A 57,671-nucleotide genomic window follows, 5' to 3' on the forward strand; every position below is an offset into this window, starting at 1 on the left:
CGCAGTTCCCGCGGGACGGCCGCGTCAAAGGCCGGCGGCGGAAAACCGGGCAAGCAGCGCAGTTCTTTCATGAGCAACCTCGAAGAGCGCTGGGACGAGCGCCGCAGGGGTGAACCCTAAACAGCCGGGACCTCCGGGTACCAGGCTCCTCCATTTCTCTCCCCCTCGAGGAGGGGGACTGCACGAAAAGACCCGCTGCGGCGGGTCTTTTCGTGTTTAACGGCAATTCCGCCGTCCGGGCGGCCCTGGGACTCCAGTTCGCCCCGCCCTGAGCAAAAAGTCCTCCACTTTCCACCACGGCCTGGATTCCGCGCCATTTCAAGGGCCATTTCCCACAAATTACCTGCTCACATGGCAGTTTCGCGTTGACTGTGGTGGAAAGTGGAGTAATGTGGAGGACATAAGAGGGTGGTTGCAACATTAGGGGATGTGCAGTTCCTGACTACGGACAGGCGGTGGGCCAGTGTTTCTGGGCACACACTCGCCGCGTCTGGATGAAAAGGGACGGATCATTCTCCCCGCCAAGTTCCGCGAGGAGCTTGCCAGCGGCCTGGTGCTCACGAGGGGCCAGGAACGTTGCATCTACGTCTTCAGCGAGAAGGAATTTGCACGGGTCCACGAGCAAATGCGGGAGGCGCCAATCTCCTCCAAGCAGGCACGTGACTATATCCGCGTATTTCTCTCTGGAGCCTCTGACGAGGTACCTGACAAGCAGGGGCGCGTGACCATTCCACCGGCGCTCCGGGAGTATGCAGGACTCGGAAGGGAACTTGCCGTCATCGGCGCCGGTACCCGCGCCGAGATCTGGGACGCCCAGGCTTGGAATGAATACCTTGCGGAGAAGGAAACAGCCTTTTCCGAAACTGACGATCCCATTCCGGGCATTCTCTGAATTCCGGAGCGGGGCGGCAGGTGGCTTCTTGGATGAGATCTCCAGCCGGCCCACCGGCTGCCAACCTGGCTCACCTTCCCCGGAGCCAGGCGGGCGAAACGGTAGGCGCGGATGGGGATCTGGTCCCAGAAGCAGCAGGTGACAACGACGGCGGGAAAGGACCAGGCATGACCGATCAACCCAAGCCCACGTCCGAACGCCATGTGCCGGTCCTTCGCGACCGGTGCATCAATTTGCTGGCACCGGGATTCGAAGCAGCAAGGCTCCGCGGCGAAACCCCCATCGCGGTGGACGCCACCCTTGGCATGGGCGGTCATTCCGAGGCGATGCTCCAGCGGTTTCCCGACCTCCACCTCATCGGCATTGACCGTGACGAGGAAGCACTCTCCCTGGCGGGGGAGCGGCTGGCTCCGTTCGCCGCCCGGATCGACCTGGTCCACGCGGTGTACGACGAGATCCAGGACGTCCTGGAGGACCTCGGTGTGGCGGAAGTGCACGGGATCCTGATGGACCTGGGTGTTTCCTCCCTGCAGCTGGATGAGCGTGAACGCGGTTTCGCCTACTCATTTGACGCGCCCCTGGACATGCGCATGGACACCAGCCGGGGCCAGACCGCGGCGGACGTGGTCAATACCTACAGCGAAGAGGACCTGGTCCGGATTATCCGCAAATGGGGCGAGGAAAAGTTCGCCGGACGGATTGCCAACAGGATCGTCGCGGCACGGGCCATCAAACCGTTCACCACCACCGGCGAACTGGTGGAGCAGATCCGTTCCGTGGTTCCCGCTTCTGCAGCGAAGTCCGGTGGACATCCTGCCAAGCGGACCTTCCAGGCCCTCAGGATCGAGGTCAACGAGGAACTCGACGTCCTGGAGCGTGCCGTCCCCGCCGCCGTGGCCTCGCTGGCTCTCGGGGGCCGCATCGTGGTCATGTCCTACCACTCCCTGGAGGACAAAATCGTCAAAGGCGTTCTCCAGGCCCGCTCCAAGTCTTCCGCTCCCCTTGGCTTCCCCGTTGAGCTGGAAGAACACAAGCCCGAACTCAAGACCCTGACCAAAGGCACCGAGGTGCCCACCGCCGTCGAAATCGCCGAAAATCCGCGCGCTGCCTCCGCCAGGCTCCGCGCGGCAGAACGAATCAGAGCCAGGAGAGCTGCATGAGCACCGCCGCCGTCAAGAACTTTCCCGTTGTCTCAGGCAGTTCGGCGGCCGACACCCGGCGCGCGGCCGACCCCGCCGGTGGACGGAAGGGCCGCACCCCGCTTTCCGTGGTCCGCACTGCGCCGCGGAAACGCCGGGCGCCGTTCGTCGTCCTTTGCTTTGCCATGCTCGCAGTGGCGTTGATGGCGGTGCTGGTCCTGAATATCTCGGTGTCCACCGCCCAGTACCAGCTGGTGGAACTGCGTGCCAAGCAGAGCACGCTGACCAAGACGAACCAGGACCTCACCCAGCAGGTGCAGAACTTCGAGGCCCCGCAGAACCTGGCGGCCAAGGCCACCGAACTGGGAATGGTGGCCTCCACCGTCAAGGGCCAGATCGACCTGTCCACGCTGTCAGTGACAGGAAAGGCCACGCCTGCGGTCAAGGGCGCAGCAGCGGGAGCCGTTATCCCATCGCCGGCGGTGGCCGGACAGCTTATTGTGCCGCCTGCCTCCAAGGGTGACACGGCGGACAAGGCCAGGACGGCAGATACCGGCAAGGCTCCTGCCGCCGCTCCCTCTGCCGCCGCTCCCTCCGCCGGCGCTGCCCAGGCCCCTGCTGCCCAGGCCGCTGCCGCGCAGGCTGCCGCAGCCGCTGCGGCTGCCGCGGCAACTCCGGCGCCCGAGCTTCACGGCGGCTCTGTTCCGGCGCCCCAGCAGAAGGTCCCCGGACAGTAGGCCAGCAGGCAGGTCAGGCAGCAGCGTCGAGCAGCAAGGAATATCACGGTGGCGGAGACGACCGGCAAAGCAGGAAAAAGCAAGGAACCCAACGCCACCAAGCGCTTGCGACTGGGACTGGGCGTCATGCTCACGCTCCTGCTGGTGGTGGGCGGGAAGCTCTTCCTGGTCCAGGGGCTTGACGTCGGCGGCATGGCCGAAGCGGCACTGAACAGCCGGATGACCTCGGCGATCCTTCCGGCCGAGCGCGGCAGCATCCTGGACTCACGCGGCACCGTTCTTGCCAACAGCGTGATCCGGTACAACATCGTGGTGGACCAGCGCGTCAACACCAAAACGGACGCCTACAAACGCCTCGAGCCCCAGGCCGACGGCCACGACAAACTGGTGGACGTCAGCCGCGACCAGGCGATCTCAGAACTTGCCGCGGCATTGGGCATGGACTCAAACGCGGTCCGTGACGCAGTGACGGGGGAACAGCCCTATTACATTGTGGCCAAGGACGTAAAGCCCGACGTCGAGGACCGCATTTCCAAGCTCCAGGTGCCCGGCATCGTGGCCGAGGGCGTCAGCAAACGCGTCTACCCCAACGGCGCCGTGGCCGGGGGAGTTGTGGGCTTCCTCCAGGACGGCACCACGGGCCAGGCAGGCATCGAGCAGACCCAGGACGACCAGCTCAAGGGCAAAGACGGCAAGCGCCTGTTCGAGATCGGTGCCGACGGGCTCCGCATCCCGGTGGGTCTTGACGAGCTGACCCCGCCGCAAAACGGCAAGGACGTCAAACTCACGCTCAATTCCGATCTTCAGTACTTTGCCCAGCAGGCCATCCAGAGCCAGGCGGACAAACTCAGTGCCGAATGGGGCGTCATCATTGTGATGGACGCCAAGACCGGGAACCTCCTGGCCCTGGCCGATACCAACTCCCCGGACCCCAACAACCCGGGGCTGGTGGCGGCCAAGGACCGCGGCGTCCGTTCCGTGACGGCCGCCTATGAGCCCGGCTCGGTGGAGAAGATGATGACCGCTGCAGCCGTCATCGACGAGGGACTCGCCAGCCCCCTGGACCATTTCACTATTCCACCCACCTACACCGTGGACGGCCAGACCTTCAGCGACGCGTTTGCCCATGGCACCGAGGAACGGACACTGGCCGGCATCATCGGTTACTCCATGAACACCGGAACGGTTATGGCCGGACAGCGGCTCAGCAAGGAACAACGCTACGACTGGCTGAAGAAGTTCGGCATCGGCGAGGCACCGGACATCGGACTTCCCGCTACGGCATCGGGCATCCTCACGCCGGCGGACCAATGGGACGGACGCCAGCAGTACACCGTCCTGTTCGGGCAGGGCGTTTCGCAGTCCACCCTCCAGACAGTCCGTGCCTACCAGAGCATCGCGAACAACGGCGTCATGCTGCAGCCGCGGCTGATCGATTCCTACATTTCCCCCGACGGCGCCGAGGAGAAAGTGCCGGCCCAGCCGTCGCGGCAGATTGTCTCCGAAAGCACGGCCCAACAGGTCCAGGACATCCTTGAAAGCGCTGTCACCGAAGGCGAAATCAAGGACGCCGGGATCGACGGCTACCGCGTTGGGGCCAAGACCGGCACGTCCGAATCACCGTGCGACGACGGCAAGTCCGGCTACTGCGGGTACACGGCCTCCATCGTGGGAATGGCGCCGATGGATGATCCCCGGTTTATTGTGGAGGTGGTGCTCCAGCGGCCGAAGGGCAGCATCTACGGCATCACCAACGGACCGGTGTTCCGGTCCGTCATGAGCCAGACGCTGCGGACTTACAACGTCCAGCCTTCCACCGGCCAGCCGGCCAGAATGCCGCAGTACGCCAAGTAGCAGCTGCGCCACGCCGGAAGTACCAGCAGCATCCAGCGCATCACAGTGCCCGGCGCGAACCATGCCGGGCACGCACTAGCACCATCGGAGATCCCCTTGTCAGAGTTCACCACGCCCGGCAACGACACGGCCCGGGACGACACGCCGGGCCGCTTCCGGCCTGCAGCCGTAGCGGCCGTGCCGCTGGCCGCCGTCGGACAGGCCGTTGGCGTAGCCGTCCCCGCCCCTGCCGCCGACGTGGAAATCACTGGCATCTCGATCAACTCACGCACCGTGGAGCCCGGCGACCTGTATGTGGCCCTCCCCGGGGCAAGCAGGCACGGGGCTGACTTCGCCACGGATGCCATCGGCGCCGGAGCTGCCGCCGTCCTCACGGACGAGGCCGGGGCGCGCCTGCTTGCCCTGTCCGCGGACACGCCCGTGCCCGTGCTCGTCGTCGACAATCCGCGCAACGAGGTGGGCCCCCTCTCCGCCATGATTTACCGGAGCCAGTCCGGCGACGGCCGCCCGCTGCAGCTTTTCGGCGTCACCGGGACCAACGGGAAGACCACCACCACCTACTTCATCACCTCCCTGCTGCGTGCACTGGGCCGCCAGCCGGGCCTGATCGGCACCATCGAGATCCTGGCCGGCGCAGAGCCGATCCCCAGCCTCCTCACCACGCCGGAATCGCCCGAAGTCCACGGGCTCCTCGCCCTCATGCACGAACGCGGGCTCGACACCGCAGCCATGGAGGTGTCCTCCCACGCCATCTCGTACCAGCGGGTGGATGGCCTGCTCTTCGACGTCGCCGGATTCACCAACCTCACCCAGGACCACCTGGACCTGCACCACACCATGGACGGCTACTTCGCCACCAAAGCCGAACTCTTCACACCGGGGCGCGCCCGGGCTGCCGTGGTGACGGTCGACGACGAGTGGGGACGGCGCCTGGCCGCCACCACCCAGCTGCCCGTCACCACGCTCAGCACCAGCGGCCAGGCCGCCGCGGACTGGACGGTCAGCGCTGCCTCGCCGCGCGGGCTCGGTACCGACTTCACCCTGACGGGGCCGGCCGGCGCCGTCCTGAACATCCACACCGGTTTGCCCGGCAGTTTCAACGTTGCCAACGCGGCCCTGGCGACACTCATGGTGCTCACGTCCGGGGTGGAAGTCCCCGACCTCCAGGCCGCCCTGGACAGCAGCGACCCGTTCACCGTGGCCGTGCCGGGACGGATGCAGCTGGTCGCCGAGCAGCCCGCCGCCGTGGTGGACTTCGCGCACAACACCGACGCCCTGGCGCGGGCCCTGGAGGCAGTCCGCTCGCCGGAACCGGACTCCCGCCTGATCGTCGTCTTCGGCGCCACAGGCCAACGGGACCAGGGCAAGCGGCCGGCCATGGGAGCCATTGCCGCCCGGCTTGCTGACACCGTGATCATCACCGATGACGACCCGCACGACGAAGACGCAGCAGCCATCCGGGCCGACGTGCTCGCCGGTGCCCGGGAAGCCGTGGAAAAGGAATCCCTGCAGGCCGACATCCTCGAGGTCTTTCCGCGGGACGAGGCCATCCGGCACGCCGCAGCGTTGGCGCGGCCGCAGGACACCATCCTGGTGGCAGGCCGCGGCCACGAGGTCTGGCAGGAAGTGAAGGGTGTGAACCTCGCCCTGGACGACAGGGTGGAGCTGCGCAGCGCCTTGACAGCCAGGGGATTCAACGTTCTCCACGACGACCGGATAGAGTCCTAGACCGAGATGATTGCATTTACTGCGGCGGAAATCGCCGAAATCACCAGCGGGCGCCTGGACGCCGATCCCGGAATTACGCCCCTCTCGGTGGTGACGGATTCACGCGAAGCCACCCCCGGTTCGCTGTACGTCGCAAAGCCGGGCGAGAACGCCGATGGCCACGACTTCATCGACGCTGCCTTTGCAGCGGGCGCCGTCCTGGCACTCGTCGAGCGCACCGTCGAGGCGCCGGAAGGCACTGCCTACCCGGCCGTCGTGGTTGAGGATGCAGTCCTGGCAATGGGCGCCCTTGCCGCCGAAGCCGTCCGGCGGATCCGCTCCGCCCGCTCAGAAGGGGGGGAGCAGCTTACCGTCGTGGGGATCACCGGTTCGGCCGGCAAGACCACCACCAAGGACCTGCTGGCCGGCATCCTGGCCGGACAGGGCAACACCGTGGCGCCGCAGGGCTCCTACAACGGTGAGGTGGGCGTTCCGCTGACCGTCTTCCGGGCGGACACCGACACCCGCTACCTTGTCATCGAGATGGGAGCCACGGGCATCGGCCACATCCGCTACCTCGCGGAGATGGTCAAGCCGGACATCGGAGTGGTCCTGGCAGTCGGAACAGCACATGCCGGCGAGTTCGGGGGCGTGGAAAACATAGCGCAGGCGAAGGGCGAGATGGTTGAGGGCCTTTCCGCCGCCGGCACCGCCATCATCAATCTCGACGATGAACGCGTCGCCGCCATGCGCAGCCGTACCCCGGCCAAGGTCCTCGGCTTCTCCGCCGACGGACACCGGGACGCCCAGGTGCAGGCCCTGAATGCCGACACCAACGCCGGCGGCAGCCCAGAATTCGACCTGCAGCTGCCCGACGGCGGTGCTCCCCGCCACGTGGCCAGCCGGCTTATCGGAGCGCACCACACTGGAAACCTGCTGGCAGCCGCGGCTGCCGCATGGGCCGCCGGAGTACCGGCAGACCACATCGCAGCTTCGCTGAGCAGCCAGGCCGCCGCCAGCCGCTGGCGCATGGAACGCACGGAGCGGCCGGACGGCGTCACCGTGATCAACGACGCCTACAACGCCAACCCCGAATCGATGCGCGCAGCCCTCCGCACGCTGGCCGACCTTGGCCGCGGCCGCCGCACCTGGGCGGTCCTCGGAGCCATGCTGGAACTGGGGGATGACTCCATCCGCGAGCACACCGCCGTGGGCACCCAAGTGGTGCGCCTCAACATTTCCAGGCTGCTGGTGGTGGGCCGGGAGGCGCGGGCGCTCTACGTCTCCGCCGTGCAGGAAGGGTCCTGGGGCGACGAATGCCTCTTTGCCGAAACCGTGGAGGAGGCCCACGACATCCTGGACACCGAACTCCAGCCGGGTGACCTGGTGCTGTTCAAGTCCTCCAACAGTGTGGGGCTTCGCCATTTGGGCGATCGGATAGCATTACCCCCAACCCCGACCCCTGCCGACGAAAGGAGCACTCTGCTGTGATTGCTCTGCTGATCGGCGCAGGCCTGGCCCTGCTCTTCGCCCTGGTGGGCACCCCCCTTTTCATCCGCCTCCTGGTGCACCGCGGCTACGGCCAGTTCATCCGCGACGACGGCCCGACGTCGCACCACACCAAGCGTGGAACGCCCACCATGGGCGGAACCGTCGTCGTAGCCGCGGTACTGCTGAGCTACGGGCTAACGCACCTCATCATGCTGATGATGAACCCGGATTCGCCCGGGCCGTCCGCTTCGGCACTGATCCTGCTGTTCCTCATGGTCGGAATGGGCCTGGTGGGATTCCTGGACGACTTCATCAAGATCTCGCGGCAGCGGAGCCTGGGCCTCAACGCCAAGGCGAAGCTCATCCTCCAGGGAGCCGTCGGCATCATCTTCGCCATCCTGGCGTTGAACTTCCCCAACAGCGCGGGCCTGACGCCGGCGTCAACGAAGATTTCGCTGGTCCGCGACCTGCCATGGCTCGACCTCGCCTTCGGCGGAACCGTCCTCGGCGCCATCCTGTTCGTCATCTGGTCCAACCTGATCGTCACCGCCGCCACCAATGGCGTGAACCTCACGGACGGCCTGGATGGCCTTGCCGCGGGAGCCTCGATCATGGTGTTCGGTGCATATACCCTCATGGGCATATGGCAGAGCAACCAGGCCTGCGGCTCGCCCCGGGAAGCCGGCAGCGGCTGCTACCTGGTCCGGGATCCCCTTGATTTGGCCCTGCTGGCGGCGATCCTGAGCGCCGCCCTGGTGGGCTTCCTGTGGTGGAACACCTCGCCGGCCAAGATCTTCATGGGCGACACCGGGTCATTGGCTATTGGCGGAGCGGTGGCCGGCTTTGCCATCCTTTCCCGGACCGAGCTCCTGCTCGGCATTGTGGGCGGCCTCTTCGTGCTGATCACCCTGTCCGTCATCATCCAGGTGGGCTACTTCAAAGCCACCGGCGGTAAACGCGTGTTCAAGATGGCGCCGCTGCAGCACCACTTCGAGCTGAAGGGGTGGGCCGAAGTCACCGTCGTGGTCCGGTTCTGGATCCTGGGCGGCCTCTTCGTCGCTGTCGGGCTTGGCATCTTCTACGCTGAATGGGTTGTACTGCTGTGACCGTTTCCCCCCGCCTGGCAAACCTTGTCTCCTGGGACTCCGACTGGGCCGGCCTCCGCGTGGTCGTGACCGGCATCGGAGTATCCGGCTTCGCCGCCGCAGACACCCTGATCGAACTCGGTGCACGCGTGGTGGTGGTCGATGCTGCCACCAGCGACACGGCCCGGGCGCATGCCGACACCCTGAAGATCGTGGGCGCCGCCGACGTGCTGCTGGGACCGGACGCCGTCACCCACATACCCCGCATCGACGGCGAACTACCCGAACTGATCGTGACGTCACCCGGATGGCGCCCGGACCAGGCCCTGCTGGCTGCCGCGGCCCGGGCACACATTCCCGTCTGGGGCGACGTCGAACTAGCCTGGCGGGTGCGCACCCGGGAAGGCCGGAAGACGGCCGACTGGCTTGCCATCACGGGCACCAACGGCAAGACCACCACGGTTGGACTCACCGAATCGATGCTGCGTGCCGCCGGGCTCAAGGCGATCGCGGTGGGAAACGTCGGCACCCCTATCCTCGATGCCCTGCGGGACCCCGTGGAGTACGACGTCTTCGCCGTCGAACTCTCCAGTTTCCAGCTGCACTGGGCGGAATCCGTGTCGCCGGTAGCCAGCGTCTGCCTCAATGTGGCCGAAGACCACGTGGACTGGCACGGTTCCTACGACTCGTATCTCGCCGACAAGGCGAAGGTCTACGAGCGAACCCAAAAGGCCTGCATCTATAACGCGGAGCAGGTGGAAACCGAACGCATGGTGGAAAACGCGGATGTGGTGGAGGGTTGCCGCGCTGTGGGCTTCACGACGGTCACTCCCGCGGTCAGCATGCTCGGAGTGGTGGAAGGACTACTGGTGGACCGGGCGTTCATTGAGGAACGCAGGAACAGCGCTGCCGAGCTGGCCTCAATGACCGACCTTGGTCCGCTGGCTCCGCGCCACATGGTTGCCAATGCCCTGGCCGCCGCCGGCCTCGTGCGCGCGTACGGTGTGGACGCCAAGGCTGTCCGCCAAGGCATCCTGGACTATGTCCCGGGCGACCACCGGATCCAGCCTGTAGCCCGCCTGAACGGCGTCCTTTGGGTCAACGACTCCAAAGCCACCAACCCGCATGCGGCGTCCGCATCCCTGTCGGCCTTCAGCAACGTGGTCTGGATCGCCGGCGGCCTCTCCAAGGGCGTGAGCTACGACGACCTGGTGAGGGACCACGCAGCCCGGCTCAAGGCCGTGGTACTGATCGGAACGGACTCCTCCCAGCTCCGGGAGGCCCTCCGGCGACACGCGCCCGATGTCCCGGTGATCGAGCCGGGGGCAGGCGAGACTGAAGGAGTGCAGACTGCTCCGGCGCCCGGTGGCACTTCCGCCGGTTCCACCGGCAACGGAGAACAGGTGATGTCCCGGGCCGTTGCGTCAGCGGCACGGCTCGCCGAATCCGGCGACACCGTGCTGATGGCGCCGGCAGCTGCTTCCATGGATCAGTTCTCTTCCTACGCTCACCGTGGTGGTACTTTCATCGACGCTGTCCGCGAGCTGGTGGAAGGGAAGGCCCAGACCGGCGAGGAGTAACGATGGTCAGCACGCCCACCCGGCCGAAGGGTGGCAAGCCGCAGGGTGGCAAGCCACGCCCCGGCTCCACGGCCACCCGGCAGCCTGCTGCGGCGGGCGCGAAGCTGCGGACCCTCTACCGCCGGTTCTGGTCGGCGCTGGAGGGGACAGGCACGTCCCGGAACGGCTCCACGTACTACCTCATCCTCGGCGCCACGCTTGCGTTGACGGCTATCGGGATCATGATGGTCCTCTCCGCCTCCAGCGTTGAGTCCATCGCTGCCGGCAAGTCCCCCTACGGGGACGCCCTGAAACAGGGGATCTTCGCAGCGATCGGCATCTTCACCATGTTCGTGCTCTCGCGGATCAACGTCGTCTGGCTGAAACGCCTCGCATGGCCCGCCGTGGGTGTTGCCGTGCTGCTCCTGGGCCTGGTGCAGGTGGTGGGAGACGAGGTCAACGGCAACCGGAACTGGATCGACCTGGGCGGGATCACCTTCCAGCCTTCCGAAGCGGCCAAACTCGCCCTTGCCCTGTGGCTGGCAACGGTGCTGGCCCGGAAGGGCAAACTGCTCAGCCGGTGGCAGCACGTGCTGGTCCCCGCAGTGCCCATGGCAGCCATCGTCATCGTGCTGATCCTGGTGGGCAACGACCTCGGCACCGCCATGATCATCATGATGATCATGGCCGCCGCACTGTTCTTCGCAGGTGTTCCGCTTTACCTCTTCGGCATCGCCGGCATCATCGCTGCTGCCGGCACCGCTGTCATGGCCATCACCAGCTCCAACCGCATGTGCCGCATCACCTCGTGGTGGACCGGCCAGTCCTGCGCCGACGGCATCGACGCCAACTACCAGGCCACCAACGGCATGTACGGCCTTGCCTCCGGCGGCTGGCTGGGTGTGGGCCTGGGGCAGAGCCGGCAAAAGTACAGCTGGATCCCCGAAGCCCACAACGACTTCATCTTCGCCATCATCGGCGAGGAACTCGGCCTGGTGGGGACCGTCGTCGTCCTGGTCCTTTTTGCCATCCTGGGTGCCGCCATCTACCGCGTGGTGGTGGCACAGGAGGACATGTTCCACCGGGTCCTGGCCGGCACCATCATGGTCTGGCTGCTGGGCCAGGCAACCGTGAACATGTCCGTGGTCACGGGTTTGATGCCCGTCATCGGCGTGCCGCTGCCGTTCATTTCCTACGGTGGCTCGGCGCTGCTGATGTCACTGTGCGCCGTGGGCGTTGTCCTCTCGCTGGCGCGGGAGCAGATGGCTCCGGCCATGCGGCCCAAACGGATGCTGAAGTTCAAGGCCCGGCCAGGGCGGAAACAGAACCAACCAAAGAATTCCAGAAAGCGTGCCTGACCCCAAATGACTGCGACACACCCTTCCATTGTCCTGGCCGGCGGCGGAACGGCGGGCCATATCAGCCCGCTGCTCGCCATCGCCGCCGCCCTCCGGAGCGAAGCCCCGGATGCCGCCATCCTGGCGGTTGGTACGCCCTCAGGCATGGAAACCCGGCTGGTTCCGGCCGCCGGCGTGCAGCTGGCCACGATCGACCGCGTGCCGCTTCCGCGCAAGCCCTCCGCAGACCTGCTCCGCCTGCCGGCCAGGCTGGCCGGCGCAGTCCGCCAGGCCGGCGCCATCCTGGACCGGGCGCAGGCCGATGTCCTGGTGGGCGTAGGCGGTTACGTGTGCACGCCGATGTACCTGGCGGCGCGGAAGCGCCGGATCCCCGTGGTGATCCATGAAGCCAACGCCCGTCCGGGACTGGCCAACCGTGTGGGGGCCTTCCTGAAGGGCCGGGTTGCCGTGGCCTTCGAGGGCACCCCGCTGCCCAATGCCGTGCACGTGGGCATGCCCATGCGGAAGGAGATTTCCGGCCTGGACCGGAAGAGCGCCCGCACCGCCGCACGCGAGGCGCTGGGGCTCGATCCCCAGCAGCCAACCCTGATCGTCACCGGCGGTTCCTCCGGCGCCCAGAGCATCAACCGGACAATCGCCGCCGCCGTTGGCCACCTTGCGGACGCCGGTATCCAGACCCTCCACATCACCGGCCGCGGCAAGACAGTCCTGGACCAAACGGGCCAACCCCTCGCTGCGGATGGCTACCGGCAGGTGGAGTACATCGACGGCATGGAGCTTGCCTATGCCGCGGCCGACCTTCTCCTGGCCCGGTCGGGAGCGGCAACGGTGAGCGAAGTGGCCGCAGTCGGCGTCCCGGCAGTCCTGGTGCCGCTGCCCATCGGAAACGGGGAACAGGCGCTGAACGCGGCCGGCCTGGTCGCCGCAGGCGGAGCAGTGCTGGTGGCCGACCGTGACTTCACTCCGGAATGGGTTGCCCGGGAGCTGATCCCGCTGGTCACCGATAAAGCACGGCTGGCCGAAATGGAAGCCAAGTCCTACCGGCTCGGAATCCGAAATGCCGACCAGCGCATGGCTGGTCTTGTCCTGGAAGCGGTATCTGCATGAGCCCCCACAACACCCCCCGGCTGGAATCCCTGGGAAAGGTGCACTTCATCGGCATCGGGGGAGTCGGCATGTCCGCCGTGGCCCGCATCATGGTGGCGCGCGGAGTCCCGGTCAGCGGATCCGATGCGAAGGACCTGCCCGTCATGGCCGACCTCGCCGCGGCCGGGGCGCGCATCGCCGTCGGCTACTCCGCCGGAAACCTGGCCGACGCGCAGACCGTGGTTGCGGGCTCGGCCATCCGCGGGGACAACCCCGAGCTCGCCGCGGCGCGGAAGGCGGGACTGCCGGTGCTGCACCGGTCCCAGGCCCTGGCAGCCACCATGGGCGACGACACCGTGGTAACGGTGGCTGGAACACACGGCAAGTCCACCACCACCTCGATGGTGACGGTGCTGCTCCGCGCGGCGGGCCTGGATCCGTCCTTTGCCGTCGGCGCCAACATCCCCGCACTCGGCGTGAACGCTGCGCATGGTACGTCCGGCATCTTCGTTGCCGAGGCTGATGAATCCGACGGCTCCTTCCTGAACTACCGGCCCCGCATCGCCATCGTCACCAACGTGGAACCTGACCACCTTGATTACTACGGCACCGCTGAAGCCGTCTACGAGTCGTTCGACCGCTTCACGGCCCTGTTGCCCGCTGACGGCCTCCTGGTGGCCTGCGCCGACGACGCCGGAGCCCTGGCCCTGGCGGAGCGGACCCGGGCGCGGGGCAACACACGGGTGGTCCTGTACGGCACCGGTGATGCGGCGGACGTCAGGCTGGACGACGGCGGCCCGGGGCAGGTTGCCATATCCGCCGGCGGTGCGCGGTTCCCTTTGTCATTGCAGGTGCCCGGACGGCACAACGCGCTGAACGCCGCAGCCGCCTTTGCGGTGGCCCTCGAGCTCGGGGTGGACGCGGCAGCCGCGGCCGCCGGCCTGGCCCGCTTCTCCGGCGCATCCCGCCGGTTTGAGCTCAAAGGTGGGGCACGGGGCGTGCGGGTATTCGACGACTACGCGCACCACCCCACGGAGGTCCGCGCCGCCCTCACCGCAGCCCGCTCGGTGGCAGGCGGCCACAAGGTCCATGTCCTGTTCCAGCCGCACCTGTTTTCCCGGACCCGTGAATTCGCGGCAGAGTTCGCCGATGCCCTGAACCTGGCCGATACCGCCCTGGTCCTGGACATCTACCCGGCGAGGGAAGACCCGATCCCGGGCGTCACGAGCCAGCTCATCGCGGACCACCTCACGGAGGGCGGTCGGCTGGTCTCGGCCGACGACGCCGTAGGCACCCTGGCACGGGCCGCTGCGGACGGGGACGTTGTCCTTACCGTGGGCGCCGGCGACGTCACAGCCTACGGCCCGAAAATTGTGGAGGCACTGAGTGCCTAGTTCCCGACGCCCCACCTACGCCCCGGCCGGCCGGAACAGGCGGGCCGATCCCGGCTCCGGGAAAACCGCCGCGAACAACGCAGGTGACAATGCCCCCAAGGGGGCCGCATCTTCCCCGACCGCCGCAGCCGGTGGCAGCGGCGACGTGATTACCGCATCCCGCAGCGTCCCGGACCAGGCGCCCTCCAATCCGGCCAAGGAACAGAAGGCCGCCGGCGCGACAGTCCTTGCGTTCCCTGAGCCCAAAGGCCGGCGCCGCCGGAAAAAGATCCTCCTCGCCGTGGGAACGGTGCTGGTTCTGGTGGCCGGGCTGCTGGCCGGAGCCGTCTACTCGCCGGTCCTTGCTTTGCAGAACGTCTCGGTGACAGGCACGCGGCTTCTCACCCCGGCCCAGGTGCAGACTGCGCTGGAGCCCCTGCGCGGCAAGCCGCTGCCGCAGATCAGTGACGACGACGTCCGCAGGCTGCTGGACAACCTGATCCAGGTCAAGTCCGTGTCCGTCGAGGCACGGCCGCCGTCCACCCTCGCCGTCGCAGTGCACGAGCGGGTGCCCGTGGCGCTGGTCAAGCAGGGGGAGCAGTACCAGCTGGTGGACGTCGACGGCGTCCAGCTGGCTACCACGGACGATCCGGCGTCGGCGTCGCTGCCGGTGATCGACGGCGGCGCCGGCGCGATCGGCCAGGACCTGTTCCGCGCCACCGCCGCCGTCCTGGGGGCCCTGCCGGCCGACGTGCTGGCGAAGCTCTCGAACGCGTCCGCGCAGTCCGTGGACGCCGTTGAACTCAAGCTGGTGGACGGCCAGACCATCGTGTGGGGCAACGCCTCCGAGAAGGAACTCAAGGCCAAGGTCCTGGCCGCCCTCCTCAAGGCTCCGGCCGATCCCAAGAATCCGGTCAGGGTCTACGATGTCAGTGTGCCCCGGCACCCCGTGACGCGCTGAGCGCTTTCTTTCCCGGTATTAATCCGACACGCGGACCCGGTTATTGAATGTGGGAACCAGAGGAAATACCGTCACAGACAAGAGTTACTTGACATAACTATAACCTTCAACTCGAAGGTTAAGGTTGCAGGCTTCAAGCTCTCCATCAGTTTTCGCAATAAGACACGAACAAGGGACACGTAACGTGGCAGCTCCGCAGAATTACTTGGCCGTCATCAAAGTCGTCGGCATCGGCGGCGGTGGCGTGAACGCAGTCAACCGCATGATCGAGGTCGGCCTCAGGGGTGTTGAATTCATCGCCATCAACACCGACGCCCAGGCCCTGCTCATGAGCGACGCCGACGTGAAGCTCGACGTCGGACGGGAACTGACCCGGGGCCTGGGCGCCGGCGCCAATCCCGAGGTGGGCAAGCAGGCCGCCGAGGACCACGCGGACGAGATCGAGGAAGTCCTGCGCGGCGCCGACATGGTCTTCGTCACCGCCGGTGAAGGCGGCGGCACCGGTACCGGCGGCGCGCCCGTCGTCGCCCGCATTGCCCGCTCGCTCGGCGCCCTGACCATCGGCGTGGTCACCCGCCCGTTCACCTTCGAGGGCCGCCGCCGTGCCGGTTCCGCCGAGGCCGGCATCGACGCCCTGCGCGACGAGGTGGATACCCTGATCGTGATCCCCAACGACCGTTTGCTGTCCATCAGCGACCGCAACGTGTCCGTGCTCGACGCCTTCCGCTCCGCGGACCAGGTCCTGCTGTCCGGTGTCCAGGGCATCACCGACCTCATCACCACGCCCGGCCTGATCAACCTGGACTTCGCCGACGTCAAGTCCGTCATGCAGGGTGCCGGCTCGGCCCTCATGGGCATCGGTTCCGCCCGTGGCGAAGACCGCGCCGTCAAGGCGGCCGAACTGGCCATCGCCTCGCCGCTGCTGGAAGCGTCCATCGACGGCGCCCACGGCGTCCTGCTGTCCATCCAGGGCGGCTCGGACCTTGGCCTGTTCGAAATCAACGAGGCTGCGCGGCTGGTCCAGGAAGTGGCCCACCCCGAGGCCAATATCATCTTCGGTGCCGTCATCGACGATGCCCTGGGCGATGAAGCACGCGTCACGGTCATCGCTGCCGGATTCGACGACGTCAAGGCCACCTCGCCCTCCATGGACCAGTCCCAGCCGCAGACCGCCCCGCAGCGGCCCGCTGCCCCTGCCGCGGCGCCCGCCTCTGCCCACCCCCAAAACGGAAACCACCAGGGCAACGGAAACCACCAGCAGAACGTCCAGCCGATCCATGCCGGTGTTGGTGCCGCGGGACTCAGCAATTGGGGGCAGCAGCGCCCCTCTGCCGTCCCCGCTGACTCGGGCTTCGACGTCGACCTGCCCTCCGTCGTGGAGCCGGACCTGACCGGCACCCACCCGGATGACCTGGATGTCCCCGACTTCCTGAAGTAGGCACCGGTTTGTTCCACTGGCGCGCCGACATCCTCCCCGGGGTGTCGGCCGCATTCACCGACGTGCATGCGGGAAACCTTGCCCTGCATGTAGGAGACGATCCCGCTGCCGTCCTGGAGCGCAGGGCACGCCTGGAGCGGTCCATCGGAGTCGCGCCCCGGGCGCTCCGCTTCATGAACCAGGTCCACGGGACCAGCGTGGCGCTGATGGAAGCGGAGTCTCCCGGCCCTGAAGCCGACGCCATGGTGTCCCGCGGACTTCCGCTGGCCGTCATGGTTGCGGACTGCATTCCCGTGCTGCTCGCCGGGGAGTCCGCGGCCGGGCCCGTGATTGCCGCGGTGCACGCCGGCCGCCCGGGCATCGCAAACGGTGTCCTTCCTGCCGCCGTAGACAGCATGCAGTCCCTTGGTGCGTCACGGATCCGGGCCTGGCTGGGGCCCTCAATCTGCGGGTCCTGCTACGAGGTTCCTGCAGCACTGCGGGATGAGGTGGCTGCCGTGGTCCCCGCCGCCCGGAGCACCACGTCCTGGGGGACACCTGCCCTGGACCTTCCTGCCGGTGCGCGCAGCCAGCTCGAGGGTGCGGGCGTGGGCGTGGAATACGCAGGGGGCTGCACCCTTGAGACGGAAACGCTCTATTCGTACCGCCGCGACCGCAATACCGGCCGTTTTGCCGGGTTGGTCTGGTGCCATGACTGAGGTTGCAGGTACCGGGCACGGCAGTGCGGATGACTCGCGCAGTGCCGAACTTGCGGAACGGCTTGCCGCCGTCTGGAAGCGCATCGCAGCCGCGGCTGCGGGCGCCGGCCGCGGGGACAAGCTGCCCTCCCTGATCGTGGTCACGAAGTTCCACCCCGCGGACGATATCCGGCGCCTGGCCGCCCTTGGAGTTACGGATGTGGGCGAGAACCGGGACCAGGAGGCTGCCGCCAAAGCCCTCGAGCTGGCAGACCTGGACCTGGCGTGGCATTTCGTTGGCCAACTGCAGACCAAGAAGGCCAAGTCCGTGGCCCGCTACGCCTCCGCCGTCCATTCCGTAGACCGGCCCCAGCTCGTGGAGGCGCTGGCCAAGGCGGTTCGCCACGAAATGGACGCCACCGGGCGGGCACCCCTGGACTGCTTCATCCAGGTCAGCCTTGAGCACGACGGCGGCACGCACCGCGGCGGTGCGGACCCCACCGACGTGCCACACCTGGCAGAACGGATCGCCGGGTCGGAAGGCCTGAACCTGGCCGGCGTGATGGCAGTTGCCCCGCTGGGCGCGCCACCTGAGCCGGCGTTCGAACAGCTCGCGGGAATTTCCGCCCGGCTGGCTGCGGACTACCCCTCCGCCACTGCCATATCGGCAGGCATGAGCCAGGACCTGGAGGCGGCCATTAAGTTCGGGGCGACACACCTGCGAATCGGTTCGGATGTTCTCGGTTCCCGTCCCGCCGTGGGGTAGCGTCGGAGCTATTGGAAGTGATGGGCGGGGGACTCCAGTGCTGTCAAATCATTGGGCGGCCCGCTTACGGGACACGATTAGGAGTCGACCATGGCCGGCGCTCTGCGCAAGACAATGATCTATCTTGGGCTCGCCGACGGCGATGAGCATTACGAGCCCGAGCAAACGACCACACGTAAGGATGAGGACGAACCGATGGAAGTTGACCGCGAGGAACGCCGCGCTCCGGCGCCGGTCCGCGAAGTCAGCCGCGAGGCGTCCTACGCCCCTGAAGAGGAATACCGCGCCCCTGTGACCCCCATTAAGCGTGCGGCTTCCAGCCGCGAAGAGAACACTGGACTTCGCCAGATCACTACCATCCACCCGCGCTCCTACAACGATGCCAAGCTCATCGGTGAGAGTTTCCGGGACGGGATTCCGGTGATCATGAACGTCACGGACATGGGTGAGGCCGATGCCAAGCGCCTGGTGGACTTCTCGGCCGGACTTGTCTTTGGCCTGAGGGGAAGCATTGAGCGGGTGACCAACAAGGTGTTCCTGCTCTCACCGTCCTACGTTGAAGTGATCGGTGACGACAAGAAGGCCAGCGATACGCAGGCCAGTTTTTTCAACCAAAGCTGAGCGCAGAGGCTGCACACAGATGCCAGGCAGGGACACCTGTCTGGCATCTGTGCTGAAATAGACAAGACACCGGCAGTACGATCCCGGCCGCCACGATGGATGGGCCGCACGAACATGGAGATATGAAATAAGTCATGGGAATTGTTTTCGGACTTCTCTATCTCGCCCTGCTGCTGTTCTTTGTCGCCCTCATCATCCGCCTGGTGTTCGACTGGGTGCAGATGTTTGCCAGGGACTGGCGGCCCCGGGGCGCGGCTCTGGTGGTGGCGCACGCCGTGTATTCCATTACCGACCCGCCGCTGAAGGGCCTGCGGCGCATGATTCCGCCGCTCCGGCTCGGCGGCGTCTCCCTGGACCTGGGCTTCCTGATCCTGTTCATCGGCGTCAGCATTGCGATGAGCGTCACCAGGGGACTGGCCTGATTTACCCACCAGGGCCGGGCAATGCAAGGTGTTCCCCCCGGGAACAGCTAGTGTAAAGCGAAGAAACCTCGCGTTTGACACCGCAGTGTTGAATTAGAGTAAGCAGACCAAATTTAGGTACCGTAGTTTTGACGGCCGGAAGGCCTACTGACTAACCAGACCAGTGAGGTGACCAGATGGCTTTGACGCCAGAAGACGTTGTCAACAAGCGCTTTCAGCCCACCAAGTTCCGCGAGGGCTATGACCAGGACGAGGTTGACGACTTCCTGGACGAAATCGTCGTTGAACTCCGCCGCCTGAACCAGGAAAACGACGAGCTCCGCAAGAAGCTCGCCGAAGCAGGTTCGAGTGTTCCGGCCAGCTCAGCTGCCGCCCCCGTGGTGGAGAAGGTCCCCGCGCCGGTCAAGGCCGACAAGGACGAGGCCCGTGAAAAGGCTGAGGCCGAGGCGAAGGCTGCCGAAGCCAAGAAGAAGGACATCCAGCCGGCTGCCCCGGCTGCCGCCGCACCGGCCGCCCCTGCAGGCGTGGCCACTCCTTCCGCTGAATCCGCTGCAGGCCTGCTGGCCATGGCGCAGCAGATGCACGACCGCCACGTCGCCGACGGCCAGGCCCAGAAGGACAAGATCATCGCCGAAGCGCAGATCGAAGCCAGCAGCCTCGTCAACGACGCCCAGGAGAAGTCCCGCAAGATCCTCGGCGCGCTGGAGCAGCAGCGGTCCGTCCTGGAACGCAAGGTGGAGCAGCTCCGCGGCTTCGAACGCGACTACCGTTCACGCCTGAAGGCCTACATCGAGGGCCAGCTCCGCGACCTGGATGCCCGCGGCTCAGTAGCGACCCCGGAAGTCAGCGAAGCCAACTAAGTCTGGCAGCACGTATTCTGAAAGCCGGTGGCTGAGGATTCCTCGGCCACCGGCTTTTGGCATTGAGACCCAGCACCACGAATTGAAAGCACCATGACTGACGAACTCGCTGCGGATGCGGCACGCCCTGTCCCACCCTCACCACGCCCGCGCCGGGCAGTGCTGCTGTCCCTGTTCGCCGGGTTCGCGGTTTTCGCCTACGTCCTGGACCAGCTGACCAAACTCTGGGTCACTTCCACCATGGTGGAAGGGGAGCGGATTCCCGTCCTGCCGCCCCTCCTGCACTGGTACTTCATCCGGAATTCGGGTGCTGCGTTTTCCATTGGTGAGAATGTCACGTGGGTGTTTTCCATCATCATGGCCGCCGTGGCCGTCGCCATCCTTTTCCAGGTGCGCAGGCTGGGTTCTGCGTGGTGGTCCCTTGCCTTGGGTTTGCTGCTCGGCGGGGCCCTGGGCAACCTCACCGACCGGCTCTTCCGCGAACCGTCCTTCGGCATGGGCCACGTGGTGGACTTCATCCAGCTGCCCAATTTCGCCATCTTCAACATCGCCGACTCGGCCGTCGTCTCCGCCGTCGCCATCATCTGCCTCCTGACCATCCGCGGAATCGCGCTGGACGGAACCCGGCTGGGGAACGCGCACAAGGAAAAGACCGCCCATGACTGAGCGCGTTGTGGTGGCTGACGAATACGGCGGGACGCGGGCTGACGCCGGGCTGGCCGGCCTTTTGGGGGTATCCCGTTCCGTGGCCGCGTCCCTGCTGGCGGAGGGCCACGTCCTGAACCGGGGCAAGGCATTGGGAAAGTCGGCAAAACTCGTGGCCGGGGACGTCCTGGACGTCACCGTCCCGGAGCGGCGTGACCCGCTGGAAGTCGTGGAGGAGATTGTGGAAGGCCTGAACATCCTGCTCGACGACGACGATTTCGTCGTCGTCGACAAACCCGTGGGCGTGGCCGCCCATCCCTCGCCCGGCTGGGTGGGGCCCACAGTGGTAGGCGGCCTGGCCGCCGCCGGGTACCGCATCTCCACGTCGGGTGCCCCGGAGCGGGCAGGAATCGTCCACCGCCTCGACGTCGGGACCTCCGGCGTGATGGTCGTGGCCAAGTCCGAGCGGGCCTACACAGCCCTGAAACGCGCCTTCAAGGAGCGCACGGTGGACAAGGTCTACCACGCGGTGGTGCAGGGCCTTCCCGATCCCCTGACCGGGACCATCGACGCCCCCATCGGACGCCACCCCGGGCATGACTGGCGTTTTGCCGTAATCGAGGATGGCCGCCCCTCGGTGACCCATTACGAGGTCCTGGAGGCATTCGGCAAGGCCAGCCTGGTGGAGGTCCACCTTGAAACCGGGCGGACCCACCAGATCCGGGTCCACTTCTCCGCACTCCGCCACCCCTGCGCCGGCGACCTCACGTACGGCGCCGACCCCCGCCTTGCCGCCACCCTTGGGCTTACCCGCCAGTGGCTGCACGCCCGCGCACTGTCATTCGACCACCCCGTGACGGGGGAGCGTGTCACGGTCACCAGCGACTACCCCCAGGACCTGGCTTACGCACTGGAAGTACTCGAATCGGGACAGGCCTGACACGGGCCTCCTGGCGGAGCAGCAAAGCGGCAGCGCTTAGAATGGTGCGGTGAGTTCCAGCAAAGATTCGTTTGTCCACCTGCACACCCACACCGAATATTCCATGCTGGATGGAGCTGCCCGGCTGGGGGAGCTGTTCGACGAAACCGAGCGCCTGGGCATGCCTGCCCTCGCCACGACGGACCACGGCTACCTGTTCGGTGCCTTCGATTTCTGGCGAAAGGCCACGGACAAGGGCATCAAGCCGATCATCGGCGTCGAGGCGTACGTAACCCCCGGCACCGCCCGGACGGACAAGGAACGCGTCCGGTGGGGCGACGAATCCCAGCGCAAGGACGACGTCTCCGGCGGTGGGTCCTACACCCACATGACGCTGCTGAGCTACAACAACGTGGGCATGCGGAACCTGTTCCGGGCCTCGTCCATCGCCTCGCTTGACTCGGTGTTCGGCAAGTGGCCCCGGCTGGACCGCGAACTGCTGAACACCTACTCGGAAGGGCTGATCGCCACCACCGGATGCCCCTCCGGTGAGGTCCAGACCCGGCTCCGGCTCGGCCAGTACCGCGAAGCCTTGGAAGCAGCGGCCGAATTCCGGGACATCTTCGGCGCGGACAACTACTTCTGCGAACTGATGGACCACGGGCTGGACATTGAACGGCGCGTCACCGGTGACCTGCTGCGGCTGGCCAAGGACCTGAACCTGCCGCTGGTGGCCACCAATGACCTCCACTACACCCACGAGCACGACGCCAAGGCACACGAGGCGCTGCTGGCCATCCAGTCCGGCTCCACGCTGCTGGAACCCACCTATGACAACGGCGGTTCGCGGTTCGCGTTCTCCGGCAGCGGCTACTACCTCAAATCCCCCCAGGAGATGCGGGAGCTCTTCCGCGACCATCCGGAGGCATGCGACAACACCCTGCTCATCGCCGAGCGCTGCGAGGTGTCCTTCAACACGGATGCCAACTACATGCCGCGGTTCCCCTGCCCGCCCGGCGAGGACGAAACCTCCTGGCTGGTCAAGGAAGTGGACAAGGGCCTGAAGTACCGTTACCCGGGCGGCATACCGGACGAGGTCCGCAAGCAGGCCGACTACGAGCTCGGCGTCATCACCTCCATGGGCTTCCCGGGCTACTTCCTGGTGGTTGCCGACTTCATCAACTGGGCCAAGAACAACGGCATCCGGGTGGGCCCCGGGCGTGGTTCGGGTGCAGGCTCGATGGTGGCCTACGCCATGCGCATCACCGACCTCGACCCCCTGCGCCACGGACTGATCTTCGAACGGTTCCTCAACCCGGACCGCGTCTCCATGCCCGACTTCGACGTCGACTTCGATGACCGGCGCCGTTCCGAGGTCATCGACTATGTGACCCGGAAGTACGGCGACGAGCGCGTGGCCATGATCGTCACGTACGGCACCATCAAGACCAAGCAGGCCCTCAAGGACTCCTCCCGTGTCCTTGGCTACCCCTTCAGCATGGGCGAGCAGCTGACCAAGGCACTGCCGCCGGCCGTGATGGCAAAGGACATCCCGCTGGCGGACATCCAGAACCCGGAAGCCAAGCGTTACAGCGAGGCGGGGGACTTCCGGCAGCTCATTGCCACCGACCCCGAAGCCGCCAAGGTTTTCGAGACGGCCCTGGGCATTGAAGGCCTGAAGCGGCAGTGGGGCGTGCACGCGGCCGGCGTGATCATGTCCTCCGACCCGATCATCGACGTCATCCCCATCATGCGCCGTTTCCAGGACGGCCAGGTGATCACCCAGTTCGACTATCCCACGTCCGAGGGCCTTGGCCTGATCAAGATGGACTTCCTGGGCCTGCGGAACCTGACGATCATTTCCGATGCCCTTGAGAACATCAAGATGAACCGGGGCATCGAGCTGGACCTGGAAAACCTCGAGCTGGACGATGCCGAGTCCTATGAACTCCTGGCCCGCGGCGACACCCTGGGTGTCTTCCAGCTCGATGGCGGTCCCATGCGGTCGCTGCTCAAGCTCATGAAGCCTGACAACTTCGAAGACATTTCCGCCGTCCTGGCGCTCTACCGTCCGGGCCCCATGGGCGCCAACGCGCACACCGACTACGCGCTGCGCAAGAACGGGATCCAGGAAGTGATCCCCATCCATCCGGAACTCGAGGAACCCCTCAAGGAAATCCTCGGCGGCACCTATGGCCTGATTGTGTACCAGGAGCAGGTCATGGCCGTGGCCCAGAAGCTGGCAGGCTATTCCCTGGGCCAGGCGGACATCCTCCGCCGCGCCATGGGCAAGAAGAAGAAGTCCGAGCTGGACAAGCAGTTTGCGGGCTTCTCCCAGGGCATGCAGGACAACGGCTACTCCATGGAGGCCGTCAAGACCCTCTGGGACATCCTGCTGCCCTTCTCCGACTACGCCTTCAACAAGGCGCACTCCGCCGCGTACGGCGTGATCTCCTACTGGACCGCGTACCTCAAGGCGCACTATGCGCCGGAATACATGGCGGCCCTGCTGACCTCGGTGGGCGATGACAAGGACAAATCGGCCATCTACCTCAACGAGTGCCGGCGCATGGGCATCACGGTCCTTCCGCCGGACGTCAACGAGTCTGCCCTGAACTTCACTCCGGTGGGGAACGACATCCGCTTTGGCATGGGTGCCATCCGCAATGTGGGCGTCAACGCCGTCGAGGCCATGGTGGCCGCCCGCGAAAGCGAGGGCGCCTTCACCTCGTTCAAGGACTACCTGATGAAGGTGCCGGCCGTGGTCTGCAACAAGCGGACCATCGAATCCCTCATCAAGTCGGGGGCGTTCGACTCACTGGGCCACCACCGCCGTGCCCTGGCAATGATCCATGAAGAGGCGATCGACTCCGTCATCACCCTCAAGCGCAACGAGGCCATTGGCCAGTTCGACCTTTTCGCCGGATTCGAGGAAGCGGGTTCGGAGTCGTCCTCCCTGAGCATCGAGATTCCGGACCTGCCCGAGTGGGAGAAGAAGGACAAGCTCTCCTTCGAGCGGGACATGCTGGGACTCTACGTGTCGGACCATCCGCTGCAGGGCCTCGAGGGACTTCTGGCCCAGCACGCCGAGATGAGCATCACCACTATTCTGGGCGAGGACGGTCCGCAGGACGGCGCCATCATCACCATCGCGGGCATGATCACGTCGCTGAGCCGGCGCATCGCCAAAGCCAGCGGCAACGCTTACGCCCGGGCGGAGGTCGAAGACCTGGGCGGCTCGATCGAGGTCATGTTCTTCGGGCAGGTTTACGGGCCCATCGCCTCCGTCCTCGCCGAGGACCTGATCGTGGTGGTCAAGGGCCGGCTGCAGAAGCGCGACGACGGCGCCATCACCCTGAACTGCATGGAGTTGTCCGTCCCGGACCTCAGCGAAGGGCTGAACGGGCCCCTGGTGATCACCATGCCCACCCACAAGGCCACCGAGGCCGTGGTCACCGAGCTGGGCGATGTGCTGCGCACCCACCGGGGCAATTCGGAGGTGCGGCTGCACCTGCAGGGAGACACCCGCACGGAAATCATGGGCCTGCCGGTCCACCTCCGCGTCAACCCCAGCCCGTCGCTGTTCGGCGACCTGAAGGTCCTGCTGGGCCCCGCCTGCCTGGACGCCTGACCCCTGCCTGGACGCCTGACAAAGGAACAGCCGACGGCGGCCGGCACCTGCCGCCGTCGTGCCCTGCCCGGGTGCGTGGCTGGGGGCGGGGGTGGGGCTGCGTGCCGCGCCTAGATTTCGTAATCCAGCGGCATGGGCTGCCCGTAGGCGCCGCCGTGGTACAGCAGGGGTGATCCCTCGCCGCCCACCTGGCCGTCCACCACCTGGACCACCACCACCGCGTTGTTCTCGAAGGAGAGCCGCATCTGCACCTCGCCGATCAGCCACCCTGCGACGTCCTTCAGAATGGGCACACCGTGCGGACCGATCTCCCAGTGGTTGCCTTCGAAGCGGTTGCCTGGGCGGGCAAAGCGGGCGGCCAGTTCCTGGTTCTCCAGCCCCAGCATGTGCACACCCAGGTACTGGGTGTTGGCCACGGCCGGCCAGGACCTTGAACTGCGTGCCATGTTGAACGTGAACCGGGGCGGCTTGGCGGACACCGACGCCACCGAGGTGGCGGTGAAGCCGTAGGGCTCGTCCTGGTAGTTCACGGTGATGATGGCAACGCCCGCGGCGTGGCGGCGGAACATCTCCCTGAACGTCTGCTCGAACGGCTCGCTGCTGTCGGTCACCGGAACTCCTGCACTAAGTGGTGTAACTCTTCCTCCAAGCCTATTGGCCCGCGGCCGGGGCGGAGAACAGCCGCACGCACTGCGTGGCCGGATCACCTGGCAGGAACCTTTGTTAAGGTGTGATGCATGACAAACTCCGCACGGCGGCTGCCCTGGTCCCTGCTGCTGGTTCCGGCGGCGGCCGGAATTCCGGCAGGCATCCTGTGGTGGCTCCTGGCGCCGGGCGGATTGAACCTGGTTACACGGGATCCCGCCCTGGCGTCGGGCACGGTTCCCCTGGTGTGGCTTCCGCGCGACCTCACCCTGGCAGGGATCCTGGTGCTGGCCGGTTGCCTCCTGGCCGTGTTCCTGGCGGATGGCAGGCGTGCGGACCCGCAGGCGGCCCTGCTGACCGGCCTTGCCGGAGCGCTGGCAGGGAGTGTACTCGCCTGGGGGACCGGGGTTTTTGCAGGCCGGCTCTTGGGACCTGCTGTTGATGCGTCGGCGAACGCCAGCATCGCCTTTTCCCTCCGGGCGTGGCCGGTGCTGCTGCTGTGGCCTGCCGCCACGGCAATGTCGGTCTTCGTGCTGGAACTGTTCGGCGGGGCGGGCAGGAAGCCCCGGGAGAAGGGGACGGAACAGGCAGGCGCGAACAGCCCCGTAAAATAGTCCGGTGACCACTTTCCCGGAGTTTCCCGCCCCCGCGGCAGCCGCCGTCGATTTCCGCACCGTCGACCTTCGCGGCCGCAACCTGACGCTCGCAGCCCTGCGCGCCGCCGTTCCCCGGGCCAAGGGCCAGACCGTGGCGGATGCCGAAGAAAAGGTCCTGGAGATCATCTCCGCCGTCCGGCAGCGCGGCTTTGCGGCGCTGGCGGACTTGGCGGAAAGGTTCGACGGCGTGGCCCAGGGCCACCCGCTGGTCCCCAGGGAGGCGATTGACGCAGCGCTGGCCCAGTTGGAACCGGAGGTGCGGGCGGCGCTGGAGGAATCGATCAGCCGGGCACGGAAATTCGCTGACGCCCAGCGCCCCCGCAACGTGGACGTCGAACTTGGCGACGGCGCCGTCGTCAGCCAGAACTGGGTCCCCGTGGCGCGGGTGGGGCTGTACGTTCCCGGCGGCCTTGCCGTGTATCCCTCATCGGTGATCATGAACGTCGTGCCCGCACTCGCGGCAGGCGTGGAATCCGTTGCCCTGGCCTCACCGCCGCAGAAGGAGTTCGGCGGCCTGCCGCACCCCACCATCCTGGCCGCAGCGGCGCTGCTGGGCGTCACCGAGGTCTATGCCATCGGCGGTGCGCAGGCCATCGCCGCCTTCGCGTACGGCGTCGAAGCCTCACCGGCCGGTCCCGCGCTGGAGCCCGTCGATGTGGTGACAGGGCCCGGGAACATCTTCGTCGCCACGGCCAAACGGCTGGTCAAGGGCGTTGTTGGAATCGACTCCGAGGCGGGAACCACGGAAATCGCCATCCTGGCCGACGACTCCGCCCAGCCGGCGCTGGTTGCCGCAGACCTGCTCAGCCAGGCCGAGCACGATCCCAAGGCCGCATCGGTCCTGGTCACCGATTCGGAAGAGCTGGCCGCGGCCGTGCGCGCTGAACTGGAGCTTCAGGCCGCTGCAACCAAACACTCGGCGAGGGTCCGGGAGGCGCTGTCCGGCCCGCAGTCCGGCGTCGTGCTGGTGGACGGACTGGAGCAGGGGATCGCTGCCTGCGACGCCTACGCCGCCGAGCACCTGGAAATCATGACCCGCGATGCCGCAGCCGTGGCGGCACGGATCCGCAATGCGGGGGCAATCTTCGTGGGCGACTACAGCCCGGTGAGCCTGGGCGACTACTGCGCAGGCTCCAACCACGTGCTGCCTACCAGCGGCACCGCCGCCTTTTCCTCGGGCCTGAACGTCACCACCTTCCTGCGCGCCATCCAGGTGGTCAACTACAGCCGGAAAGCCCTGGCCGAGGTCAGCGGGCACATCGTGAGCCTGTCCCGGGCCGAGGACCTTCCGGCCCACGGCGACGCCGTCACGGTGCGGTTCCCCGGCCAGGGGTGACACCACTACATGTAGTAATTACAGGATTGTTATTACCCCACATGTGCCCGTAAACTGGGAGGCGCCACAGCATTGCCCCCCGGCGGTGCTGATGGCTTCCAAGGAATCTTGCACAGCACAAGCGAAAAAGGGGGGAACGACATGTACTGCCCGTTCTGCCGCAACCCCGATTCCCGTGTGGTGGACAGCCGGATGGCGGATGACGGTTCAGCCATCCGCCGGCGCCGGCAGTGCCCCGAATGCGGCCGCCGGTTCACCACCGTCGAAACAACCAGCCTCTCCGTGATCAAGCGGTCCGGCGTGGGCGAACCCTTCAGCCGCAGCAAGGTCATCAACGGAGTCCGCAAGGCCTGCCAGGGCCGCCCCGTGAGCGAGGATGACCTCGCCATGCTGGCCCAGGAAGTCGAAGAACAAATCCGGGCGTCCGGTGCCGCCGAAATCGATGCCCACGAGGTGGGCCTGGTGATCCTTGGACCACTGCAGAAACTCGACAAGGTGGCGTACCTGCGCTTTGCCAGCGTGTACCAGGCGTTCGAGTCCCTTGAGGATTTCGAAACTGCTATCGCCCTGCTCCGCCACGAGGCCGAAGAGGACGCCAAAGGCCCGGCCGGCAACCCCAAGAGCTCCGAGAAGAGCCCCCTCTAGACTCCGGTGGCGGCAGCGGAGGGGAAGCCGCGGCCGCCACCGGCACCACTCCTACTTGGCCAGCTTGTGCTTCAGGGCGATTTCCAGGGCGGCGCCCACGATGCCTGCCTCGTTGCGCAGGACAGCCGGGACAATCGGGGTGCGGAGCTTGAGGTTGGGAAGGTACTCGTCCGCGCGCTTCGAGATTCCGCCGCCCACGATGAACAGTTCCGGCGAGAACAGGAACTCCACGTGGGAGAAGTAGCGCTGAAGCAGCACGCTGTACTCGTCCCATGACAGCCCGTCCCGTTCCCGGGCCACAGCGGATGCCTTGGATTCGGCGTCGAAGCCGTCAATTTCAAGGTGGCCCAGCTCGGCGTTGGGGACCAGTTTGCCGTCGAAGATGAAGGCCGAACCGATGCCTGTACCGAGGGTGATGACCAGGACCGTGCCGGACACGCCGGCGCCGGCACCGTAGCGTGCTTCGGCCAGGCCGGCGGCGTCGGCGTCGTTGATGACCTCGACGGGACGGCCCAGCCGCGCGGTAAGGAGGGCATCGATGTCGGTGTCCAGCCAGCTTTTGTCCACGTTGGCGGCCGAATGGACCACGCCGTGCTGGATGATCCCCGGGAACGTCACGCCCACGGGAGAGCCGGCTTCAGGAGCCTCGGGGCGCGCAGAAAGCTCGGCCACCACCAGGGCCACGGCCTCGGCCACAGCCTCCGGGGTGGCGGGCTGGGGCGTGGGCACACGGAAGCGCTCACCCAGGAGCTTGCCCTTCTTCAGGTCGACAATGCCGCCCTTGATGCCCGTGCCACCGATGTCGATGCCGATCAGCGGTGCGTTCTTGTGCGGTTTTTCGTCCTTCTTGGCCAATGGGATTCCGTTCGTGTGACAGGGGCGGGCAGGAAAAGGGGCCGCTTGCGCGGCCGGTAACAGGTGTCCGGTCTGCGCCGGCAGCATGCCCGTGCGGGCATGGCCGGGTTACGGGAGGGTGAGGATTTCGGCGCCGGTCTCGGTGACCAGCAGGGTGTGCTCGAACTGTGCGGTGCGCCGACGGTCCCGGGTGACCACGGTCCAGTCGTCGCTCCACATGTCCCACTCCACGGTGCCCAGGGTGAGCATCGGTTCGATGGTGAACACCATGCCGGCCTCGATCACCGTGTTGTACGCAGGCGCGGCATCATAGTGCGGAATGATCAGCCCGGTGTGGAATGCCTCGCCAACCCCGTGGCCGGTGAAGTCGCGCACCACGCCGTAGCCGAACCGCTTGGCGTAGGACTGGATGGCACGGCCAATGACGTTGATCTCGCGTCCGGGCGCCACGGCCTTGATGGCGCGGTTCAGCGACTCCCTGGTGCGCTCCACCAGCAGCCGTGATTCCTCGTCAACGTCCCCCACCAGGAAGGTGAAGTTGGTGTCGCCGTGGACGCCGTTGATGTAGGCAGTGATGTCGATGTTCAGGATGTCGCCGTCCTGGACCACCGTGCTGTCCGGAATGCCATGGCAAATGACCTCGTTCAAGGACGAGCAGAGCGATTTGGGGAATCCGCGGTAACCGAGCGTGGACGGGTAGGCGTTGTGGTCCAGCAGGAACTCGTGGCCCACCTTGTCCAGCTCGTCCGTGGTGACGCCCGGCTGGATGTGCCTGCCCACTTCAACGATGGCCTGGGCCGCGATCCTGCTGGCAATCCGGATCTTCTCGATAGTCTCCGCGGATTTGACCTCGGAACCGGTGAACTTGGCCGGGGCGGGCTTGCCGACATACTCCGGACGGGGGATGGACGCCGGGACGGGACGCTGCGGACTCACGGTACCCGGGGTCAGGGTGCCAATGGGTGCAGTCGAGGCAAGGGAAGGCATAGATTGATCATATAAGGCACCACAGAACGCCTAACAACCGACAAGCGGCGGAGGGCACGCGTAAGTGTTTGTGTTACGTGGATCACCCCGGGCTTTCCCTGTCGCCGGAACGAGGAGCAACGATGACTGAGTACTGGTTCAACATCAAGACCCACGAGGTGGAAGAGGACCGGATGTCGGACTGGAGCCAGCTCATTGGGCCCTACCAGACCCGGGCGGAAGCCGAACACGCCCTGGAAAAGGTCAAAGCGCGCAACGAGGCCTGGGAAAAGGGCGACGACGACTGACCCGTTGGGTGCGTCCGGCCGCGCTGCAGCCGGCTTACCCGGGCGGGTTTAGAACGAGTGCTCCGGGCCGGGGAACTGGCCTGACCGGACGTCCTCGCCATAGGCGGTGGCGGCGTCGAGCAATGTGCTGCGCAGGTCCGCGTACTGCTTGACGAACTTGGCCATCCGGCCGCCCCGCAGGCCGGCCATGTCCTGCCACACGAGCACCTGGCCGGTCGTCGCCTTGCCGGCACCGATGCCAACCGTGGGAACGCTCACTGCCGCGTCGACCGCCGCCGCTGTTTCGGCAGGCACCATCTCCATCAGCACGCAGAATGCCCCGGCGTCCGCCAGCGCGACGGCGTCGTCAATCAGGCGCCGGGCATCGTCGCCGCGGCCCTGGACACGGTACCCGCCCAGGGCGTGTTCGCTTTGGGGGGTGAAGCCGATATGGGCCATGACCGGAATGCCTGCCTGCACCATGGCCCGGACCGTTGGAGCGTAGTACTTCCCGCCCTCGATCTTCACGGCGTGGGCCAGCCCTTCCTTCAGGAAACGGACACCGGCGGCCACGGCCTGTTCGGCGCTGACCTCGTAGCTGCCGAACGGAAGGTCCGCCACCACCAGGGCGCGTTTGGCGGTCCTGGCGACGGCCCGGCACAGGGGGAGCAGCTCGTCCACGGTCACCGGAAGGCTGGTCTCGTTGCCGAACACGTTGTTCGACGCCGAATCGCCAACCAGGAGCACCTCGATGCCGGCTGCGTCAAAGATCTCGGCCGTGTATTGCTCGTACGCGGTAAGCATGGCGAACTTGGTGCCGTCGTTCTTGGCCTGCTGCAGGTGGTGGATGCGGACCTTTGCCGGCTTCCGTTCCGCCGGGGCCGGGGCCGGGGCCGCAGCCGCGGCCGCTGTGCCCGGGCCGCTTCCGTAAGGTGCGGGTACTTCTGCGGACGCGCTGGAGTCGGAGCTGTTGCTGGAGGCCATGGGATGAGCGTAGTGCGGTACCCGGCGTCCTAGCTACCGCGGGCGGCGCCGGTCAAAGGTGATTAGCGTCATAGCGGCGCTTTGGACGGGCGCCAAAGGGCGCTGGAGACCCGGGCGGGGGGCGGCCTGGGCGGCCGAACAGGTTAATGCTGTGTTACGCACGGGGCAGGCTCAAGCATCGGCGCCGAATGATTAGTACAGTGATGATGAACTGCTGCCGGCTTTCCCCTTTGCGCGGGCCCCGGAGCATGAACGTTGACCGGAGAAGAGGCCATCATGGACCGCCAGCAAGAATTTGTCCTGCGCACGATCGAAGAGCGCGACGTACGTTTCGTGCGGCTGTGGTTCACCGACGTCGTGGGTTCGCTGAAGTCCGTGGCGCTGGCGCCGGCGGAAGTCGAGGGAGCGTTCGAGGAAGGCCTCGGCTTCGACGGTTCCTCCATTGAGGGCCTGGCGCGCGTCTTCGAATCGGACATGCTGCTGCAGCCGGACCCGGCAACCTTCCAGATCCTGCCGTGGCGCGGCGAGACGGAGCAGACCTCACGCATGTTCTGCGACATCCTGACTCCCGACGGCGAGCCCTCCACCGCTGATCCGCGCAACGTCCTCAAGCGGACCCTTGCCAAGGCCGCGGACATGGGCTTCACCTGCTACACGCATCCCGAGATCGAGTTCTACCTGCTCAAGTCCCAGGAGCCGGGTCCGGACGGCGCACCCGTGCCGGTGGATGAGGGCGGCTACTTCGACCACGTTCCCGGCGGCGTGGCCCAGGACTTCCGCCGCACCGCCGTCACCATGCTGGAATCGGTGGGAATCTCGGTGGAGTTCAGCCATCACGAAGGCGGTCCCGGCCAGAACGAGATCGACCTTCGCTACGCCGACGCACTGCAGACCGCGGACAACATCATGACGTTCCGCACGGTCATCAAGGAGGTGGCCCTGCAGCAGGGAACCTACGCCACCTTCATGCCCAAGCCGTTCACCGACCACCCCGGTTCCGGAATGCATACGCACTTCTCGCTGTTCGAGGGGGACAGCAATGCGTTCTTCGAGGCAGGTGCCGAGTTCCAGCTGTCCAAGACGGCCCGCCAGTTCATTGCCGGCATCCTCAAGCACGCCCCCGAGTTCACGGCAGTCACCAACCAGTTCGTCAACTCCTACAAGCGCCTGTGGGGCGGCGGCGAGGCTCCCAGCTACCTGAGCTGGGGGCATAACAACCGTTCCGCCCTGGTCCGCGTGCCGCTGTACAAGCCGGGCAAGGGCCAGTCCGCCCGCATCGAGTACCGCGGCATCGATTCCGCGGCCAACCCCTACCTTGCCTATGCCGTCCTGCTCGGTGCAGGGCTGAAGGGCATTGAGGAAGGCTACGAGCTGCCGGCAGCCGCTGAGGACGACGTCTGGTCGCTCAGCTCGGCCGAGCGCCGCGCCATGGGCCACGATCCGCTGCCGGCAAGCCTGCACGACGCCATCCGCTCCATGGAGGACTCGGAGCTGATGCCGCAGATCCTGGGCGAGCAGGTCTACGAGCACTTCCTGCGCAACAAGCGCGCCGAATGGCAGGATTACCGGCTGCAGGTGACGCCCTACGAGCTGCAGCGCAACCTCGGCATCCTCTAGGTGCCAGGCGTGAGCCTGGCACGCCGCCTGATCGCGGCCGGATTCAGCGACCTGGAGAAGGGCGAACGGTTCCTTTCCGCGCGCGAACTCGAGGGCCTGGACCAGGACAGGCTCTTTGCCGGGCTGCACCTTGCGGCCAGTCCGGATACCGCGCTGCAGTCCCTGGTCCGGCTGATCGAAAAGCACCCGCAGCTGCGGGAGCTGGCGGACGCCGAGCCGGAGGCCAGCGAACCGATGTACCGGGTCCTGGGGGCCTCGGAGGCTTTGGGGGAGTTCCTGATCCGGCACCCCGAGCACCTGGAGGCCTTCGAGGTCCGCGCCAGTCCCGAGCCACTGCCGGCCAACCCGGGGCTGTTGCGCGCCACGCTCCTGCAATCCGTGGGGGCCGACCCACGGGCGGCCCGTCCCGTGGCCGCCGTTACCGGCGTGGACGCCTATGCCGCCCTGCGCACCGCCTACCGGCGGGGACTTGTCGATCTCGCCGTCAAGGACCTGTGCGCCGCGGATCCGCTGGACTTCCTGCCATCGGTGGGCGGTGAACTGGCGGACCTTGCTGCTGCCGCCATCGAGGCTGCCCTCGCCGTCTCCCGGGCCGAGGCCGCGGAGCAGCACAGCGCTGCCGATGTGGCCGACGTCGGCCTTGCGGTGATCGGTATGGGCAAGTGCGGCGCCCGGGAGCTGAACTACATCTCCGACGTCGACGTCATCTACGTGGTGGACGCCGGCAGCCTGGAGGACGCCCACGCCAATACCATCGGCACGGCACTGGCGAGCGGGATCTCGCGGGCCATTTCATCAGTGGCCAGGGAGCCGGGACTTTGGGAGGTGGACGCGAACCTGCGGCCCGAAGGCAAATCGGGGCCGCTGGTCCGCACCCTCGCCTCCCACGAGACGTACTACGCCAGGTGGGCGGAAAGCTGGGAATTCCAGGCGCTCCTCAAAGCCCGTGCCATCGCCGGTGATGCCGCCCTGGGCCGCGCCTACGAGGACGCCGTGGCGCCGCTGATCTGGAGCTCGGCCGGCCGCGAGGGCTTTGTCGAGTCCGTCCAGGCGATGCGCCGCCGGGTCACCGAGCACATCCCGGCCGCCGAGGAGCAGCGCCAGATCAAGCTGGGGCGGGGCGGCCTGCGTGACGTCGAATTCACCGTCCAGCTGCTCCAGCTGGTGCACGGCAAGGCGGATGAGACATTACGACGGCGGGACACCACCTCCGCGATCGCCGCGCTGTCAGCCGGAGGGTACATCGGCCGTTCCGACGCTGCCGCCTTCGACAACGCCTACCGCTACCTCCGGCTGCTGGAACACCGGATCCAGCTGTTCCAGCTGCGCCGCACCCACCTGATGCCCGTGGCGGAGCCTGCGCTGCGCTCACTGGCCAAAGCCGTGCTGGGCCCCTTCTCCAACGAGCGGCCCAGCCCGGACTCCCTGCTGTCCGCATGGCAGCGCACCAAGCGTTCCGTCCGTGAACTGCACGAGCGCATCTTCTACCGGCCGCTGCTGAACACCGCGGCCAAGCTCAGCAGCGAGGACGCCAGGCTCACGCCCGAGGCAGCGCAGGGACGGCTGGCTGCCCTCGGCTACCGGGACCCCCAGGGGGCAATGCGCCACATTGAGGCGTTGACGGCCGGGGTAAGCCGCCGGGCCGCCCTGCAGCGCCAGCTCCTGCCCATCCTGCTGGACTGGCTCGCGGAAGGCGTGGACCCGGATGCCGGCCTTCTTGCCTTCCGCCGCGTCAGCGAGGCCCTGGGCACCACGCACTGGTACCTGGGCATGCTCCGGGACTCCAACGCCGCGGCCGAGCGCCTGTGCCACATGCTCTCCAATTCGCGGCTGATCGCAGACCTCCTGGAAGTTTCGCCGGAATCCGTCGCCTGGCTGGGACAGGACAAGGACCTGGTGCCGCTGGGCTTCGAGGCCCAGTGGCAGGAAATCACCGCGAAGATGGCACGGCACGCGGACCCGGAAAGCGCCATGCGCCTGATCCGCCTGATCCGGCGGCGCGAAATCCTGCGCATCGCCATCGCTGATTCCGCCGGCCTCCTGGACCAGGAACGGGTAGGCGGGGCGTTGGCCGACACGGACCGCGCCGCCGTCCTGGGTGCCCTGCGGGTGGCAGAAGGCATTGTCTCCGCCGGCGGCCCGCTCAAGACCACGGTGCTGGTGGTGGCCATGGGCCGCCAGGGCGGCCGCGAGATCGGCTACGGGTCCGACGCCGACGTCATGTACGTCCACCGCGCACTGCCGGGCTTCTCCGAAGCGGAGGCGCAGGAACAGGCCGCCCGCATCGTTGCCAAGGTATCCAGCCTGCTCACGCAGCCGCTGAAGCCTGCCATCATGGCGGAACGTGTCCTGCAGATGGACGCCGACCTCAGGCCCGAGGGCAAGAACGGGGCCATGGTGCGCTCCCTGGACTCGTTCGCCGAGTACTACCGCCGCTGGTCCCTGATCTGGGAAGCGCAGGCCCTGCTGCGGGCACGCCCCATGGCCGGCGACGACGCCCTGGCCGCTGACTTCATCAGGCTCATCGACCCCATCCGGTACCCGGAGTCCGTCTCGGAGCAGGACGTGCGCGAAATCAGGCGCGTCAAGGCGCGGGTGGAGTCCGAACGGCTGCCGCGCGGCGCCGACCCCGCACGCCACCTCAAACTGGGCCGCGGCGGCCTCAGCGACGTCGAGTGGCTGGTGCAGCTGCTGCAGCTCCAGCACGCCGGGAAGCATCCGGAGCTCCGGACCACCTCCACCCTGGAGGCCCTGGCAGCCGCGGCGGAACTGGGCCTGTTGGACGGCGCCGATGCCCGGCTCCTCGCCGAGGCCTGGCGGCTTGCCAGCCGTATCCGGTCAGCCAATGTCATCTGGAGCGGCAAGGCCTCGGACGTCCTGCCCTCCTCGCGCCGCGATCTCGAAGCTGTGGCCCGCTGGTGCGGCTATGAACCGGGCCGCGCCGCCGCGCTGGAGGAGGACTACCTGAGGGTGAGCCGCCGGGCCAGGGCAGTCTTTGAACGCCTCTTCTATGGGCACTGAACCAGCGCCGTGGGTCTGGCTGGTCCCGCTGCGGGACCTTGATTCGGACGCCCGCGCCATCCAGTTGGGCGCCATCGCGGAAATGTCGCTGGTGTCGGGCCAGGACCGCTTCGTCGGCGACCCGCTGCGGATGGCCCTTGCGGGACTGGCGGAAGAATCACGACGGCCGTACGTGGTCGAGGCCGGAGGCAGCGCCGTCGGCCTGTTGACCCTGCAGTCCGGGGCGGCAACGCTTGCAGGCTGGCCTGACGACCACTCAGCATGGCTGCTGCGCGGGTTCCTCATCGACCGGCCCCACCAGGGCAGGGGCCTGGGCACGCTCGCTGCCGCCGCCGCTGTGGAGGCCGGACGCAAGCTCACCGCGCGGCACCAAACTGGCGAGTCCGGCGTCGTACTGTCCGTCAACCAGGAAAACCCTGCGGGCCTGTCCGCCTACCGCCGCGCCGGCTTCGTCGACTCGGGACCGTATACCGGCGGGCCGGCAGGGCCCCAACGAACCATGTTCCGCAGCTTTTCGGCAACGGTACCGGCGTAACTCTCCGTACCGGCATTGCGCTTAGCAAGCGTTTGCCCGATCATGTGGATTGGCGGTGTTCTCCAACCTTGTTGGGGGGAAGGCTGGACAGTCTTCGTTCCGGGGGGCATTCGTCAGGGGGGCCGGCTCCCGGTCTCAGCACGTCTGGAGCCGGGCCCCCACCCAACAGCTGCCGCCCGTGCCACTGAAGGAACGGGCAACGCAAAAGGCGGCCACCGGTTCATCACCGGTGGCCGCCTTTTACTGTTCAGGATTCCTGCTGGGCAGGGCTGGAACTAGACGCCGTAGTAGAGCTCGAACTCGTAGGGGTTCGGGCGCAGGGACAGCGGGCGGATCTCGTTTTCGTACTTGTACTCGATCCAGGTGTCAATCAGGTCCTGGGTGAAGACGCCACCGGCCTGCAGGAACTCGTTGTCCTCGCGCAGGGCCTCCAGTGCTTCCTCCAGGGTGCCCGGAGCCTTGGGGATGTCCTTGGCTTCCTCGGCAGGGAGCTCGTAGAGGTCCTTGTCGATCGGAGCCGGCGGCTCGATGCGGTTGCGGATGCCGTCAATGCCGGCCATCAGCTGCGCAGCGAACGCCAGGTACGGGTTGGAGGAGGGGTCCGGAGCGCGGAACTCGATGCGCTTGGCCTTCGGGTTGGAACCGGTGATGGGGATACGGATACCGGCAGAGCGGTTGCCCTGGGAGTACACCATGTTGACCGGAGCCTCGAAGCCCTTGACCAGGCGGCGGTAGGAGTTCACCGTGGGGTTGGTGAAGGCCAGGACGGCGGAGGCGTGCTTGAGCAGGCCACCGATGTACCAGCGGGCGGTGTCGGACAGGCCGGCGTAGCCCTTCTCGTCGTAGAACAGCGGCTCGCCACCGTTCCAGAGCGACTGGTGGCAGTGCATGCCGGATCCGTTGTCGCCGAAGACCGGCTTGGGCATGAAGGTTACGGACTTGCCCCAGGCGTCTGCGGTGTTCTTGATGACGTACTTGAACTTCTGCAGGTCATCAGCAGCGTGGGTCAGGGTGGTGAACTTGTAGTTGATCTCAGCCTGGCCGGCGGAGCCAACTTCGTGGTGGCTGCGCTCGACCTCGAGGCCGGCTTCGTCCAGTGCAACACACATGGCGTCGCGAAGGTCAGCCTGCTTGTCGGTGGGGGAGACCGGGAAGTAACCGCCCTTGACGGGGGTCTTGTAGCCGAGGTTTCCGCCTTCTTCCTCGCGGCCGGTGTTCCAGTGGGCTTCCTCGGAATCGATCTTGTAGAAGCTGCCCTGCGGGGAGGACTGGTACTGGACGTTGTCGAACACGAAGAACTCGGCTTCGGGGGCGAAGAACGCGGTGTCGGCGATGCCGGTGGAAGCCAGGTAGGCCTCAGCCTTCTCGGCCACGCCGCGGGGATCGCGGTGGTACGGGTCTCCGGTGCGCGGGTTGACGATCGAGAAGTTCAGCGCGAGGGTCTTCTCCATGCGGAAGGTGTCCAGGAACGCGGTGGTGACGTCCGGGATCAGCTGCATGTCAGATTCGGCGATGCCCTGGAAGCCACGGATGGAGGAACCGTCGAAGAGCTGGCCGTTGACGAAGAAATCAGCGTCAACACTCTTGGCGGGGACGTTGAAGTGCTGCTGGACGCCCGGAAGATCGGTGAAGCGGATATCGACGAACTTTACATCTTCGTCCTTGATGAACTTGAGGACTTCGTCCGCAGTCTTGAACATCTATGCTCCTAACGCATATGTAAATATCTGGCATGCAAGCCACATGATCCAGCGCAATCCAAAAGCAGGGAGAACGCGGGGTTTTCCCTGCTGCGTACCTGCCGGGGGATTGCTTGAAACTGCTAACAGACTATGGATGCGGCATTTCCCGTCCGTGTCCGCTTTGTTTCGGGCAGGTTACAGAATGCCCTGCTATGACCACGCTATCTTCCGTCCACACTGTGGTCGAGTCTTATCCACACTGTGGGCGCGCCGCCGTGCCGGGGATCGGTAAGCTTGGACGGTGGTAGATCGCAAAGACATTGGGTCCTGGCTCAGCGGACCGGACACCTCCGGTATTTCCAAATATCCGGGGGAGCGGCTGGGCCTTCCGGAGTCCGGTCCGGGCTCCATTGCCCGGGCGGGCCGCAGGATCGCAGCAATCTGCATCGACTGGGGGATCGCCCTGCTGATCAGCAACTTTGCCTTTGCCGGTGACTCCTGGGCCACCCTGGCGGTCTTCGCGATTGAGCAGATCCTGCTGGTGGGAACACTCGGATACAGCATCGGGCACCGGGTCATGGGCATCGCCGTGGTGAAGCCGGGAGGCGGCACCCCCGGACCCCTCGCGGCCCTGGTGAGGGCCGTGCTGCTCTGCCTGGTCATCCCCGCCGTGATCTTCGATCCGGATCAGCGCGGCCTTCACGACAAGGCAATGAACACGCTCCTCATCCGCCGCTGAGCACCGCGTGCCCCTTCTGCGCGTCCGCCGATTTCCTTAGCCGTTCACTTTCCGGTCCTTGCGCTGCCGGCGGAAGGCCGGCGCGTTGGTGATGACCACGCCGCCGATCACGATGGCGCCGCCCACCAGTTGCGCCGCTGTATGGACGTGCCCGGCGAGGATGGTGAGGACTGCCGTGAAGACCGTAATGAGGTTGAGGAACACCCCTGCGCCACCGGCGGGCAGGACCGTCAGGGCGCGGTTCCAGAGCAGGTAGGACAGCACCGACGGGAAGACGGCGATAAACAGCAGGGACGCCAGCGCGCTGCCGGTTGCGGGAAGGGCCAGTCCGCCTGTCAGGAAGCGGACCGGGGCCAGCAGGGCCACCGCTCCCGCTGCCTGTACAGCTGTGGCCGTGATCGGCGGGATTTTCGGGGCCAGGCGGCCGATGACTGTGTACGCCGTCCAGACAACCACGGCGCCCACCATCAGGACTTCGCCGGTCCCGAAACCGGCGGAGAGCAGCCTGCCGGCATCCCCTCCGCTGATCACGATCAGGACGCCGGCCAGGGCCAACAGGACGCCGGCGACCGACAACGGTGTCAGCCGTTCGCGCAGGAAAACGGCGGCAGCCAGCGTGATGAGAGCGGGATTGAAGGCGTTGATCAGCGAGGCGTTGAACGCATCGGTGTGCTGCAGGGCGACATACAGCAGGAGGTTGTAGCCGAGCAGCCCGCACACGCTGAGCGCGAGAAGCCACGGCCAGGCGGCCAGGACCGACCGCCAGTCTGGCCGCTCCACAAGCCGGGCCATCACCAGCAGCGGCACCAGTGCGATGGCCCAGCGCAGGAGAACCAGGCTCAGGGGTTCAATGCTTTGGACGGCGCCCGCACCCACCACATAGTTGCCGGCCCAGAACAGCGTCGCCCCCAGGAGGGAGAGGACCGCGACCATTCGCTTACGGCCCTGGGCGCGTGGGGAGGACGGCCCTCCCTTGGCTGACGGCTGTGCCTGCAGTCCTGCATCAGAGGAGTCCACGGTCAGTGATGCGTCCGCCTACGCCCGGCTGGACGCAAGTTCAGCGGCAGGCGCTTCTGCCCCCGGGGCGCTGAGGAAACCGCGCCGTCCGGCCCAGCGCTCAAAAAGGAGGGTGGCGAACGGGAAGACGGCGGAGACGCCCGCCAGCAGAGCCACCATGAAGGGCCAGCGCTGCACCCGCCACAGCATCAGCGCGGCAACCCCATAGCCGACAAACAGCGCGCCGTGCACAGGTCCCGCCACCTGGACGCCAAGCTCAGTGGTTCCGGCGATCCATTTGAAGTACATCCCGGCCAGGAGCGCGGCCCAACTGCAGGCCTCGGCCACTGCGAGGATACGGAAGGCGCGGATCACGGTTGTCCTGGGGTTCATGGTCACGTCCTGTCATGGGTGGATGTCTGGGTCCGGCAGTGTGGGAAGGGGTGCGCCGTTAAGGCGCGCAGGCGGTTCAGGCTAGCGGTTCAGGCAAGCGGTTGGGGCGCAAGAAAAAACGCCCCGGCCGGCAGTGCCGGTACCGGGGCGTTCCCACCAGCTAGCGTCCGCGGTTGGGACGGGCCTTGTAGGGATCGATGCCCTTGGGAATGGGAAGCCGGGTACCCATCGAGGCGATGCGTTTGGACACGGTGCTGACTTCCAGCTTGGTCAGTTCATTCTTCATCTTGCCCATGTGCTTGGCCACCTGGCTCAGCGGCACCTGGCCTTCGCCGTGCCCGGTCTGGATGGTGTGCACAGGAACGTTGGGCAGGATGCGCGCCAGGCGCTTGCGCTCAGCATCGAGCAGCGGCTTCACGCGGTGGGCGGGGCCTTCACTGACAAGGACGACGCCGGGCCGGCCCACGGCGCGGAACACGGCATCCTGCGTGCGCGGATTGACCGCCACGGGCTGTTCCTCGGTGATCCAGCCACGGCGGAGCGTGCCCAGGGCAGCGCCGGAGGCGCCGGGCTGGTTTTCGATCTGTGCAAAGGCGGCGCGTTCGGCGCGGCGGGACAGGATGAAGGTGGCCGCCAGCAGGCCCAGCGGAATCCCGATGATCAGGCCGGTAATCCAGTTGTCCAGCCAGAAGCCCACCAGGAAGCTCACTGCCACAACGCCCAGGAACGCCAGCAGCATCAGCCACGGAACCATGGGGTCGTGGCGGCGGGTCATGGTGAAGACCTCGCCGATCTGCTTAAGCCTGCTGGGCTTCTTGGCCTTTGCTTCCTTCGGCTTGCGCGTGAAGAGGCCGCGCTTCACCGCGCTTGAGCCAGACGGGGTGGAGTTGCTGGAGTCAGGGGATTTCGCCATAGTGCCTCAATTCTACGTGACAAAAGCCAAGGGCCGGACGCTGGAATCTTCCGGCGTCCGGCCCTTGGCCAGTTCATGGCAGGAGGTCAGGAATGTGCTGCCAGGAGGGTGGCGGCTTCCTGGCGGGTGGTGCCGGAGTCCTGGATGCCGTCGGCGATGTGGGCGAGTTCRGCGGGGATGTCGCGGCCTTTTTTGCGCATGGCGGTGGCCCAGAGCCGGCCGGCGCGGTAGGAGGAGCGGACCAGGGGGCCGGACATGACGCCGAGGAAGNGCGGGGATGTCGCGGCCTTTTTTGCGCATGGCGGTGGCCCAGAGCCGGCCGGCGCGGTAGGAGGAGCGGACCAGGGGGCCGGACATGACGCCGAGGAAGCCGATTTCCTGGGCTTCGTGCTGGAGGTCAACGAATTCCTGGGGTTTGACCCAGCGGTCCACGGGCAGGTGCCGTTCGGAGGGGCGCAGGTACTGGGTGATGGTGATCAGGTCGCAGCCGGCGGCGTGGAGGTCGCGGAGTGCTTCGCTGATTTCTTCGCGGGTTTCGCCCATGCCCAGGATGAGGTTGGACTTGGTGACCATGCCCAGGTTCCGGCCCTGGGTGATGACGTCCAGGGAGCGGTCGTAGCGGAACGCGGGGCGGATCCGCTTRAAGATCCGGGGCACGGTTTCGACGTTGTGCGCGAAGACCTCGGGGGCGGAGTCGCAGATGGCCTTGATGTGCTCGGGTTTGCCGGAGAAGTCCGGGATGAGCAGTTCCACGCCGGTGCCGGGGTTCAGTTCGTGGATTTTGCGGACGGTTTCGGCGTAGAGCCAGACGCCTTCGTCTTCCAGGTCGTCRCGGGCSACGCCKGTGACRGTGGCGTAGCGCAGCTGCATGGATTGGACGGAGCGGGCCACCTTGGTGGGTTCGAACCGGTCCAGGGGTGAGGGTTTGCCGGTGTCGATCTGGCAGAAGTCGCAGCGGCGGGTGCATTCGGAGCCGCCGATCAGGAAGGTGGCTTCCTTGTCTTCCCAGCATTCGAAGATGTTGGGGCAGCCGGCCTCTTCGCAGACGGTGTGCAGGCCTTCCTTTTTCACCAGGTTCTTGAGTTGGACGAATTCCGGGCCCATCTGGACCTTGGCCTTGATCCACTCCGGTTTGCGTTCCACCGGGACCGCAGCGTTGCGCTGCTCAATCCGCAGCATCTTCCGGCCTTCAGGTGCCAATGTCANGGACCTTGGCCTTGATCCACTCCGGTTTGCGTTCCACCGGGACCGCAGCGTTGCGCTGCTCAATCCGCAGCATCTTCCGGCCTTCAGGTGCCAATGTCACAGTAGAGCTCCTTCAGGGCTCGAAACCAATGCTTCTTCATGCTTGTGGAATTCCTCCACGAACCGGTCCACGATATCCGCGGGCCGAATGTCCCGGCCTGTTTCCAGGGACATGGTGGTCACGCCGGCGTCGGTGATGCCGCAGGCGATGATCTGGCCGTAGGGTGCCAGGTCGTTGCTGCAGTTGATGGCAATGCCGTGCATGGTGACGCCGTTCAGGACCCGGATGCCGATCGCCGCGATCTTGCGGTCGGGGCCCTTGGCGTCAGCCTTGATCCACACGCCGGCCCGGCCCTTGATGCGTTCGGCCTTGATGCCATAGTCCGCCATGACCGTGATCATGATGTCTTCCAGCCGCTCCACGTAATCCCGGATGCCTGCGCGGTTCCTAAGCTTCAGGATGGGGTAGGCAATCAGCTGGCCCGGCCCGTGCCAGGTGAGTTTGCCGCCACGGTCCACCGCAACCACCGGCGTACCGTCAAACGGCCGCTCATGGTCCTCGGTCAGCTTGCCGGCCGTGTAGACGGCGGCGTGCTCCAGAAGCAGGACTGTGCTGGGTGCAGCTCCGGAGACAACCTTGTCATGGAGTTCGCGCTGGGCATCCCAGCCTTCCATGTAGTCAACGAAGTCAGGGGCAAGACCCAGCTGTGAAAACTCAAGAGTCATGGCATCCAGCTTAGACCCCGCAGCCGCACCGGCCCGGTTTAGTGTCCAAGCTCACCGGCGCCCCGCTTTGTGACCGCGGCGGCCACGCCTGTGGATAACTTCTGCAGCAGGGCCGAAACTCGACTAGACATGCAGTATGGACGATGCACAGGCGCCGGAGGTTCCCGGTTATGACGTCGGCAGGTTGCTGGGCCGGGGCGGCAGTGCCGACGTGTGGCTGGCCAGGGAACACAGGACAGGCAGGGATTGCGCGCTCAAATGCTTCCGCGGCGCAGGCCGCCGGTCCCTGGGCAGCACGGCCGTCAGCGAAGAGGATGTGCGGCGGGAGATCCGGATCCTGTCGGTCCTGGACCACCGGCACCTCATCAAGGCGCACGACGTGGTCCGGGTGGCAGGGCCCGGCGGCGGTACGGCCTTGACCATGGATTATGCCGCCGGCGGCTCGCTGGCCCAGTTGGTGTCTGCCCGTGGCAGGCTCACCGTAGGCGAGACGGTTACCGTCCTGACTCCCATCTTCCAGGCCCTGGGCTACCTGCATGGAAAAGGCTTCACGCACTCGGATGTCTCGCCCGGGAACGTGCTGTTCACCGGGCAGGGCAAGCCCATGCTCTCTGACCTCGGCGTCGCCAGGATGCTCGGCGACCCGGGCAGCGCGGCGACCTTTGGAACTGGCGGATTCCTGGATCCTTCCCCCGTGGACGCCGTCCGCGCCGGCCTCCAGCCAGGACGCGATGTGTTCTCCGCGGCGGCCCTGGGCTGGTTCTGCCTCACGGGTGAGGCGCCCGGCCGCACTGCTGATCGTCCGCCGTTGTCCCTTCTGGTTCCAGGTGTCCCCAAGGATCTGGCGGCTGCCCTGGAAGCAGGACTGAACGAGGACCGGAGGCTGCGCCCTGACGCGGTGTCGCTGGCCGCGGCCGTTTACCGCAGCGCCGAACCCCAGCCGGTGGATCTCTCCGATGCCGTCCATCCCACCGTCCTGCCAGAGCTGCTGACACGGCGGCACGTTCCCGGTCCGTCCAAGGGCGGCAGCCTTCGCATGAAACTCCAGGGCATGCGCCGCCGGATGGAAACCTGGCGCTGGCCAGCGCGGCCGGTGCCGGCGCCGAACACCGCCCTGCCGCAGTCAAGCGCCCTGCCGCCGTCCAACGCGGCGCCTGCGCCGCGCGGAAGGCACGCGGATGGGACTGATGCCGGCCGGGGCACTCGGGTGGTGGTGAGTGCAGTCATGCCGGCAGTTGCTGCGTTGGCAGCCGGAATATGGTGGTTGTCCGCGGCCGCCGGCCAGGGGGCGGGCCAAGGGGCGGGGCCGGATGGTCCCGCAGCCGGTCGGCCGCCGGTGTCCGCAGCCGCATCCGGGACTGTTGCCGGCGGGACGGAAGCGGTTGGATCCGTTGACGAGGCCCGGCAGCGGGCAAGGGCTACTGATCCCGTGGTTGCCGTGCAGGGGCTGGCGGCACTGCGGGATTATGCCTTCAGAGCAGGCAGGTTGGAGCTGCTGGGGGACGTGAACGCCGCCGGGTCACCTGCAGCTGCCGCCGACGAACGCATCGCCGGCCAACTCCACCCGTCCGGGCACCGCCTCGCCGGATTTACCAGCACGCTGTCCGGGGTGGCGGCCGAAGACGGGGGGACCCCGGACCGGGCGGTGCTGGCAGTGACATCGGCCACCTCCGGGTACCAAACACTCGATGCGGCGGGTGCTGTGCTGGCAGCGGGGGCTCCCAGCCCGGAACGGCGGCTTCGGCTGGTCCTGGTGTTCGTGGACGGCCAATGGCGGGTCAGCGACATTCTGGCGGTCCGCGCGCCCGGGGAAGGGCCGGGCTAGTACAGCTAGGCGGCGGGGTCCTTGCCGGCCACCCAGCGGGCGGCGTCTTCCAGGCGCCCGTGCTGCCATTGGAATCCGGCCGAGGACAGGACTGCCGGTTCCATCCGCTGGCTGTGCAGCAGCAATTCCTCGCCCAGGCCCGGCATCGCGGTGCGCAGCACGGGGGCCGGGACCCTGAGTATGGCGGGCCGGTGCAGGGCGTGGGCCAGCGCCGCGACGATCGTGTTGACGTTCGCCTGCTCCGGCGCGTTCACATTCACCGCGCCGGAGACCGGTGTTTCGAGGAGGAAGAGGAAGGCGGCCGTAACGTCCGGAAGCGTTACCCAGGGCCAGAACTGGCGGCCGTTGCCGAACGGACCACCAACTCCCAGGCGCAGCAGTGGAAGCAGCTTTCCCAGCGCGCCACCGGAACGGCTGAACACCACCCCGGTGCGGGGCGTCACCACGCGTACCCCTGCCGGCGCCATCAGCGCAGCCTGCTCCCACTCAACGCAGATCTGCGCCAAAGTCCCGGAACCGGCGGGTGCGTCTTCACGCAGGACAGTATTGCCGGCGTCGCCGTAGAAGCCGGACGCCGACTGGCTGATGAAGGTTGCCGGCGGGGCATCCAGCTGTGCCATGGCCTGCACCAGTGTCCTGGTGGGCCCCAGCCGGGAACTGAACAGCTCCGCCACCCGCTTCCGCGTCCAGGGTCTGTCGCCGATTCCGGCACCTGCGAGGTTGACGACGGCGTCTGCCCCGGCAAGGACGCCGGGGTCCAGGACACCGGCCGCCGGATCCCAGCGGATTTCGGTGGCACCGGCAGGCGGCCGGCGGACCAGGGACACCACCGAATGGCCGGCACTGCGGAAGGCTGCGGACATGGAGCTGCCGATGAGCCCGGAGGCGCCGGCCATGACGATATGCATGGTCCATCTCACCACGGCAGCAAGGGCTGTGTACCTCCCGCGGCGCAGGGGAGGGGTTGACTATGATCGAACGATGACCTCTTCGAGCTACTTCCGTTTCCCGCATTTGCACGGCGATCTGGTCACTTTCGTGGCCGAGGACGACGTGTGGATTGCGCCCCTGGACGGCGGCCGCGCGTGGCGCGTCTCGTCGCTCCAGCTTCCTGCCCGCAACCCGCGTTTCACCCCGGACGGCAAGCGCCTGGTCTGGACGGTTGTGCAGGGAACGGCGCCGGAAGTTGTGTCGGCACGGGTCGACGGCGGCGGGTACCGCCAGCTCACCTACTTTGGCCACAGCACCACGAAGGTCAAGGGATTCACTGCCGGCGGTTCGGTGGTGGTCACCAGCGCCTTCCGCCAGGCCGAAAGCCGGCACACCCACGCATACAGTGTCCCTTTGGAGGGCGGCTGGGCGCAGGAGCTCCCCTACGGGCCGGTGGAATCCGTTGCATTTGGCCCCGAGGTGGGCGACGAACGTCCCGTGGTGCTGGCCAGCGTGCTGTCCCGCGAACCGGCCTGGTGGAAGCGGTACCGTGGCGGGACGGCGGGAAAACTGTGGATCGACCGCGACGGCAACGGGGAGTTCGAGCGGCTGCTGCCGGACGTTGACGGCAACCTCACCGATCCCCTGTGGGTGGACGGCCGGATTGCCTTCCTGTCCGACCACGAAGGCTACGGCAACCTGTACTCGGTCCTTCCCAACGGACAGGACCTGCGGCGCCACACCGACCACCAGGACTTTTATGTCCGGCACGCCGCCTCGGACGGCAAGCGCGTCATTTTCGAATCAGCCGGCGAACTCTGGGTCCTGAATGATCTTGGCTCGGAGGCTGTAAAGCTGGACATCACCCTTGGCTCGGCATCGCAGACCAGGCGTCCCGCCCTCCTTGATGCCGTCAAGCACCTGGGCGCGGTGGCGCCGGATGCGGCGGGGGCCGCCAGCGCGGTGGAGTCGCACGGAACCATCCACTGGCTGCGGCACAAGGACGGGCCGTCCCGCATCATCGAGGCCACCCCGGGAGTGCGGGCCCGGCTTCCCCGGCCCTTGGGGGATGGCCGCATCGCCTACATCGCGGACCACGACGGCGTGGAGGCACTGCATATCAAGGACATTGCCGCTCCAGTACCGCACGGCGCCGGGCACGCGCCGGCAAGCGGCGGCAAGGCCGGCGCAATTTCTGAAACTCCCGATTCTGGAAATCCCGCTCCCGCCGATACGGCACAGGACGGCGCGGCAGGGCCGGAAACGGTCAGCCTGCCGCAGCCTGTTCCCGCGTCCGGCGCGGCAGTGCTGTCCGGAGGGGCCGTCCACGTGCCCGCGGACGACGAACAGCAGGCAGATGTTGCACCGCAGGCCCCGGCCCCCGCGGCCGACGCCCAGGAACCCGCGGCAGAACCAGGCATCACCGTCCCCACGCCGTCACGCGCCAGTTCGCTGGAAGCAAGCCCCGACGGCCGCTGGGTTGCCCTGGGTACCTCGTTTGGCGACGTGCACGTCCTGGACACCCGCAGCGGAGATCTCTCGCGGGTGGCCAGCATTGGCGAAGGCAGCATCTCCGAGCTGGCATGGTCGGCGGACTCCCGCTGGCTGGCCTGGTCTGAACCGGTCACGTCCTTTGGCTCGCGCAGCCGGCTGCGCCTGGCCACCGTTGACCAGCTCGATGCCGAACCGGTGGACGTGACCGACGGACGCTTCCGCGACGCCTCGCCCGCCTTCACCCCGGACGGAAAGTTCCTCGCCTTCCTGTCCAACCGCAGCTTCGATCCCGTGTACGACGGACACTCGTTCGACCTCTCCTTCCCCAGCCCCATCAAGCCGTACCTCGTGGCACTCGCCGCGGAGACGCCGTCGCCCTTTGGCCCTTCCGTTGATCCCGCGGGCGCCGGGCCGGAAACCACAACGGACGCGGATGCCACAGCCGGCGCCGAAGCACGGGATGATGCCGTGCCTGCCGTGCACGTGGACGCGGAGGGCCTGGCGCACCGCGTCATCAGCGTTCCCGTGCCGCAGGGCAACTACAGCTCGCTGAAGGCCGTTGACGGCGCCCTCCTCTGGCTCGACTCAGCCCTGGCCGGCGTGACCGGCGACGGAAAGGCCAGCCAAGAGGACAAGGACGCCAGCCCCAGCCTGGTCCGGTACGACATCGGACGGCGCAGGCAGACCACCCTGGTGGACGCCGTGGACAGCTACCGGCTCTCCGGCGACCGCAGCAAGGTGGTATTGGTTTCCGACAAACAGGTCACCGTGGTGCCTTCTGACGCCAAGGCGGACGAGGACTCCGGCAAGGCAGTCAAAGTGGACCTGGGCCGCATCCGCGTCCTGATGGACCCGCTCAGCGTCTGGGGACAGGCGTTCGATGAAGCCTGGCGCCTGCAGCGGGACTTTTTCTGGACCGAGGACATGGCGGGGCAGGACTGGGAATCCATCCACGCCCGCTACCGGCCCCTGGTCGGGCGGCTGGGCTCCCACGATGACCTGGTGGACCTGCTGTGGGAACTGCACGGCGAGCTGGGGACATCGCACGCGTACGTGCGCCCCGCTCCGGTTACCGAACGCGGCAGCCGGGGACAGGGCAGGCTGGGCGCAGACCTGGCGCACACCGCCCACGGCTGGGAAATCAGCCGCATCCTGGCCGGCGAGTCCTCCGACCCGCTTGCCATCTCCCCGCTGACCAGGCCCGGGGTTGGGGCCAAGGCGGGAGACATCCTGCTGGCCATTGACGGCGTCCCGTTGTCCGGAGCCGTCACCCCGGCCATGCAGTTGGTGGGAGCGGCCGGCCGTGCCGTGGAGCTGACCCTCCTCAACGGCCCGGGGCACGGCGGTGCCCAAGGCACCCAGCGCCGGGTCGCCGTCGTGCCCATCAAGGATGAGGAGCGGCTGCGTTACCAGGAATGGGTTGCCGGCAACCGGCGCACCGTCCGGGAAGCGTCCAACGGAACCTTTGGCTACCTGCATATCCCGGACATGATGGCCAACGGCTGGGCGCAGCTGCACCGCGACCTCGATACGGAAACAGCACTGGACGGCCTGATCGTCGATGTCCGCCGCAACCGTGGGGGACACACATCGCAGCTCGTCGCGGAACTGATAGGCCGCAAGGTCACCGGATGGAGCATGCCGCGCGGGGAAAAGCCGCGGACCTACCCCCACCACGCACCCAGGGGGCCCGTGATCATCCTCGCGGACGAGTTTGCCGGGTCCGACGGCGACATCATCACCCAGGTCTCGAAGCTGCGTGGCATCGGCCCGGTCATCGGAACACGTACGTGGGGCGGTGTGGTGGGCATCGACAACCGGTTCGCGCTGGCGGACGGCACCGGCGTCACCCAGCCCCGCTATGCCAACTGGTTCAGCGGCGGCGTGGGGTGGAGCGTGGAGAACTACGGCGTTGATCCGGACATCGAAGTGGCCTTCCCGCCGCACGCCTACGCCGCGGGGCGCGATCCCCAATTGGAGTACGGCATTGGGGCGCTGAAGGAAATGATCCAGGAACTGCCCACCGACCGGCCGCCGGCGCGTTCCGGCTACCGCCGGTTGAAGCCCGCTCCGCTGCCCGCCCGCCGGCAGGAGAGCTAGCCTTCACCGGCAACAGCAAAGGCCCTGCCTTTCCGGGATTGCCCGGAAGGCAGGGCCTTTGCGTTGTGCAGAGGGTGGCGCTCAGATCATGCGCTCAAGACCGGCGTGGCCTAGGACTGCAGGGTGGCGTCCAGGGTGATCTCGATGCCGGCCAGGGCCTGGGACACGGGGCAACCCTTCTTGGCGGCTTCGGCAATGCGCTGGAAGTCTTCCTGCGAGATGCCGGGGATGCGGGCCTCCAGGGTCAGGTGGCTGCCGGTGATGCCGGTGCCGGGCTGGAAGCCAACCTCGGACCTGGTGTTGACCTCCTCCGGCGTGAATCCCGCCTGGCTGAGTTCGTGGCTGAAGGCCATGGAGAAGCAGGCGGAGTGGGCTGCAGCGATCAGCTCTTCGGGGCTGGTCTTTCCGCCGGCAGCCTCCGTGCGCGCCTTCCAGGTGACATCGAAGGTGCCCAGGCCGGAGCTGTCCAGGGTGGTGTTGCCAGAGCCCTCGGTAAGGCTTCCGGTCCATACCGTGTGGGCGTTGCGTGTTGTAGCCATGTCTCTCCTCAGCGTCGATTCGATCCGGGCCCGGCACCCGCGGCCGGACCCACCGTTTTCCATCCTAGGGACCAGGCACCTCCGGTGCACGGATTGTCCGCTCTCAGAGGATTATGACCGGGGTCCCCGGGGTGGAGCGGTTACTGCCAGATGGTGGCGATGGCGATGTTGACCAGGGCCAGCCCGCCCACGCCATGGGCGAGCCCGGTGGAGACGGGCAGGCCGTTCTTGGCCTTGCGTGTCCCAATGACAGCCAGGACGGCGACCACGACGGCGATGACGAACTTGATGCCCAGCTTGGCGTAGTTGGGATCCTTGTCCGGCAGGAACGGCAGGATGCCCATCATGGCGATGCCGGTCAGCAGTTGCAGGAAGGCGCCGTCACGCTGGCGGGGGTGCACGGTGGGCGTCCGCATCGTGGCGATCCAGTAGCCCACGATCATGGCGGCTCCCACCACGTGCAGGAAAACCAGGATGTTGAAGAGAATATTCATGGCTCCAGCTTAGCCAGTCAGTTCTACGGCCCGTAGCAAAGCCACGCGCACGGGGGCTCCGGGCGCAGGCGGCTGCGTTGGTTAAACCGCGACGGCGGTGCCGGCTGCGGGAGGTTTCCCACCCATGCCGGCACCGCCGTTGTCGTATTGCTGCGGAGGCTAGAGCCCCAGGTCCGCTTCGAAGGCGCCTTCTTCGAGGCGTGCCTTCAGGGTCTGGAGGAACCGGCCGGCGTCGGCACCGTCCACCAGGCGGTGGTCGTACGTCAGGGACAGGTACATCATGGAGCGGATGGCGATCGAGTCGTCGCCGTTTTCGTCAGCAACCACGACGGGCCGCTTGACGATGGCGCCGGTGCCCAGGATGCCCACCTGCGGCTGGTTGATGATCGGGGTGTCGAACAGCGCGCCCACCGAGCCGATGTTCGTGATGCTGAACGTGCCGCCGGACAGTTCGTCCGGGCCGATCTTGCCGTCGCGGGTGCGGGAGGCAACGTCGGCGATCTTGCCGGCGAGGCCGGCAAGGTTCAGGTTGCCGGCGTCTGCGATGACCGGAACCAGCAGGCCCTTGTCAGTGTCGACGGCGATCGCCAGGTGTTCGGCGTTGTGGTAGGTGATTTCCTGCTTGTCCTCGTCGTAGGCAGCGTTGAGCTTGGGGTGCTGCTTGAGGGCCTCGGCCACGGCCTTGGCGATGAAGGGCAGGAACGTCAGCTTGGTGCCGTTCTGGGCCTGGAAAGAGTTCTTGGCCCTGGCGCGCAGCTTGGCGACCTTGGTCATGTCCACCTCGTGGACCTGGGTGAGCTGGGTGGAGATCTCCAGGGACTCGCGCATGCGCCGGGCAATGACCTGGCGGATGCGGGGAGCCTTCTGGGCGGTGCCGCGCAGCGAGGAGGCAGCTCCAGCCGATGCGGCCGGTGCGGATGCGGCAGGGGTTGCGGCCGGTGCGGCAGCGGGAGCCGCCTTGGCTTCAGCGGCGGCGATGACATCCTGCTTGCGGATGCGGCCGCCGACGCCGGTGCCGGACAGTGAAGTGATGTCCACCCCGTGCTGGTTGGCCAGCTTGCGGACCAGGGGAGTGACGTAGCCGGATTCGGACCCGTTGGCCGGTGCGGCCTCCTGGGCTGCAGGGGCTGCAGCGGGAGCGGGGGCTGCCTTGGGCGCTTCCTGGGCGGGTGCCGGAGCAGCGGGGGCCGGGGCGGCAGCCGGAGCTTCCTGCTGGGGGGCTTCCTGCCGGGGAGCCTCGGCGGGGGCCGGTGCAGCCTGGGGAGCCGGAGCAGCGGCAGCGCCGGAGCCGATGACGGCCAGCACGGAACCGACTTCAGCGGTCTCGTCCTCATTGACCCGGATTTCCTGCAGCGTGCCGGCAACCGGGGACGGGATCTCGGTGTCGACCTTGTCCGTGGAGACTTCCAGCAGGGGCTCGTCGACCTCCACCTGGTCGCCAACGGCCTTGAGCCAGCGGGTGACAGTGCCTTCGGTGACGCTTTCGCCCAGTGCGGGGAGGGTTACTTCATGGCTTTCGCCGCCGCCTGCGGCCGGTGCCTCCGGTGCGGAAGTTTCCTGGGCGGAAGTTTCCTGGGCCGGGGCTTCAGGAGCGGGTGCCTCGGTGGAAGGTGCCTCCGCAGGAGCGGGAGCTTCCTGGGCCGGTGCCGCAGCGGGAGCTTCCCCGGCTGGGGCGGAACCGCCGCCGGAGCCGTCACCAATGCGTACCAGGGGTGCGCCTACCTCGGCGGTCTCGTCTTCAGCGACCAGGATTTCTTCAATCACGCCAGCTACAGGAGAGGGGATTTCAGTGTCTACTTTGTCGGTGGAGACTTCGAGCAGCGGCTCGTCCACCTCTACCCGGTCACCTACCTGCTTGAGCCAGCGGGTGACGGTTCCTTCGGTGACACTCTCACCGAGGGCGGGCAAGTTAACGGATTCAGACATGTCGTCCCCGTTCTCCTTATTGATCTTTAGTGCGAATGATTGCTGCCTTGTTGGAAGCCTAGTGCACCCGGTCTGGACGACCGGGTGCACCGGGCCTGGTAATGCTGCGGAAAACTAGCCGTGCAGCGGCTTGCCGGCCAGTGCCAGGTGCGCTTCGCCGAGGGCTTCGTTCTGGGTGGGGTGGGCGTGCACCAGCTGGGCCACGTCCTCCGGGTAGGCTTCCCAGTTCACGATCAGCTGGGCCTCGCCAACCTGCTCGCCCATGCGTGCGCCGATCATGTGGACGCCCACCACGGGGCCGTCCTTCTGGCGGACCAGCTTGACCAGGCCGGAGGTACCCAGGATGGAGCTCTTGCCGTTGCCGGCCAGGTTGTATTCCTGGGTCTGCACCTGGTCTTCGCCGAACTTTTCCTTGGCAGCCTTTTCGGTGTAACCAACGGTGGCGATTTCGGGGTCGGAGTAGGTGACCTTGGGGATGTTGATGTCCTCGACCACCACGGGCTTCAGGCCGGCAATTTCCTCGGCCACGAAAATGCCCTGCTGGTAGCCGCGGTGGGCCAGCTGCACGCCGGGGACGATATCGCCTACGGCGTAGATGTTGCCCACGCCGGTGTGCAGGCGCTCGTTGGTGATGACGAAGCCGCGGTCGATGGTGACGCCGGCCTCCTCGTAGCCCAGGTTGGCGGTGACGGGGCCGCGGCCGACGGCGACCAGCAGCAGGTCGGCTTCGAAGGTCTTGCCGTCCACCAGGGTGACCTTGACGCCGTCGTCATTCTGCTCAACGCCCTGGAAGAAGACGCCGGTGGAGAACTTGATGCCGCGCTTCTTGAAGGCGCGCTCGAAGTTCTTGACGATCGTTGCGTCCTCGTTGGGAACGAGGGAGGGCAGGCCTTCGACGATGGTGACGTCCACGCCGAACGACTTCCAGACCGAGGCGAACTCGACGCCGATGACGCCGCCGCCCAGGATGATGGCGCTCTTGGGGATGAAGTCCATGGTCAAGGCCTGGTCGGAGGTGATGACCTTGCCGCCGATTTCCAGGCCGGGAAGGGTGCGCGAGTAGGAACCGGTGGCCAGGACGATGTTCTTGCCCTTGTACGCGGTGCCGTTAACCACGACGGTGTCGGTGCCCTGCAGCTTGCCTTCACCCTCGATGACGGTGATGCCCTTGGACTTGATGAGTCCCTGCAGTCCCTTGAACTTGCCGGCGATGATGCCGTCCTTGTACGCGTTGACGGCGTTGATGTCGATGCCGTCCAGGGTGACGTTCACGCCGTACTTGGCGGAGTCACGGGCGTGGTCGGCCAGCTCTGCGGAGTGCAGCAGGGCCTTGGTGGGAATGCAGCCGTTGTGGAGGCAGGTGCCGCCCAGCTTGCCCTTCTCCACGAGGCCGACGGTGAGGCCGAGCTGTACCGCACGCAGCGCCGCAGCGTATCCGCCGCTGCCGCCACCGAGTACCAGGATGTCGAATTCTTGCGCAGTTGCCTGATCGGCCACTAAAACGCTCCCTCGCGTGAACGATGACGCGTTCTGCGCGCATCATCTGGTCTTGGAACTTGCACTGCCGTGATTATGTCAGCAGGGCAACTCTCTTGCATTTGTGACTACCGTGGTTCACCTTAGCGAACCACCTATCCATGCTCCACCTTGGCGCTGCGTTTGTGGAGCGCTTGTGTCCAGTGTCACGCGGCCCTGTGGCACAGCAATCACTGCACCGCAGGGCCGCGCGGCACGGGGCCTGGAGCCCGTGACCCAGGCAGTTTGCTCAGGCCGCGGCCAGGATGTCCTCCACGTAGGCAACCAGGGTACGGACAGTGCATCCGGTGCCCTGCTTGTGGGTGTAGCCGTAGGGGCTGCCGTTATTAAAGGACGGCCCCGCAATATCGATGTGCGCCCAGGGGATCTGTTCGCCCGCTTTGTCCTTACCCACGAATTCGCGAAGGAACACAGCAGCGGTCATCATGCCGCCGTGGCGTTCGCCAATGTTGGCCAGGTCCGCCACCTGGGAATCCAGGCTGGGGCGCAGCTCCTCCGGCAGGGGCATGGGCCAGACCAGTTCGCCGGCACGGTCGGCCGCCGCCTTGAGGGCGCCCGTGACGCTTTCCGAGCCCATGACACCGGCAGTGCGGTTGCCGAGGGCGATGAGCTGCGCGCCGGTCAGCGTGGCCACGTCGATGATGGCGTCCGGGTATTCGCGGCTGGCTGCAACGATGCCGTCCGCCATGACCAGGCGGCCTTCGGCGTCGGTGTTAAGGACTTCAACCGTCTTGCCGCCGAACATGGTCAGCACATCGGCCGGGCGCGACGCGCCGCCGCCCGGCATGTTCTCCGCGATGCACAGCCAGGCGGTCGCCTTCACGGGCAGGCCCAGGCCGGCAAGGGCCAAAACAGTATTAAGTACGACGGCGGCGCCCGCCATGTCGCTCTTCATGTCGCCCATGTTCAGGGCCGGCTTGAGGGAGATGCCGCCGGTGTCGAACGTGATCCCCTTGCCGACCAGCGCAACCTTGGCGGTGGCCTTGGCGGGGGAGTACTCCACCTTAACCAGCCGCGGCTGGCGGGTGGAGCCCTTGCCCACGCCCATGATGCCGCCGAAGCCTTCCTTCTCAAGCCGCTTCTCGTCCCAGACGGTGACCTTGACGGGGAGGCCCTTGGCAAGGTCCTTGGCGGCCTCGGCGAAGGACTCCGGGTAAAGGTGGCTCGGCGGCGTGTTGACCAGTGAGCGGGTCGCGTTGACGGCTTTGGCCACCAGTCCTGCCCGCTTCAGTGCGGCGCCCAGGTCCGTGCTGCCTGCCAGTTCCGTGAAGATGACGGCATTGCGGACGGGATCCTTGAGCCCGTCCGTGGAAGACCGGAACTCGGTGAAGGCGTAGGCGCCCAGCGCAGCACCCTCGGCGACGGCCGAAACATCCTGCACCGTCGCCGTCGGGAACGCCAGGGTTACGGTGGCGAGGCCGGCCAGCTGCCGGACCGCGGATCCCGCTGCCCGGCGGAGTGCCTCACCGGTGAGCGGTGTGCCTTCCGGCACCTTTCCCACTCCGGCGAGGACCAGGATGCCGGCGCCGGTTTCGGGCAGTCCCGGGAGGCGGACCAGCTGGTCCGCCGCGCCGGTAACTCCGAGTGCCTTGAGGGAGTCAGCCAGGGCCTCCGCGGACTTCGCCGTCAGCGGGTTGTCCAGCAGGACGGGCCCGTCGCTTCCCTTCCCCACCCCGATCACCACGGCATCGCTGGGGTTCCTCTTAAGGTCCCGCGAGACGGTACTAAGGTTGACTTCAGTATTCTTGACCACAGGGATGAGTCCTCAATTCTCGAAACGATCGGGCAGGGATGCATGTTGGGCGCTCTGCCATGGTGGCCCGGATCCGGCCGTTCTGGACGGTGCCCGGGTGGTTGCAAGCCCGCCTGGCAGGCCAGTTCCGATCGTAGCCGTTCCCCTGCGGAGCGACAGAATTTCCTGAGATGTGCGCCACACCGCGGCCCGGAATGCCGGGTGCCCCTGCGGCGTTATGAATGATGTCCACCCGTACCCCTGAAAGGAACACGCCGTGCTTGAACGGATTTCCGGCTCCCTGCTGGACCCCGACGCGCTCTATGCCAGCAACATCGAGCTGTTCCACAGCCCGGAGCTGCAGGGGCTGAACCTGGTCATGGGTTTCACCGGGTTCGCCGACGCCGGCCATGTGGTGAAGCAGATCAACGCCGAACTGCTGGACACCCTCGACGCCCAGCCCGTGGCGGTCTTCGATGCGGACCAGTTGATTGACTACAGGTCCCGCCGGCCGCACCTGAGTTTCGTGGAAGACCACATCCAGGACTACCAGGAGCCCCGGCTGGCACTCTACCGACTGGTGGACGGGCTGGGGAAGCCATTCCTCCTCCTGGCCGGCTTCGAACCTGACCTGCAATGGGAACGGTTTGCCCGCGCCGTGGTGAACATCGTGGAAAAGCTGGACGTCAACCTGGTCACATGGATCCACTCCATCCCCATGCCCGTGCCGCACACCCGGCCCGTAGGCGTGACGGTACACGGGAACCGGCCTGAGCTGATCGAGGGCATCTCCGTGTGGAAGCCCACCGTTGAAGTTCCCGCTGCTGTTGGCCACATCCTGGAGCTGCGCCTCGTGGAGGCGGGCCGCAATGTTGCCGGCTACGTCATCCACGTCCCGCACTACCTCGCCGAGGCCGAGTACCCCACCGCCGCCGTCGCCGGCCTGGAATACCTTGGCGCCGCAACGTCCCTGATGCTGCCCACCGACCGGCTCCGTGAGTCCGGGCGCGAGGTCAGCCGGCAGATTGCCCAGCAAATCGAGGCGTCCGAGGAGGTCCAGCAGGTGGTCTCCCGCCTCGAGACACGCTACGACGAGAAGGCCGACGGCATCGTCCGCCGGTCGCTCCTGGCCAACGAGAACGACGAGCTTCCCGACGCCGACGACCTGGGTGCCGCCGTGGAGGCCTACCTGGCCAGGGAGAACCCGGGGCAGTAGCGGGACGTCACGGCTTCCGGGCTGCGGGCGCGCGCCGGGCATAATGAACTGGTGACTGCTCCCCGCGCCTGGCTTATCTGGACCATTGGAATTTTCGGGTACCTGGTGGCCGTGGCGCAGCGGACCTCCTTCGGCGTGGTGGGGCTCGAGGCCACGGAGCGGTTCCACGCCACGGCGTCCGCCATCTCCTTCTTCACCGTCCTGCAGCTGCTGGTGTACGCCGGGCTCCAGATCCCGGTGGGCCTGCTGGTGGACAGGTTCGGCTCGCGTGCCATGATCGCAGGCGGCGCTGTCCTGATGGGACTCGGACAGGTGCAGCTGGCCTTCGCCGAGAGCATCCCCGGGGGAGTCCTTGGCCGTGTCCTGGTGGGCGCCGGCGACGCCATGACCTTTATCTCGGTGATCAGGCTCATCCCG

49 protein-coding genes and 2 pseudogenes (2 of these 51 cut by a window edge) are annotated in these 57,671 nt (G+C 66.7%); 34 read left to right on the forward strand and 17 right to left on the reverse strand.

The features are described 5' to 3' along the window. The 22 genes from ASG79_RS07280 to dnaE form a co-directional block, all read left to right on the forward strand. A protein-coding gene (locus ASG79_RS07280) for a DUF3040 domain-containing protein (protein WP_018771511.1) crosses the window boundary here: on the forward strand, positions 1-120 show its end. It extends 252 nt beyond the left edge of the window; only the last 120 of its 372 coding nucleotides appear in the window; its start codon lies off the left edge, out of view; the stop codon is at positions 118-120. A 343-nt stretch (positions 121-463) separates the two neighbouring features. After that, entirely contained in the window at positions 464-892 is a 429-nt protein-coding gene (gene mraZ, locus ASG79_RS07285; RefSeq protein ID WP_018763545.1) for a division/cell wall cluster transcriptional repressor MraZ, read from the forward strand. A gap of 167 nt (positions 893-1,059) precedes the next feature. After that, complete coding sequence (gene rsmH / locus ASG79_RS07290) at positions 1,060-2,052, forward strand: 16S rRNA (cytosine(1402)-N(4))-methyltransferase RsmH (RefSeq protein WP_056389746.1); 993 nt, start codon at positions 1,060-1,062, stop codon at positions 2,050-2,052. Beyond that, complete coding sequence (locus ASG79_RS07295) at positions 2,049-2,768, forward strand: hypothetical protein (protein ID WP_056389747.1); 720 nt, start codon at positions 2,049-2,051, stop codon at positions 2,766-2,768. The genes rsmH and ASG79_RS07295 overlap by 4 nt, the downstream gene beginning before the upstream one ends. A 48-nt stretch (positions 2,769-2,816) precedes the next feature. Continuing rightward, positions 2,817-4,622 carry a peptidoglycan D,D-transpeptidase FtsI family protein gene (locus ASG79_RS07300; protein ID WP_018771514.1) on the forward strand — a complete coding sequence of 602 codons (1,806 nt, stop codon included), beginning with the start codon at positions 2,817-2,819 and terminating at the stop codon, positions 4,620-4,622. Positions 4,623-4,718: 96 nt separating this feature from the next. Then, positions 4,719-6,350 (forward strand): UDP-N-acetylmuramoyl-L-alanyl-D-glutamate--2,6-diaminopimelate ligase, encoded by a 1,632-nt coding sequence (locus tag ASG79_RS07305; protein WP_056389750.1) that lies wholly within the window; start codon positions 4,719-4,721, stop codon positions 6,348-6,350. A gap of 6 nt (positions 6,351-6,356) precedes the next feature. Next, a complete protein-coding gene (locus ASG79_RS07310; RefSeq protein ID WP_056389752.1) occupies positions 6,357-7,820 on the forward strand; it encodes a UDP-N-acetylmuramoyl-tripeptide--D-alanyl-D-alanine ligase in 1,464 nt (487 codons plus the stop codon). Further along, on the forward strand, positions 7,817-8,926 hold the full coding sequence (gene mraY, locus ASG79_RS07315; protein ID WP_018771517.1) for a phospho-N-acetylmuramoyl-pentapeptide-transferase: 1,110 nt from the start codon (positions 7,817-7,819) through the stop codon (positions 8,924-8,926). Before ASG79_RS07310 ends, mraY begins: the two co-directional genes overlap by 4 nt. Continuing rightward, a complete protein-coding gene (gene murD, locus ASG79_RS07320; RefSeq protein ID WP_056389756.1) occupies positions 8,908-10,485 on the forward strand; it encodes a UDP-N-acetylmuramoyl-L-alanine--D-glutamate ligase in 1,578 nt (525 codons plus the stop codon). The genes mraY and murD overlap by 19 nt, the downstream gene beginning before the upstream one ends. 2 nt (positions 10,486-10,487) lie before the next feature. Beyond that, entirely contained in the window at positions 10,488-11,822 is a 1,335-nt protein-coding gene (ftsW, locus tag ASG79_RS07325) for a putative lipid II flippase FtsW (RefSeq protein ID WP_018771519.1), read from the forward strand. 6 nt (positions 11,823-11,828) lie between these two features. Further along, a complete protein-coding gene (gene murG / locus ASG79_RS07330; protein WP_056389759.1) occupies positions 11,829-12,929 on the forward strand; it encodes an undecaprenyldiphospho-muramoylpentapeptide beta-N-acetylglucosaminyltransferase in 1,101 nt (366 codons plus the stop codon). After that, positions 12,926-14,302 (forward strand): UDP-N-acetylmuramate--L-alanine ligase, encoded by a 1,377-nt coding sequence (gene murC, locus ASG79_RS07335; RefSeq protein WP_056389762.1) that lies wholly within the window; start codon positions 12,926-12,928, stop codon positions 14,300-14,302. Before murG ends, murC begins: the two co-directional genes overlap by 4 nt. Then, positions 14,295-15,242 carry a cell division protein FtsQ/DivIB gene (locus ASG79_RS07340; protein ID WP_056389764.1) on the forward strand — a complete coding sequence of 316 codons (948 nt, stop codon included), beginning with the start codon at positions 14,295-14,297 and terminating at the stop codon, positions 15,240-15,242. Before murC ends, ASG79_RS07340 begins: the two co-directional genes overlap by 8 nt. A gap of 184 nt (positions 15,243-15,426) precedes the next feature. After that, positions 15,427-16,680: a cell division protein FtsZ gene (ftsZ, locus tag ASG79_RS07345; RefSeq protein WP_056389768.1), complete on the forward strand. Its 1,254-nt coding sequence runs from the start codon at positions 15,427-15,429 to the stop codon at positions 16,678-16,680. A gap of 8 nt (positions 16,681-16,688) precedes the next feature. Continuing rightward, entirely contained in the window at positions 16,689-17,378 is a 690-nt protein-coding gene (gene pgeF, locus ASG79_RS07350) for a peptidoglycan editing factor PgeF (RefSeq protein WP_018771524.1), read from the forward strand. After that, positions 17,371-18,123, forward strand: a complete 753-nt coding sequence (locus tag ASG79_RS07355) for a YggS family pyridoxal phosphate-dependent enzyme (protein ID WP_056389769.1) — start codon at positions 17,371-17,373, stop codon at positions 18,121-18,123. The genes pgeF and ASG79_RS07355 overlap by 8 nt, the downstream gene beginning before the upstream one ends. Positions 18,124-18,213: 90 nt before the next feature. Continuing rightward, positions 18,214-18,744, forward strand: coding sequence for a cell division protein SepF (locus ASG79_RS07360; RefSeq protein WP_018771526.1), 531 nt, complete (start codon positions 18,214-18,216; stop codon positions 18,742-18,744). A gap of 134 nt (positions 18,745-18,878) precedes the next feature. Then, entirely contained in the window at positions 18,879-19,166 is a 288-nt protein-coding gene (locus ASG79_RS07365; RefSeq protein WP_018771527.1) for a YggT family protein, read from the forward strand. 176 nt (positions 19,167-19,342) lie between these two features. After that, the gene (locus tag ASG79_RS07370) at positions 19,343-20,026 is read left to right on the forward strand and encodes a DivIVA domain-containing protein (protein ID WP_056389772.1); all 684 of its coding nucleotides are present in this window, start codon (positions 19,343-19,345) and stop codon (positions 20,024-20,026) included. Positions 20,027-20,119: 93 nt separating this feature from the next. Then, positions 20,120-20,692, forward strand: a complete 573-nt coding sequence (gene lspA / locus ASG79_RS07375; RefSeq protein WP_056389775.1) for a signal peptidase II — start codon at positions 20,120-20,122, stop codon at positions 20,690-20,692. After that, positions 20,685-21,611, forward strand: a complete 927-nt coding sequence (locus ASG79_RS07380; protein ID WP_056389777.1) for an RluA family pseudouridine synthase — start codon at positions 20,685-20,687, stop codon at positions 21,609-21,611. The genes lspA and ASG79_RS07380 overlap by 8 nt, the downstream gene beginning before the upstream one ends. 49 nt (positions 21,612-21,660) lie before the next feature. Beyond that, positions 21,661-25,221 (forward strand): DNA polymerase III subunit alpha, encoded by a 3,561-nt coding sequence (gene dnaE / locus ASG79_RS07385; protein ID WP_018771531.1) that lies wholly within the window; start codon positions 21,661-21,663, stop codon positions 25,219-25,221. A gap of 110 nt (positions 25,222-25,331) precedes the next feature. On the opposite strand, the gene ASG79_RS07390 is transcribed toward dnaE, so the two are convergent. Next, the gene (locus ASG79_RS07390) at positions 25,332-25,832 is read right to left on the reverse strand and encodes a flavin reductase family protein (RefSeq protein ID WP_056389780.1); all 501 of its coding nucleotides are present in this window, start codon (positions 25,830-25,832) and stop codon (positions 25,332-25,334) included. 126 nt (positions 25,833-25,958) lie between these two features. On the opposite strand from ASG79_RS07390, the gene ASG79_RS07395 reads away from it, so the two are divergent. The 3 genes from ASG79_RS07395 to nrdR all read left to right on the forward strand — a co-directional run bounded on the left by ASG79_RS07395 (position 25,959) and on the right by nrdR (position 28,503). After that, positions 25,959-26,480: a hypothetical protein gene (locus ASG79_RS07395; RefSeq protein ID WP_056389783.1), complete on the forward strand. Its 522-nt coding sequence runs from the start codon at positions 25,959-25,961 to the stop codon at positions 26,478-26,480. A gap of 4 nt (positions 26,481-26,484) precedes the next feature. After that, entirely contained in the window at positions 26,485-27,858 is a 1,374-nt protein-coding gene (hisD, locus tag ASG79_RS07400) for a histidinol dehydrogenase (protein ID WP_056389786.1), read from the forward strand. A gap of 141 nt (positions 27,859-27,999) precedes the next feature. Then, entirely contained in the window at positions 28,000-28,503 is a 504-nt protein-coding gene (nrdR, locus tag ASG79_RS07405) for a transcriptional regulator NrdR (protein WP_056389789.1), read from the forward strand. Positions 28,504-28,554: 51 nt separating this feature from the next. Here the strand turns inward: nrdR and ppgK are convergent, their stop codons facing one another. Then, positions 28,555-29,358 carry a polyphosphate--glucose phosphotransferase gene (gene ppgK, locus ASG79_RS07410; RefSeq protein ID WP_018771536.1) on the reverse strand — a complete coding sequence of 268 codons (804 nt, stop codon included), beginning with the start codon at positions 29,356-29,358 and terminating at the stop codon, positions 28,555-28,557. Positions 29,359-29,466: 108 nt separating this feature from the next. Beyond that, positions 29,467-30,345, reverse strand: a complete 879-nt coding sequence (map, locus tag ASG79_RS07415) for a type I methionyl aminopeptidase (RefSeq protein ID WP_018771537.1) — start codon at positions 30,343-30,345, stop codon at positions 29,467-29,469. 122 nt (positions 30,346-30,467) lie between these two features. Here map and ASG79_RS23470 point away from each other — a divergent pair, with 122 nt between their 5' ends. Beyond that, complete coding sequence (locus ASG79_RS23470) at positions 30,468-30,632, forward strand: hypothetical protein (RefSeq protein WP_018771538.1); 165 nt, start codon at positions 30,468-30,470, stop codon at positions 30,630-30,632. Between the two features lie 48 nt (positions 30,633-30,680). On the opposite strand, the gene panB is transcribed toward ASG79_RS23470, so the two are convergent. Beyond that, positions 30,681-31,595 carry a 3-methyl-2-oxobutanoate hydroxymethyltransferase gene (gene panB / locus ASG79_RS07420; RefSeq protein ID WP_056389792.1) on the reverse strand — a complete coding sequence of 305 codons (915 nt, stop codon included), beginning with the start codon at positions 31,593-31,595 and terminating at the stop codon, positions 30,681-30,683. A gap of 276 nt (positions 31,596-31,871) precedes the next feature. Here panB and glnA (ASG79_RS07425) point away from each other — a divergent pair, with 276 nt between their 5' ends. Genes glnA (ASG79_RS07425) through ASG79_RS07435 form a run of 3 tightly spaced genes read left to right on the forward strand, consistent with a single transcriptional unit; the run spans position 31,872 to position 36,768 of the window. Continuing rightward, on the forward strand, positions 31,872-33,212 hold the full coding sequence (gene glnA / locus ASG79_RS07425; protein WP_026266112.1) for a type I glutamate--ammonia ligase: 1,341 nt from the start codon (positions 31,872-31,874) through the stop codon (positions 33,210-33,212). A 9-nt stretch (positions 33,213-33,221) separates the two neighbouring features. Next, on the forward strand, positions 33,222-36,233 hold the full coding sequence (locus ASG79_RS07430) for a bifunctional [glutamine synthetase] adenylyltransferase/[glutamine synthetase]-adenylyl-L-tyrosine phosphorylase (protein ID WP_018771541.1): 3,012 nt from the start codon (positions 33,222-33,224) through the stop codon (positions 36,231-36,233). Continuing rightward, positions 36,223-36,768 carry a GNAT family N-acetyltransferase gene (locus tag ASG79_RS07435; protein ID WP_056389795.1) on the forward strand — a complete coding sequence of 182 codons (546 nt, stop codon included), beginning with the start codon at positions 36,223-36,225 and terminating at the stop codon, positions 36,766-36,768. The genes ASG79_RS07430 and ASG79_RS07435 overlap by 11 nt, the downstream gene beginning before the upstream one ends. Positions 36,769-37,043: 275 nt before the next feature. Here ASG79_RS07435 and glnA (ASG79_RS07440) read toward each other — a convergent pair whose 3' ends face one another. Beyond that, positions 37,044-38,468 carry a type I glutamate--ammonia ligase gene (glnA, locus tag ASG79_RS07440; RefSeq protein WP_018763577.1) on the reverse strand — a complete coding sequence of 475 codons (1,425 nt, stop codon included), beginning with the start codon at positions 38,466-38,468 and terminating at the stop codon, positions 37,044-37,046. 283 nt (positions 38,469-38,751) lie between these two features. Between glnA (ASG79_RS07440) and ASG79_RS07445 the strand changes: the two genes are divergently transcribed. Beyond that, complete coding sequence (locus tag ASG79_RS07445) at positions 38,752-39,189, forward strand: RDD family protein (protein WP_018771544.1); 438 nt, start codon at positions 38,752-38,754, stop codon at positions 39,187-39,189. A 36-nt stretch (positions 39,190-39,225) separates the two neighbouring features. Here ASG79_RS07445 and ASG79_RS07450 read toward each other — a convergent pair whose 3' ends face one another. From ASG79_RS07450 to lipB, 6 genes and pseudogenes are all read right to left on the reverse strand, one after another. Next, positions 39,226-40,122, reverse strand: a complete 897-nt coding sequence (locus ASG79_RS07450; protein ID WP_056389797.1) for a DMT family transporter — start codon at positions 40,120-40,122, stop codon at positions 39,226-39,228. A 102-nt stretch (positions 40,123-40,224) separates the two neighbouring features. Then, complete coding sequence (locus ASG79_RS07455) at positions 40,225-40,578, reverse strand: DUF3817 domain-containing protein (RefSeq protein ID WP_018771546.1); 354 nt, start codon at positions 40,576-40,578, stop codon at positions 40,225-40,227. Between the two features lie 160 nt (positions 40,579-40,738). After that, positions 40,739-41,491, reverse strand: a complete 753-nt coding sequence (locus tag ASG79_RS07460; protein WP_018771547.1) for a DUF4191 domain-containing protein — start codon at positions 41,489-41,491, stop codon at positions 40,739-40,741. 86 nt (positions 41,492-41,577) lie between these two features. Further along, positions 41,578-41,761: pseudogene (locus tag ASG79_RS24060) on the reverse strand (lipoyl synthase); the annotation flags it as partial. Position 41,762: 1 nt separating this feature from the next. Continuing rightward, positions 41,763-42,696, reverse strand: a pseudogene (gene lipA, locus ASG79_RS07465) (lipoyl synthase); the annotation flags it as partial. 97 nt (positions 42,697-42,793) lie between these two features. Then, positions 42,794-43,471 carry a lipoyl(octanoyl) transferase LipB gene (gene lipB / locus ASG79_RS07470; protein WP_268760735.1) on the reverse strand — a complete coding sequence of 226 codons (678 nt, stop codon included), beginning with the start codon at positions 43,469-43,471 and terminating at the stop codon, positions 42,794-42,796. A 127-nt stretch (positions 43,472-43,598) separates the two neighbouring features. On the opposite strand from lipB, the gene ASG79_RS07475 reads away from it, so the two are divergent. Next, on the forward strand, positions 43,599-45,287 hold the full coding sequence (locus ASG79_RS07475) for a serine/threonine-protein kinase (RefSeq protein WP_056389800.1): 1,689 nt from the start codon (positions 43,599-43,601) through the stop codon (positions 45,285-45,287). A gap of 5 nt (positions 45,288-45,292) precedes the next feature. On the opposite strand, the gene ASG79_RS07480 is transcribed toward ASG79_RS07475, so the two are convergent. After that, positions 45,293-46,195, reverse strand: coding sequence for a TIGR01777 family oxidoreductase (locus tag ASG79_RS07480; RefSeq protein ID WP_056389804.1), 903 nt, complete (start codon positions 46,193-46,195; stop codon positions 45,293-45,295). A gap of 73 nt (positions 46,196-46,268) precedes the next feature. Here ASG79_RS07480 and ASG79_RS07485 point away from each other — a divergent pair, with 73 nt between their 5' ends. Further along, entirely contained in the window at positions 46,269-49,811 is a 3,543-nt protein-coding gene (locus tag ASG79_RS07485; RefSeq protein WP_056389807.1) for a S41 family peptidase, read from the forward strand. 110 nt (positions 49,812-49,921) lie between these two features. Here the strand turns inward: ASG79_RS07485 and ASG79_RS07490 are convergent, their stop codons facing one another. The 5 genes from ASG79_RS07490 to ASG79_RS07510 all read right to left on the reverse strand — a co-directional run bounded on the left by ASG79_RS07490 (position 49,922) and on the right by ASG79_RS07510 (position 56,059). Beyond that, entirely contained in the window at positions 49,922-50,350 is a 429-nt protein-coding gene (locus ASG79_RS07490; protein WP_018769669.1) for an OsmC family protein, read from the reverse strand. Between the two features lie 140 nt (positions 50,351-50,490). Then, positions 50,491-50,844, reverse strand: coding sequence for a hypothetical protein (locus ASG79_RS07495; RefSeq protein WP_056389810.1), 354 nt, complete (start codon positions 50,842-50,844; stop codon positions 50,491-50,493). Positions 50,845-51,003: 159 nt separating this feature from the next. Next, the gene (gene sucB / locus ASG79_RS07500) at positions 51,004-52,770 is read right to left on the reverse strand and encodes a 2-oxoglutarate dehydrogenase, E2 component, dihydrolipoamide succinyltransferase (RefSeq protein WP_056389811.1); all 1,767 of its coding nucleotides are present in this window, start codon (positions 52,768-52,770) and stop codon (positions 51,004-51,006) included. A gap of 114 nt (positions 52,771-52,884) precedes the next feature. Further along, the gene (gene lpdA, locus ASG79_RS07505) at positions 52,885-54,267 is read right to left on the reverse strand and encodes a dihydrolipoyl dehydrogenase (RefSeq protein WP_018769672.1); all 1,383 of its coding nucleotides are present in this window, start codon (positions 54,265-54,267) and stop codon (positions 52,885-52,887) included. Between the two features lie 268 nt (positions 54,268-54,535). Continuing rightward, positions 54,536-56,059, reverse strand: coding sequence for a leucyl aminopeptidase (locus ASG79_RS07510; RefSeq protein ID WP_056389814.1), 1,524 nt, complete (start codon positions 56,057-56,059; stop codon positions 54,536-54,538). 256 nt (positions 56,060-56,315) lie between these two features. On the opposite strand from ASG79_RS07510, the gene ASG79_RS07515 reads away from it, so the two are divergent. Continuing rightward, on the forward strand, positions 56,316-57,254 hold the full coding sequence (locus tag ASG79_RS07515) for a proteasome assembly chaperone family protein (protein WP_018769674.1): 939 nt from the start codon (positions 56,316-56,318) through the stop codon (positions 57,252-57,254). A gap of 51 nt (positions 57,255-57,305) precedes the next feature. Beyond that, positions 57,306-57,671, forward strand: partial view of an MFS transporter gene (locus ASG79_RS07520; protein WP_056389817.1) — the 5' end (the start) only. It continues 981 nt past the right edge of the window; the window shows 366 of its 1,347 coding nt (coding positions 1-366); it begins with the start codon at positions 57,306-57,308; the stop codon falls past the right edge of the window.

The sequence above is a fragment of the Arthrobacter sp. Soil761 genome (assembly GCF_001428325.1).
Lineage (GTDB): Bacteria > Actinomycetota > Actinomycetes > Actinomycetales > Micrococcaceae > Arthrobacter.

Coding starts and splice junctions, on each gene's coding strand:
- rsmH (WP_056389746.1), top strand. CDS start 1,060: ATGACCGATCAACCCAAGCCCACGTCCGAACGCCATGTGCCGGTCCTT.
- ASG79_RS07295 (WP_056389747.1), top strand. CDS start 2,049: ATGAGCACCGCCGCCGTCAAGAACTTTCCCGTTGTCTCAGGCAGTTCG.
- ASG79_RS07310 (WP_056389752.1), top strand. CDS start 6,357: ATGATTGCATTTACTGCGGCGGAAATCGCCGAAATCACCAGCGGGCGC.
- murD (WP_056389756.1), top strand. CDS start 8,908: ATGGGTTGTACTGCTGTGACCGTTTCCCCCCGCCTGGCAAACCTTGTC.
- ftsW (WP_018771519.1), top strand. CDS start 10,488: ATGGTCAGCACGCCCACCCGGCCGAAGGGTGGCAAGCCGCAGGGTGGC.
- murG (WP_056389759.1), top strand. CDS start 11,829: ATGACTGCGACACACCCTTCCATTGTCCTGGCCGGCGGCGGAACGGCG.
- murC (WP_056389762.1), top strand. CDS start 12,926: ATGAGCCCCCACAACACCCCCCGGCTGGAATCCCTGGGAAAGGTGCAC.
- ASG79_RS07355 (WP_056389769.1), top strand. CDS start 17,371: ATGACTGAGGTTGCAGGTACCGGGCACGGCAGTGCGGATGACTCGCGC.
- ASG79_RS07360 (WP_018771526.1), top strand. CDS start 18,214: ATGGCCGGCGCTCTGCGCAAGACAATGATCTATCTTGGGCTCGCCGAC.
- ASG79_RS07365 (WP_018771527.1), top strand. CDS start 18,879: ATGGGAATTGTTTTCGGACTTCTCTATCTCGCCCTGCTGCTGTTCTTT.
- ASG79_RS07370 (WP_056389772.1), top strand. CDS start 19,343: ATGGCTTTGACGCCAGAAGACGTTGTCAACAAGCGCTTTCAGCCCACC.
- lspA (WP_056389775.1), top strand. CDS start 20,120: ATGACTGACGAACTCGCTGCGGATGCGGCACGCCCTGTCCCACCCTCA.
- ASG79_RS07380 (WP_056389777.1), top strand. CDS start 20,685: ATGACTGAGCGCGTTGTGGTGGCTGACGAATACGGCGGGACGCGGGCT.
- ASG79_RS07395 (WP_056389783.1), top strand. CDS start 25,959: ATGACAAACTCCGCACGGCGGCTGCCCTGGTCCCTGCTGCTGGTTCCG.
- nrdR (WP_056389789.1), top strand. CDS start 28,000: ATGTACTGCCCGTTCTGCCGCAACCCCGATTCCCGTGTGGTGGACAGC.
- map (WP_018771537.1), bottom strand. CDS start 30,345: ATGCCTTCCCTTGCCTCGACTGCACCCATTGGCACCCTGACCCCGGGT.
- ASG79_RS23470 (WP_018771538.1), top strand. CDS start 30,468: ATGACTGAGTACTGGTTCAACATCAAGACCCACGAGGTGGAAGAGGAC.
- panB (WP_056389792.1), bottom strand. CDS start 31,595: ATGGCCTCCAGCAACAGCTCCGACTCCAGCGCGTCCGCAGAAGTACCC.
- glnA (WP_026266112.1), top strand. CDS start 31,872: ATGGACCGCCAGCAAGAATTTGTCCTGCGCACGATCGAAGAGCGCGAC.
- ASG79_RS07435 (WP_056389795.1), top strand. CDS start 36,223: ATGGGCACTGAACCAGCGCCGTGGGTCTGGCTGGTCCCGCTGCGGGAC.
- glnA (WP_018763577.1), bottom strand. CDS start 38,468: ATGTTCAAGACTGCGGACGAAGTCCTCAAGTTCATCAAGGACGAAGAT.
- ASG79_RS07450 (WP_056389797.1), bottom strand. CDS start 40,122: ATGGTCGCGGTCCTCTCCCTCCTGGGGGCGACGCTGTTCTGGGCCGGC.
- ASG79_RS07455 (WP_018771546.1), bottom strand. CDS start 40,578: ATGAACCCCAGGACAACCGTGATCCGCGCCTTCCGTATCCTCGCAGTG.
- ASG79_RS07460 (WP_018771547.1), bottom strand. CDS start 41,491: ATGGCGAAATCCCCTGACTCCAGCAACTCCACCCCGTCTGGCTCAAGC.
- ASG79_RS07475 (WP_056389800.1), top strand. CDS start 43,599: ATGGACGATGCACAGGCGCCGGAGGTTCCCGGTTATGACGTCGGCAGG.
- ASG79_RS07480 (WP_056389804.1), bottom strand. CDS start 46,195: ATGCATATCGTCATGGCCGGCGCCTCCGGGCTCATCGGCAGCTCCATG.
- ASG79_RS07485 (WP_056389807.1), top strand. CDS start 46,269: ATGACCTCTTCGAGCTACTTCCGTTTCCCGCATTTGCACGGCGATCTG.
- ASG79_RS07490 (WP_018769669.1), bottom strand. CDS start 50,350: ATGGCTACAACACGCAACGCCCACACGGTATGGACCGGAAGCCTTACC.
- ASG79_RS07495 (WP_056389810.1), bottom strand. CDS start 50,844: ATGAATATTCTCTTCAACATCCTGGTTTTCCTGCACGTGGTGGGAGCC.
- sucB (WP_056389811.1), bottom strand. CDS start 52,770: ATGTCTGAATCCGTTAACTTGCCCGCCCTCGGTGAGAGTGTCACCGAA.